This window comes from Kitasatospora sp. NPDC057904, assembly GCF_042887925.1.
GTDB lineage: Bacteria > Actinomycetota > Actinomycetes > Streptomycetales > Streptomycetaceae > Kitasatospora.
This window is the reverse complement of the sequence record NZ_JBHVOL010000022.1, coordinates 53,380-111,050: the sequence shown is the minus strand read 5'-3', so window position 1 is coordinate 111,050 and position 57,671 is coordinate 53,380. Positions and strand designations below refer to the sequence as shown.

The 57,671-nt window shown below is 73.9% G+C and carries 44 protein-coding genes and 1 tRNA gene (1 of these 45 running past the window's edge); 23 read left to right on the top strand and 22 right to left on the bottom strand.

Annotation, left to right across the window (positions count from 1 at the left end; genetic code table 11):
* On the bottom strand, nt 1–2,322 hold the 5' portion of the coding sequence (locus ACFVSN_RS36810; RefSeq protein WP_387957784.1) for a hypothetical protein. Its footprint begins 2,403 nt before the window's first position; only the first 2,322 of its 4,725 coding nucleotides appear in the window; its start codon is at nt 2,320–2,322; its stop codon lies beyond the left edge, outside the window.
* A 61-nt stretch (nt 2,323–2,383) separates the two neighbouring features.
* On the opposite strand from ACFVSN_RS36810, the gene ACFVSN_RS36805 reads away from it, so the two are divergent.
* Nucleotides 2,384–2,767 carry a hypothetical protein gene (locus tag ACFVSN_RS36805; RefSeq protein WP_387957782.1) on the top strand — a complete coding sequence of 128 codons (384 nt, stop codon included), beginning with the start codon at nt 2,384–2,386 and terminating at the stop codon, nt 2,765–2,767.
* Nucleotides 2,768–2,866: 99 nt separating this feature from the next.
* On the opposite strand, the gene ACFVSN_RS36800 is transcribed toward ACFVSN_RS36805, so the two are convergent.
* From ACFVSN_RS36800 to ACFVSN_RS36780, 5 genes are all read right to left on the bottom strand, one after another.
* The gene (locus tag ACFVSN_RS36800) at nt 2,867–3,022 is read right to left on the bottom strand and encodes a hypothetical protein (RefSeq protein WP_387957780.1); all 156 of its coding nucleotides are present in this window, start codon (nt 3,020–3,022) and stop codon (nt 2,867–2,869) included.
* A gap of 81 nt (nt 3,023–3,103) precedes the next feature.
* A complete protein-coding gene (locus ACFVSN_RS36795) occupies nt 3,104–3,430 on the bottom strand; it encodes a hypothetical protein (protein WP_387957778.1) in 327 nt (108 codons plus the stop codon).
* 38 nt (nt 3,431–3,468) lie between these two features.
* A complete protein-coding gene (locus ACFVSN_RS36790; protein WP_387957776.1) occupies nt 3,469–4,902 on the bottom strand; it encodes a hypothetical protein in 1,434 nt (477 codons plus the stop codon).
* 108 nt (nt 4,903–5,010) lie between these two features.
* Nucleotides 5,011–7,230 carry a hypothetical protein gene (locus tag ACFVSN_RS36785; protein ID WP_387957774.1) on the bottom strand — a complete coding sequence of 740 codons (2,220 nt, stop codon included), beginning with the start codon at nt 7,228–7,230 and terminating at the stop codon, nt 5,011–5,013.
* Nucleotides 7,230–7,306: transfer RNA gene (locus tag ACFVSN_RS36780), tRNA-Arg, on the bottom strand. Before ACFVSN_RS36780 ends, ACFVSN_RS36785 begins: the two co-directional genes overlap by 1 nt.
* 255 nt (nt 7,307–7,561) lie before the next feature.
* Between ACFVSN_RS36780 and ACFVSN_RS36775 the strand changes: the two genes are divergently transcribed.
* Complete coding sequence (locus ACFVSN_RS36775; RefSeq protein WP_387957772.1) at nt 7,562–8,398, top strand: hypothetical protein; 837 nt, start codon at nt 7,562–7,564, stop codon at nt 8,396–8,398.
* Between the two features lie 167 nt (nt 8,399–8,565).
* Nucleotides 8,566–8,880, top strand: coding sequence for a hypothetical protein (locus ACFVSN_RS36770; protein ID WP_380496819.1), 315 nt, complete (start codon nt 8,566–8,568; stop codon nt 8,878–8,880).
* Between the two features lie 67 nt (nt 8,881–8,947).
* Here ACFVSN_RS36770 and ACFVSN_RS36765 read toward each other — a convergent pair whose 3' ends face one another.
* A complete protein-coding gene (locus ACFVSN_RS36765) occupies nt 8,948–9,247 on the bottom strand; it encodes a hypothetical protein (protein WP_387957770.1) in 300 nt (99 codons plus the stop codon).
* 393 nt (nt 9,248–9,640) lie between these two features.
* Here ACFVSN_RS36765 and ACFVSN_RS36760 point away from each other — a divergent pair, with 393 nt between their 5' ends.
* From ACFVSN_RS36760 to ACFVSN_RS36745, 4 genes are all read left to right on the top strand, one after another.
* Nucleotides 9,641–10,369: a hypothetical protein gene (locus ACFVSN_RS36760; protein ID WP_387957768.1), complete on the top strand. Its 729-nt coding sequence runs from the start codon at nt 9,641–9,643 to the stop codon at nt 10,367–10,369.
* Nucleotides 10,370–10,482: 113 nt separating this feature from the next.
* A complete protein-coding gene (locus ACFVSN_RS36755) occupies nt 10,483–13,278 on the top strand; it encodes a penicillin acylase family protein (protein WP_387957765.1) in 2,796 nt (931 codons plus the stop codon).
* 83 nt (nt 13,279–13,361) lie between these two features.
* Entirely contained in the window at nt 13,362–14,384 is a 1,023-nt protein-coding gene (locus ACFVSN_RS36750; protein ID WP_387957764.1) for an SPFH domain-containing protein, read from the top strand.
* Between the two features lie 208 nt (nt 14,385–14,592).
* Nucleotides 14,593–15,519: a hypothetical protein gene (locus tag ACFVSN_RS36745; RefSeq protein WP_387957762.1), complete on the top strand. Its 927-nt coding sequence runs from the start codon at nt 14,593–14,595 to the stop codon at nt 15,517–15,519.
* 65 nt (nt 15,520–15,584) lie between these two features.
* Here the strand turns inward: ACFVSN_RS36745 and ACFVSN_RS36740 are convergent, their stop codons facing one another.
* Nucleotides 15,585–17,756: a trypsin-like serine protease gene (locus tag ACFVSN_RS36740; RefSeq protein WP_387957760.1), complete on the bottom strand. Its 2,172-nt coding sequence runs from the start codon at nt 17,754–17,756 to the stop codon at nt 15,585–15,587.
* A 364-nt stretch (nt 17,757–18,120) separates the two neighbouring features.
* On the opposite strand from ACFVSN_RS36740, the gene ACFVSN_RS36735 reads away from it, so the two are divergent.
* Entirely contained in the window at nt 18,121–18,444 is a 324-nt protein-coding gene (locus tag ACFVSN_RS36735; RefSeq protein ID WP_387957758.1) for a DUF1330 domain-containing protein, read from the top strand.
* On the opposite strand, the gene ACFVSN_RS36730 is transcribed toward ACFVSN_RS36735, so the two are convergent.
* From ACFVSN_RS36730 to ACFVSN_RS36715, 4 genes are all read right to left on the bottom strand, one after another.
* On the bottom strand, nt 18,414–21,212 hold the full coding sequence (locus ACFVSN_RS36730; RefSeq protein ID WP_387957756.1) for a M4 family metallopeptidase: 2,799 nt from the start codon (nt 21,210–21,212) through the stop codon (nt 18,414–18,416). The two genes, ACFVSN_RS36735 and ACFVSN_RS36730, sit on opposite strands and share 31 nt — an antisense overlap.
* Before the next feature lie 159 nt (nt 21,213–21,371).
* Nucleotides 21,372–21,833 (bottom strand): NUDIX domain-containing protein, encoded by a 462-nt coding sequence (locus ACFVSN_RS36725; RefSeq protein ID WP_387957754.1) that lies wholly within the window; start codon nt 21,831–21,833, stop codon nt 21,372–21,374.
* Nucleotides 21,834–21,916: 83 nt separating this feature from the next.
* Nucleotides 21,917–22,168, bottom strand: coding sequence for a hypothetical protein (locus tag ACFVSN_RS36720; RefSeq protein ID WP_387597254.1), 252 nt, complete (start codon nt 22,166–22,168; stop codon nt 21,917–21,919).
* Nucleotides 22,168–22,359 carry a hypothetical protein gene (locus ACFVSN_RS36715; protein WP_387597257.1) on the bottom strand — a complete coding sequence of 64 codons (192 nt, stop codon included), beginning with the start codon at nt 22,357–22,359 and terminating at the stop codon, nt 22,168–22,170. Before ACFVSN_RS36715 ends, ACFVSN_RS36720 begins: the two co-directional genes overlap by 1 nt.
* Nucleotides 22,360–22,476: 117 nt before the next feature.
* Between ACFVSN_RS36715 and ACFVSN_RS36710 the strand changes: the two genes are divergently transcribed.
* The 3 genes from ACFVSN_RS36710 (at nt 22,477) to ACFVSN_RS36700 (ending at nt 23,796) form a co-directional block, all read left to right on the top strand.
* A complete protein-coding gene (locus tag ACFVSN_RS36710) occupies nt 22,477–23,313 on the top strand; it encodes a helix-turn-helix domain-containing protein (protein WP_387957752.1) in 837 nt (278 codons plus the stop codon).
* Nucleotides 23,303–23,509, top strand: a complete 207-nt coding sequence (locus ACFVSN_RS36705; RefSeq protein WP_387957750.1) for a DUF397 domain-containing protein — start codon at nt 23,303–23,305, stop codon at nt 23,507–23,509. Before ACFVSN_RS36710 ends, ACFVSN_RS36705 begins: the two co-directional genes overlap by 11 nt.
* A gap of 74 nt (nt 23,510–23,583) precedes the next feature.
* Nucleotides 23,584–23,796, top strand: coding sequence for a DUF397 domain-containing protein (locus tag ACFVSN_RS36700; RefSeq protein ID WP_387957748.1), 213 nt, complete (start codon nt 23,584–23,586; stop codon nt 23,794–23,796).
* Nucleotides 23,797–23,924: 128 nt separating this feature from the next.
* On the opposite strand, the gene ACFVSN_RS36695 is transcribed toward ACFVSN_RS36700, so the two are convergent.
* The 4 genes from ACFVSN_RS36695 to ACFVSN_RS36680 form a co-directional block, all read right to left on the bottom strand.
* Nucleotides 23,925–25,058, bottom strand: a complete 1,134-nt coding sequence (locus tag ACFVSN_RS36695; protein WP_387957746.1) for a methyltransferase domain-containing protein — start codon at nt 25,056–25,058, stop codon at nt 23,925–23,927.
* 289 nt (nt 25,059–25,347) lie between these two features.
* Complete coding sequence (locus ACFVSN_RS36690; protein ID WP_387957744.1) at nt 25,348–26,196, bottom strand: helix-turn-helix domain-containing protein; 849 nt, start codon at nt 26,194–26,196, stop codon at nt 25,348–25,350.
* A gap of 23 nt (nt 26,197–26,219) precedes the next feature.
* On the bottom strand, nt 26,220–26,747 hold the full coding sequence (locus ACFVSN_RS36685; protein WP_380496835.1) for a DUF6879 family protein: 528 nt from the start codon (nt 26,745–26,747) through the stop codon (nt 26,220–26,222).
* Entirely contained in the window at nt 26,719–26,982 is a 264-nt protein-coding gene (locus ACFVSN_RS36680; RefSeq protein ID WP_380496836.1) for a hypothetical protein, read from the bottom strand. The genes ACFVSN_RS36685 and ACFVSN_RS36680 overlap by 29 nt, the downstream gene beginning before the upstream one ends.
* 108 nt (nt 26,983–27,090) lie before the next feature.
* Here ACFVSN_RS36680 and ACFVSN_RS36675 point away from each other — a divergent pair, with 108 nt between their 5' ends.
* Entirely contained in the window at nt 27,091–28,221 is a 1,131-nt protein-coding gene (locus tag ACFVSN_RS36675) for a protein-L-isoaspartate O-methyltransferase (protein WP_387957741.1), read from the top strand.
* Nucleotides 28,222–28,340: 119 nt separating this feature from the next.
* Here ACFVSN_RS36675 and ACFVSN_RS36670 read toward each other — a convergent pair whose 3' ends face one another.
* Nucleotides 28,341–28,934 (bottom strand): TetR/AcrR family transcriptional regulator, encoded by a 594-nt coding sequence (locus ACFVSN_RS36670; protein ID WP_380496839.1) that lies wholly within the window; start codon nt 28,932–28,934, stop codon nt 28,341–28,343.
* 64 nt (nt 28,935–28,998) lie between these two features.
* On the opposite strand from ACFVSN_RS36670, the gene ACFVSN_RS36665 reads away from it, so the two are divergent.
* From ACFVSN_RS36665 to ACFVSN_RS36645, 5 genes are all read left to right on the top strand, one after another.
* Entirely contained in the window at nt 28,999–29,481 is a 483-nt protein-coding gene (locus tag ACFVSN_RS36665) for an SRPBCC family protein (protein WP_380443298.1), read from the top strand.
* A gap of 431 nt (nt 29,482–29,912) precedes the next feature.
* On the top strand, nt 29,913–30,143 hold the full coding sequence (locus ACFVSN_RS36660; RefSeq protein WP_387957739.1) for a hypothetical protein: 231 nt from the start codon (nt 29,913–29,915) through the stop codon (nt 30,141–30,143).
* 103 nt (nt 30,144–30,246) lie between these two features.
* On the top strand, nt 30,247–31,023 hold the full coding sequence (locus ACFVSN_RS36655) for a serine/threonine protein kinase (RefSeq protein ID WP_387957737.1): 777 nt from the start codon (nt 30,247–30,249) through the stop codon (nt 31,021–31,023).
* A 2-nt stretch (nt 31,024–31,025) separates the two neighbouring features.
* Complete coding sequence (locus ACFVSN_RS36650; RefSeq protein WP_387957735.1) at nt 31,026–32,429, top strand: serine/threonine-protein kinase; 1,404 nt, start codon at nt 31,026–31,028, stop codon at nt 32,427–32,429.
* Between the two features lie 107 nt (nt 32,430–32,536).
* Nucleotides 32,537–33,622 carry a hypothetical protein gene (locus ACFVSN_RS36645; protein WP_387957733.1) on the top strand — a complete coding sequence of 362 codons (1,086 nt, stop codon included), beginning with the start codon at nt 32,537–32,539 and terminating at the stop codon, nt 33,620–33,622.
* A 75-nt stretch (nt 33,623–33,697) separates the two neighbouring features.
* On the opposite strand, the gene fxsT is transcribed toward ACFVSN_RS36645, so the two are convergent.
* The 5 genes from fxsT to ACFVSN_RS36620 all read right to left on the bottom strand — a co-directional run bounded on the left by fxsT (nt 33,698) and on the right by ACFVSN_RS36620 (nt 41,161).
* Entirely contained in the window at nt 33,698–37,273 is a 3,576-nt protein-coding gene (gene fxsT, locus ACFVSN_RS36640; RefSeq protein WP_387957731.1) for an FxSxx-COOH system tetratricopeptide repeat protein, read from the bottom strand.
* Between the two features lie 103 nt (nt 37,274–37,376).
* Nucleotides 37,377–38,045, bottom strand: a complete 669-nt coding sequence (locus ACFVSN_RS36635) for a response regulator transcription factor (protein ID WP_359970122.1) — start codon at nt 38,043–38,045, stop codon at nt 37,377–37,379.
* Entirely contained in the window at nt 38,042–39,313 is a 1,272-nt protein-coding gene (locus ACFVSN_RS36630) for a sensor histidine kinase (RefSeq protein ID WP_380443285.1), read from the bottom strand. The genes ACFVSN_RS36635 and ACFVSN_RS36630 overlap by 4 nt, the downstream gene beginning before the upstream one ends.
* A gap of 34 nt (nt 39,314–39,347) precedes the next feature.
* A complete protein-coding gene (locus ACFVSN_RS36625) occupies nt 39,348–40,208 on the bottom strand; it encodes an ABC transporter permease subunit (protein ID WP_380443283.1) in 861 nt (286 codons plus the stop codon).
* Complete coding sequence (locus ACFVSN_RS36620) at nt 40,205–41,161, bottom strand: ABC transporter ATP-binding protein (RefSeq protein ID WP_387957729.1); 957 nt, start codon at nt 41,159–41,161, stop codon at nt 40,205–40,207. The genes ACFVSN_RS36625 and ACFVSN_RS36620 overlap by 4 nt, the downstream gene beginning before the upstream one ends.
* Before the next feature lie 797 nt (nt 41,162–41,958).
* Here ACFVSN_RS36620 and ACFVSN_RS36615 point away from each other — a divergent pair.
* The 6 genes from ACFVSN_RS36615 (at nt 41,959) to ACFVSN_RS36590 (ending at nt 57,540) form a co-directional block, all read left to right on the top strand.
* Nucleotides 41,959–46,548, top strand: coding sequence for a polymorphic toxin-type HINT domain-containing protein (locus ACFVSN_RS36615; RefSeq protein ID WP_387957727.1), 4,590 nt, complete (start codon nt 41,959–41,961; stop codon nt 46,546–46,548).
* Nucleotides 46,548–47,120 (top strand): Imm1 family immunity protein, encoded by a 573-nt coding sequence (locus tag ACFVSN_RS36610; protein ID WP_387957725.1) that lies wholly within the window; start codon nt 46,548–46,550, stop codon nt 47,118–47,120. Before ACFVSN_RS36615 ends, ACFVSN_RS36610 begins: the two co-directional genes overlap by 1 nt.
* A 480-nt stretch (nt 47,121–47,600) precedes the next feature.
* Complete coding sequence (locus ACFVSN_RS36605) at nt 47,601–49,547, top strand: trypsin-like serine protease (RefSeq protein WP_387957723.1); 1,947 nt, start codon at nt 47,601–47,603, stop codon at nt 49,545–49,547.
* Between the two features lie 532 nt (nt 49,548–50,079).
* Nucleotides 50,080–54,465 carry a polymorphic toxin-type HINT domain-containing protein gene (locus tag ACFVSN_RS36600; RefSeq protein ID WP_387957721.1) on the top strand — a complete coding sequence of 1,462 codons (4,386 nt, stop codon included), beginning with the start codon at nt 50,080–50,082 and terminating at the stop codon, nt 54,463–54,465.
* 10 nt (nt 54,466–54,475) lie between these two features.
* Entirely contained in the window at nt 54,476–54,676 is a 201-nt protein-coding gene (locus tag ACFVSN_RS36595) for a hypothetical protein (RefSeq protein ID WP_387957719.1), read from the top strand.
* 308 nt (nt 54,677–54,984) lie between these two features.
* Nucleotides 54,985–57,540 (top strand): collagenase, encoded by a 2,556-nt coding sequence (locus ACFVSN_RS36590; RefSeq protein ID WP_387957717.1) that lies wholly within the window; start codon nt 54,985–54,987, stop codon nt 57,538–57,540.
* The last annotated feature ends 131 nt before the right edge of the window (nt 57,541–57,671 follow it).

The following is a 57,671-nucleotide window of genomic DNA, read 5'->3' as shown; positions in this document are numbered from 1 at the left end:
GGTGCGGGTCTGGGATTCGGCGAGGACGACGTCCTCGGCGGCGCCTTCCGGGGGTGCCCACAGGCCCCAGGGGGTCTGGCCGGGGCGGTCGATGTCGAAGCGGGCGGTGCGGCCGTCGACGCTTTCGAGGAGGAAGTGGTCGGGGGCGTGGTCGCGGTGGCGGGTGCGGTACAGGACGCGGGTGCCGACGAGTCCGTCGCGGCTGCCGAGCGGGGAGGTGGTGAGGGTGTCGGGCAGCGGGGCGAGCTGGAGGTCCTCGTGGGAGACGGTCATGCCGGTTTCGGCGGGCCGGGCGGGGTCGGCGGGGCGGCCGGGGAAGGCGGGCAGGGGCGTCTCGTCGCGGGGTTCGCCGGTGGCGGGGTCGACGGGGCGCCAGGGGCGGTCGCCGAAGACGGCGTTGGTCCAGATCCGCGTGCCGTCGCCGAGCTGGAGTTCGTCGCCGTCGATGCCGTGGGTGTCGCCGGGGCGCAGCACGTGTCCGCCGCTGTGGCGTCCGGTGCCGTCGGCGGTCTCGAACTGGAAGCCGTAGGCGCCGTCCAGGCTGCCGCCGTAGGGGACGAGGCCGCGGACTTCGCCGGGGGTGAAGGGGGTGTCGGGGTGGTCGGCCCAGACGGCGGTGTCGCAGTGGTAGGGGCTGGGCTTGAGGGTCCAGCTGATGAGGAAGGAGCCGCCGACGTAGTGGGCGGCGAAGAGGGTGGCGCCGTCGGGGACGGTGAAGCGGCAGGTGGCGCGGATGCCGTCGGGGTCGACGGCGACGGCGCGTTCGCGGTTGAAGACGGTCAGGACGGGCCAGGTGCAGGTGATGCCCTCGATGCCGGTCGAGCCGTCGGCCCCGTCCGTTTGCGCCTCGAATTCGGCGCGGACCGACTCCAGGGCGGGCCAGGCCAGTTCCTCCGGCAGTCCGGCGGCCAGGGAGCGTCGCAGGGCGCCGGCGGTACCGGCCTCGGCTAGGGCGTCGGTGAGGCCGGCGAGGGCGGTGACGGTGGGGCGGTCGAGGACGGTCTCCAGTTCGGTGACGGCTTCCTCGGCTCCGGCCATGCCGCCGCCGGCGACGGTGTCGAGGAGGCGGGCGACGCGGGCGGCGACCTCCTGGGCGATGCCCTCGTTGCCCGGCAGCAGGGTGATCGCGGTGCCGGCGCGGCGGCGGGCGGACCCGTGGTGCGGGAGCAGGCCGGCGTGGACGGTGCCTTCCAGGCGGGGGCCGAAGACGGGGTCGGCGGCGAGGGCGGCGAGGTCGCGGCGGGAGTCCTCGCCCCAGAAGCGCAGGCGCGTCTCGGGGCCGGGGTCGGTGACGGGCACCCGGGCGGCGAGGCAGGCGTCGAGGAGGTCGGCGTCCAGGCCCTGCCAGTGGTAGCGGGTGGTGTGGAGCGTCACGGCGCTGCCGCCGGCCCGCAGGCGGGGCCCGAACCGACCCACCGTGTCGAGGAGTTCGGACGGGAGCCGCTGGCGGGCGACGCCGCCGCCGGACTGGCGCGCGTACTGGTACATGTGGGCGAAGTGCCCGAGCCAGCGGTGCAGGCCGCCTTCCGGGACGACCCGGCCCTCGGCCATCGCCCGCACCGCGCCGCAGGCGATCAGCAGCCGCAGCCAGGCGCCGCCGTCGGTGGTGCCGGACGGGAAGAGCTCCACGAGGGCGGCGAGGTGCGCGCCGGTGGGCGGATGGGCGTTCAGGAGCGGCGCGGCGTCGTTGAACAGGGCGGCCGGGAGGGCCTTGTCCCGTGCGGTGGCGAGGATCGCGCCGGCCATCCGGGCGGCCTCGCCGTCGCCGTGTCCGGCGGCCTTGGCGGAGGCGCGGGCGCGGCGGACCAGGTCGGCGGGCAGCTCGGCGGGCGAGGCCGCCCAGGCGGTGAGCAGCTCGTCGAGGGCGGTGTGGGCGGCGGCCGGGTCCAGCGTTTCGGCGAGGAAGCGCTGGTGGGCGGCGAGTTCCTTGGCGGGCAGGGCGCCGCACCCGGCGAACAGCAGGGCGTTGGCCCGCCGGTAGCCGGGGTCGACGGGCAGGCCGTGGGCGGACTCGGCCGCGCGGGCGGCGACGTAGGCGCGGGCGGCGGCGCGGATGCCGTTGCGCAGCAGGCGGTGGCCGACGGTGTCCCAGAACCACGGCAGGTGTGCGGGCGGCAGCCGCCGGGCCCGGCGTGCCATCAGGTCGACGAATCCGCCGGGCTTCTCCCAGTACCGGTTGAACTGGCCGTTCATCTCCTCGACCGCCTCGCGCGTGGCAGCGGCCGCGCCGGGGTCGTGGGCGGCGGCCCAGTCGGCGTACGTGGTCGAGGCGTACGCGTCGGCGGTGGTGGCGGGCAGGAGGGATTCCAGCGGGGCGATCATGCTCCGGATCGTCGCACGGGCCTGTGACAGCGCCTGCGAGGGGGCAGGCACAATGGGGCCGGTGACCGTCTTCGCCTGTGTGACCTGCGACAACCCGCTGACCGGCGCGCTCCGCGAGGCCCGGCCCGCCGCCGATGGCGGGCAGCGGGCGGCCCGGCACCGGATCGGCAGGCCGCGGATGGCGCGGGGCACGTTCTCGGCCGGGCGGGACGGGGCGGTGTTCGTCCTGCATCCCGACGACGTGCCGGGTGCCCGCCGGCACCCCGACAGCGGGCGGCGCAACGGGTGTTGCGGGCCCGACGGCCTGGACGGGCCGAACCTCGTCTGCGCGGGCTGCGGCGCGGAGGTCGCGACCAAGGAGGCGGACTGCTGGACGCCGAACCTGGTGGCGCTGATCGCCTCAGCCGTCCGCGTCCTGCCCGAAGTCACGGGCGGCGAGCGGTAGTTCGGGCAGCAGCCAGTCACGGTCCGGCGCCCAGGCGGGCCCGAAGGACACGCCCTGGACTCGTGGCGCCGGGGCGGAAGGGTTCGGGCCGGCGGACTGTCACCGGGCGGGCCGGGCCTGGCAGGCGGGCTGGTGCCAGGTCGTGCGCACGGGGGTGCCGTCGGGCAGGAGGTGCTCGGTGTGCCAGGTCCGGCAGCAGGCCGGGCGCTGGTAGGGGCGGCGGCGGGGGCGCGGGGACGCGGTGTGGATGGTCATGCCCGGCGTTCTGCCACCGCCGGGCGCCGCCCAACCCCTCGGCACCCGAAAGGGCGACTGGTGGTTTGCCCGGGGTCCGGGTCAGCCGGCGGCGGTGGGGGCCTGCGTGTCCGCCGCGTCGGCGGCGAGTCTGCGTTCGTCGGCCCGCAGGTTCTCGGCCTGTTCGCGCAGGCGCCGCCCGGCCCAGCCGTAGGACGCGCGGGCGTCGGGGGTGGTCATCCGGGGGCCGATGGTCTCGGCCAGTTCCCGCGCGGTGTCGAGCAGGTCGGCGAGTGCGCCGAGCAGGGCCGCCTCGTCCGGCCGGGGGACGTCGGCGCGGCGCGTGCGGGCGCGGGGCAGGGCGTTCTCCCTGATCTGTGTCCTGGCCTCGCCCACGGCCCTGGTCATCGCCGCTATGTCGGGGTCCATCCCGGCCTCCTGCCGTGCGTGCGCGCGTTGATGTCCCGCTATGCCTCCCCCGGCGGCCCGGGCGTCAACCAGGGGCGCGGACGGAAGCGCGCGGCCGGGGGCACGGTGCGGGCGCGGGTCGCGGCGGCGGCCAGGAGGGCGGGGAGGGGGCCGGGGAAGGGGCGCATCAGGGTGTCGACCTCGCGCCACAGGCCCGGTGCCGGCGGGTGGGCGGCGAGGTGTTCGGCGAGGTGGGCGAGGGCTGCGGTGTGCAGGGCGGCGCGGCCGCCGCCGGGTTCCCGGGCGCCGGCGTGGAAGGCGGAGGCCTGGCCGGCGTGGCAGGCGACGGCGTAGGCCGGGCGGGCGTGGTCGACGGCCTGCCGGGCGGTGATCCGGCCCAGTTCGATCGCGGACCACACGTGGTGGATGTCCAGGCCGTCCTTGCCGATCGGGGTGGCGGCCAGGACGGCGAGCGGGTCCGCCGCATCGAGGGGGCCGAGGACGGGCGGGCGGCGGTGGTACGCGGACGGCGGCGGTCCGTCCGCGCGGGGTGCGGGAACGGCGGGCCCGGGAGCTGCGGGCCCGGGGGCGGGCAGGTGTCGCGGGGCGGGGCGGCCGGTGAGCAGGACGCGGGCGACGTCGGGCGGGCAGTCGGAGTGGTGGGCGAGCAGCCGCGCCGCCAGGCGCGGCAGGCGGCGGGACAGGCCGGCCGACGCGACCAGCGCCCAGTCCACCCGGTAGGGCTCGGCGAGGATCGCCCGGCCGCGGGGGGCGTCGGGTGCGGCTCGGATCCCGCGCAGGCGGCGCAGCAGGGCGCCGGTGCCGGTGAGGCGGTCCTCGGCGCTGGTGAGGAAGGGCTCGGGGTCGGGTTGGGCGCAGGCTTCGGCGATCCGGCGGGTCGCCTCGTCGAGGTCGGCGCCGGGCGGCAGGGCGGCCAGGACCTGCCGGACCCGGCCGGGGCCGCCGGCCAGGCGCACGGTGCGCCAGGCGTCGGCCCAGACGGTGGGCGGGATCGGGTCGCCCCAGCGGTAGGTGCGGCGGTCGGTCAGGGCGGCGGCGGCGAGGTCGGGGTCGCGGGAGGTCAGGGCGGCGCGGTGGTGCTCCGGGCGGTAGCCGCTGCCGGCGGCGACGACGGCGGGGCGGCGCAGCCGCAGCCGGCATTCGACCGGGTAGGTCAGGGACGGGTTGTCGGCCAGGCGCGCGTCGATGCCGGCGTCGTCGAGGTCGGCCAGGCGTTGCTGGGCCTGCGGGTTGCGGACGGTGCGGGCCAGGGCGCGGCGCACGGCCGGGGTGGCGTCGGTGACGGCGCTGTCGGTCACGGTGGGCGGGTGGTCGTGGCCGAGGAAGAAGAAGTCGGGGTCGGCGTCGACGAGTTCGGCGAGGGCGGCGGCCCGGTGGGCGCGGGGCAGCAGCGCCACCAGGCAGCCGACGTCGAAGCGCCGGGCCAGTGCCTCGACATTCCGGGTGTATTCGTCCGCCGCGTCGACTGCCATGGCAGCGGACCGTAACAGGCGCCTGGCGGGCGCCGCGTGGTTTTCGCCGGGCCCGCCCGCGTGGGCGGCCGGGGTGGTAGGGCGTCGGGCCGCGTGGCTGGTCGGGCGTCAGGCCCCGGACCGCTCGCCGGAGGTCCAGCCCAGGAGCGGGGTGTGTACGGGTGCCGCGCCGAGGGCGAGGTGGGTGAGGTCGGCGACGGCGTCGGTGAGGGCTGCGGGGTGGGGGCGGGCGGTGAGGGCGTCCAGGGCGGCCGCGCGGGTGCGGGGCGGGCACAGGGAGAGGTGGAAGAGCATCTGGCGCCACGCGAAGGCGGCGCTGCGGCGGGCGGTGCGGGTGGTGAGGCCGTGGGAGGCGAGGCCGCAGGCGGTGGTGAAGGCGCGTTCGGCGAGGACGTCCCAGCCCTCGGGCGGGGTGAGGGCGCCGGGCCCGGCGAGGGTGGCGAGGTTGTGGGTGGTGAGGATCTGGGCCTGTTCGATGACGGCGCCGTTGCCCGTCACCGACCAGGGCGCGCCGGTGCGCCCGGCCCGACGGGTGCACAGGGCGGAGAACTGCCAGGTGTCGTCCATCGCGTAGACGGAGGCGTAGTCGATGCCGAAGTACCGCTCGTAGAGGGATCCTTCGAGGAGTTCGGCGGCGATGCGGGCGGCCTGGAGGTACTTGGGGCTAAAGCCGCCCATGAAGATGTCGGCGGCCAGTTCCTCCACGAAGGGCAGGTCGATGCCGGCCTCGCGGGCGAGCGCGGACAGTTCGCCGAGCAGCGGGTTGGGCAGGAGCGTGCCGGGGAACGTCGCGACGGCCAGGGCGCCGAGGCGGTGCAGCGTGGCGAGGTGGGCGTCGCGGGTGATGGCGTCGGTGGTGCGGTGCGGGCGCACGGCGAGGTTCCAGGGGAGTTCGTCGGCGCGGACCTGGCGGGCGTAGTGGAGCAGGAGCAGGGAGCGGCGGCCCGCGAACGCCTTGTGGCCGGCGGCGGTGAGGGCGCGCAGGGCCGGGTCGGGGTGGGCGGAGGCCTCGGTGACGGCGGCGAGCTGGGGCGCGAGTTCGGCGAGGACTTCGGCGGAGGGCACCAGGCCGCGGGCGATGAGGGTTTCGACGGGGGCGCTGGTGGCGGCGAGGACGGGCTTGTGGAGGGCGGGCGGGACCGTGGTGCCGGCCGGAAGAGCGGTGCTCTCGGCCTCGGTGACCGGGGCGAGGAGGGCCTGGGGGTCGGCCAGGCCGTCGTGCCGGGGGTGGTCGGCGAGGCGGGCGATGAGCAGCCGGGCGACGGCATGGTGGGAGGGCTGGGCGGCCTGGCGGGCCTGGGCGCGGCGCAGGGTGGTGTGCTCCGCGGAGCCGGGAAGGCCGCGGCGGCGCACCATCGCGTCGACGGCGTGGCGCAGCCGGCCCCGGGCGCGGGGGTCCAACTGCCGGCCGGTGACGGTCAGTTCGAGTGCGGTGCGCAGGACGGCGAGGTTCTCGCGGGGGTTGCGGTGCTTGCCGCACAGGGGGTGGGCGGCGGCGAGGGTGCGGTAGCGCAGGAGGAGTTCGGCGCCGCGGCGGTGCCACGGCCCGTCGGGGGTCTGGCCGTCGGGGGTCTGGCCGTCCGGCACCGGGCTGCCGTCGGCGGCCAGCCAGTGGGTGAGCAGGTCGTCGGCGAAGGGCGCCCAGACGGTGAGGGCCTCGCGCTGGGCCTCCACCGCGCGGTTGGGGGTGCGGCGGGCGAGGGCGGCCGAGGCCTCGCCGGCGGTGCGGCGGTGGACGGCGTCCGGCGCGGCCGACGGGGCGTCACCGGGCTGCGGGGTGAAGCGCAGGCGGGCGGCGAAGGGCCGCAGGACGTCGACGAGGTCGAGCGCGGCCCGCTGCTCGCCCGCGCGGACCAGCCAGGCCACGGTGAGCAGCGCGGCCTCCTCGGGCACGGTGATGCGGTAGCGGCCGGTGTCGAGCAGGTGCCAGAGGTGGGCGAGTCCGGGCTCGGTGAGGGAGTGTGCGAAGAGTTCGGCGCGGCCTTCGGGGATGCCGGCGCGGCGGCAGGCGTCGGCCTCGTGGGGCTGGAGGGGGCCTTCGGCGCGGGCGCGGCCGGTGGCGAAGCCGCCGTGCAGGACCTCGGGGGTGACCCAGGCGGGCAGGTCGGCGGCGGGGGTGCGCGAGCCGATGGCGAGGGTGCCCGCCCGCAGGCCGGCCAGCACCTCGCGCCAGCCGGCCGCGCGCTGTTCGGCGCGGGCGCGGGTGGCCGGGTCGGGGTGGGCGGCGGCGGTGACGAAGGCGCGGGCCAGCTGCCCGTGGGCATAGTCGGTGGAGACGGCGCCCGTGGCGAGGGCCCCTGACGGCTGCTGATCAGCGTTGGTGTCCATGGCCGACGTGGCGGGCCCTGCCCCCGCGCCCTCCAGGACCGAAGCCTGGTGCTCTGTCTCGCTGAGCTACACGTCGTCGCTGCGGCCAGACCTTACGAGGGCGGGCGGCGGCGGTGCAAGCGGATATTCCGGCTGGTCAGAACTCCCCCGTCGCACGCTTCGACCCAACGCGGAGTGACGAACAGTAACCCTAAATGACAGCTTTAGGTCTCGTCCCAACTTTCCCCCTCCGACGCTCCCGGAGTGACGGAGCGTAGCCGCCGAGCGCCGCCGCGCGGGCGGATCTAGCCTGACGGTATGGCTTGCCCCGCACGCCCAGGGAGGTGCGCGCATGCGTCGCACGATCGGTTCGCGAGCGGGGGTCGTCATGGCGGCGGCGGGGTTGGCGGCCGCCGTCTGCGGGGCCGCGCCGGCGGCGGCGGCCGGGAGTGACGGGCCACGGACGGTGACGGTGCAGGCGTGTCCGGACGAGTCGACCGGGCCCGGGCTGCCGCCGCTCAAGGCGCTCGCGGCGCAGGTGACGCTCCCGGACGGGGTGAACCTGCCGCCGGGCGCGGCGGTGTTCGGCGCCCGCTACCCCGGTGACGCGCAGTACGTGGTCGCGCCCGGCGGCTGGACGTGCGACGTCGTGTTCTTCGCCGCGGACGGCGGCGAGCAGGTGTACGTCCACCCGGGCCCGCACGCGGCCGATCCGCTCGGCGCCTCGTACTCCGGGCTCGTGCAGGCCGTGTTCGACAGCGGCGGCGTGCAGACCGACGTCGACCTGGCCTGTCCGTTCGTCCCGCAGGCCGCGCGGGGCGGGCAGTGCCTGGCGCCGCCGCGCCAGGCCGCCGACGTCGTGCACGCCGTGCGCACCGGGGACCCGAACCTGTACGCGGCGGCGGTGTCCGTCCCGGCCGGCACGCGGGAGCCGAACCTCGCCGCGAGCGGGCAGGCGCCGGCCGGGACGCCGCCGGGGCAGGTGTTCGCCCTGGTCACCCTCGCGGGCACCGGCGGGACGGCGCAGTCGGTCGGCTGCGCGGTGCCCGGGCCGGGAGCGGCGAGCACCTGCCAGGCGACCCTCGGCTACTTCCTCGCCGGCAGCGTGATGGGGCAGAAGCTGAGCGCTGGCCAACTCTCCGCGGCGCTCACGGACTTGAACGGTTTCGTGGCCTCACAGGTGCACTGACGAGGCCGGCCTTCCCCTAACCGCCGCGCGAGACTGGAACGGGTATATGCCAGGAGTGTCGGCGGCATTGACGGGCTATCAGCCAGGATGCATCGTGTTCCCCAGTCCGTTCATTTCAGCTCTTTCAGCGGAGGCGTCCGGGAATGGGGATGGGGATCGGGATGGGTGTGCGCAGCAGGGTCGCCGGGGTGGTGTCGGCCGGGCTGATGCTCGTCGGCGTGGCGGGGGTGCAGTTCGTCGGCGCGGGGACGGCGGACGCCATGCCGCCGTGCTACCGGCAGTGGACCGGGAACAGCGGGTCGACGATGTGTCCCGGGTACGACGTGTCCCACGTGGTCATCGGCTGCGTGCACGCGGGCGTGCCGTACAGCGTCGAGGGGCCGTGGGTGAACCGGGGCGACTTCTCGTTCGCGCGCTGCAACAGCGGCGACGGGCTGCAGAAGGCCACCAACCCGCCGAGCGTGTGGTGGGAGGAGGGCTGAGCCGCCGACGGGGGACGGGGTGCGCGCAGGCCGGGCAGCGTTGCGCGCACCCGCGGCGGCCGAGGGATCAGTCGCCGCGCTCGCGGAGGGTGGAGGCGGTGAAGGAGATCGCGAGCACGACGGCGAGCGCGAGCAGGACCGCGCCGATGACGATCGCCGTCCAGCCGCCGCTGGTGAGGTTGTCCAGCTGCTCGCGGTAGGTGGAGGTCTGGGGTCCGGGCATGCCCTCGGAGAACGAGCCGGTGGTGTGGGGCTCGCAGACGTCGCCGGGCGACATGGGTTTGCCGTAGCAGGTGGGCACCGCGGCGTGCAGCTTGTGGACGCCGAGCAGCAGCAGGCCGACGCCCGCGACGAACAGAACGAGCACGATCAGCACTGCCCCGGCCTTCCGACTCCCCCGCCCGTGCCGGTGTCCGGCACCTTTCGCCCGAATGTACCCAGGGGCGGTGGTGAACGAACCCGGCCAAAGAGCGACAGGTCGGTTACGGAAGGGTCAAGTCGGCTGGTGCTCAGGGTTGTTGGGTCGACACTGTGCGGCATGAATGCGACGCGTGGTGGCGTGGGGGTCCTGGTGGCGGCGGCGTGTGCGGTGCTGCTCGGCGGCTGTACGGGGGCGGGCGGCGGGACGGCCGGGCCGACGGCCCCCGGACCGACGGCGACAGCAACGGCGACGGCAACGGCAACGGCGACAGCGACAGCGACAGCGACAGCGAGCAGCGGACCAAGCGGCGCCGGCGGCCTGACGCCGACGGCCACGTACATGCTGCAGGGCTCCCCCTCCCCCGCCGAAGTGCAGCAGGTCGCGGACCAGTTGCGGCGCCGGGCGCAGGCGATGGGGCTGGCGCCGAAGGTGGAGGTCAGGGGTTCGGCGGTGTCGCTGTCGGCCGCCGGGGCGACGCGAGAGCAGCTCGCGGCGCTCGCGCAGCAGGGGCACCTCGGGTTCCGTCCGGTCCTGGCGTACGCGCCGTCCCTGCCGAACGGCGCGTCGGCGCAGGGGGCGGTGTCGGCCGACCCCACCACGACGCTCCAGCTGCCGGACTGTTCGGACGCCGCGCAGCGGACGGACCGTCAGTCGGCCTCCGGCAAGCCGGCCGTGGCGTGCGGGTACGCCGCGGAGAACGGGATCTGGTACGGGTTCGCACTGGGGCCGGTGGCGGTGAACGGCACGGACGTGTCGGCGGCGAAGGCGGCCGAGGACACGCAGAACGGGGGCGGGTGGCAGGTCCACCTGACGTTCGACGCCCGCGGGGCGCAGGAGTTCGCGGACGTGACGGGTCGGCTGGCGGCGCAGCAGTCGCCGGCGAACCAGTTCGCGATCGTGCTGGACGGCGCGGTGGTGTCGCACCCGTACGTCGCCTCGGCGGTGACGGGCGGCGAGGCGGTGATCTCGGGGAGCTTCACGGAGGCGGAGGCCCGGCGCCTGGCGGCGCTGATCGGGGACCGTCTGGCGGTGCCCCTGGTGCTGACGGAGACGGTGTCCCCGCACTGACACCACGTCAGGCCGCTTGGGAAAACGGTGAAGTGGCATGCACGCCCCTAGAAAACCGGCCGGTAACACCCTTACCGTCGAGGCCCCCGCAGCTTCCCACCCAGGAGCTCGACGTGCCCCGACGCCCCCACGTCCCCCTACCCCTCCCCCGGCTGCTCGCCGCCGTACTGGCGGTGGCGCTGCTCCTCGTGCCCGCGCTCGCCACCACCCCCACCGCCGCCGCGCCCGCCACCGCGGCGGCGGGCGACTACTGCGCGGGCCGCTGCAACGACATCCTGCCGCCCGGCGAGAACGGCAACGCCACGCTCGCCGAGATCCTGCTGAACCGGGTCTTCGGCACCCGCCCGGCCCACACCGACGACCAGCTCGGCCCGTACGCCTCGCTCGCCTCCGGCTACCCGGGCCTGACGGAGGCCGGGCTGCGGAGCTTCTTCAACGACGCGTCGTTCGGCGTGCCGGCGGACCAGGTCGCGAGCACGGCCAGTCCGCGTTCCGACGTGACGATCGTGCGCGACAAGGCGACCGGCGTGCCGCACGTGACCGGCACCACCCGGTACGGCACCGAGTTCGGCGCGGGCTACGCGGCCGCGCAGGACCGGCTGTGGGTGATGGACCTGTTCCGGCACGTCGGGCGCGGCGAGCTGTCCGGTTTCGCGGGCGGCGCGGCGGCCAACCGGCAGCTGGAGCAGACGTTCTGGCGCGCGGCGCCGTACACCGAGGCCGAGCTGCAGCAGCAGATCGACGTGCTGTCCTCGCGCGGCGGGCGGGCGGCGCAGGCGCTGGCGGACGCCTCCGCGTACCTCGACGGGATCAACAAGTACATCCAGCAGGCGTACGACTCCCGGACGTTCCCGGGCGAGTACGACCTGACGGGGCACGTGGACCCGATCACCAACGCCGGGTCGATCGCGCCGTTCACCCTGACCGACCTCGTGGCCCTCGCCTCCGTCATCGGCGCGCTGTTCGGCTCCGGCGGCGGTGGTGAACTCGCCTCCGCGCAGGTCAAGTCGGCCGCCGAGGCGCGCTACGGCAAGGACGCCGGCGACGCGGTGTGGCGCTCGCTGCGCGAGGCGGAGGACCCGGAGGCCGTCCAGACCCTGCACGACGGGCAGACGTTCCCGTACGCGACGGTGCCCGACGACCCGCGGGGCGTCGCGATGCCCGACCCGGGATCGGTGGTGAGCGAGCCGGAGGTCTACGACGCCACCGGGTCCGCACAGTCGGCGGCCACCGGTGCCAAGGGCGTGCTGCCGGGCAACCTGCTCAGCGCGAAGCACGGCATGTCGAACGCGCTGCTGGTCTCCGGCGCGCACACCGACGACGGGCACCCGGTGGCGGTGTTCGGCCCGCAGACCGGCTACTTCGCGCCGCAGCTGCTCATGCTGGAGGAGCTGCAGGGCCCGGGCATCAGCGCGCGCGGCGCGGCGTTCGCGGGCCTGAGCTTCTACGTGGAGCTCGGGCGCGGGCAGGACTACGCGTGGAGCGCCACCTCGGCCGGGCAGGACATCACCGACACCTACGCCGTGCCGCTGTGCACGAGCGACGGCTCGCCGGTGACGACCGCGTCCAACTCCTACCTGTGGCACGGCACTTGTACGCCGTTCGAGCGCCTTGAGCGCAAGGACGCGTGGAGCCCGACCACCGCCGACTCCACCCCGGCCGGCTCCTACACGCTGGTGTCCTACCGCACGAACTACGGCCTGGTGAGCGCCCGCGGCACGGTCGGCGGGGCGCCGGTGGCGTTCACCTCGCTGCGCTCCACCTACCGGCACGAGGCCGATTCCATCATCGGCTTCCAGGAGTTCAACGACCCGGCGGCGGTGCACGACGCGGCGAGCTTCCAGCAGGCGGCGCAGGACATCAACTACACGTTCAACTGGTTCTACGCCGACTCGCGCGACATCGCCTACTACAACTCCGGGTCCAACCCGGTGCGCGCCCCCGGCGTCGACCCTGGCCTGCCCGTGCTCGCCCAACCCGCCTACGAGTGGGCCGACTTCGACCCGGCGGGCAACACCGCCCGCTACACCCCGCCGGCCGAGCACCCGCAGTCCGTGAACCAGGACTACTACGTCTCGTGGAACAACAAGCAGGCCACCGGCTACACGGCGGCCGGCTTCGGCAACGGCTCGGTGCACCGCGCCAACCTGCTGGACGCCCGCGTCAAGTCCCTGGTGCAGCAGGGGAAGGTGAGCCGGGTCGCCCTCACCCGGGCCATGGAGGGCGCGGCCCTGACCGACCTGCGCGCCGAGGACGTCCTGCCCGACCTGATCCGCGTGCTGCGCAGCGCCCCCGTCACCGACCCCGCCGCCCTGGCGGCGCTGCAGAACCTGGAGGCGTGGCTGGCCGACGGCGGTACGCGGCACGAGAGTTCGCCCGGCAGCGGGGCGTACGCGGACGCGGACGCGATCCGCGTGATGGACGCGTGGTGGCCGCTGCTGGCCGACGGCGTGATGCGCCCGGGCCTGGGCGACCAGCTGTTCACCGCGCTCACCGGGGCGCTGCAGATCGACGAGTCGCCCTCGGGCCGCAGCGGCGGCAGTGGCCCGGTCAGCGCCAACGAGGCGATCCCGCACAAGGGTTCGTCGTTCCAGTACGGCTGGTGGAGCTACCTGGACAAGGACCTGCGCGCCGTCCTCGGCGACGGCGTCGCGGGCCCGCTGGCCCGCCCGTTCTGCGGCGGCGGCGACCTCGCGGCCTGCCGGACCGTCCTGCTGAACACCCTCAAGCAGGCGGCCGCCCAGAGCCCGGCCCAGGTCTACCCGGGCGACGGCGACTGCGCGGCCGGCGACCAGTGGTGTGCCGACACCGTCATCCAGCGCCCGCTCGGCGGCGTCACCGACGCCAAGACCACCTGGCAGAACCGCCCGACCTACCAGCAGGTGGTGCAGTTCCCCAGCCACCGCTAGGCGCACCGGGACCCCGCTTCTCGTCGGATTGACGAGAAGCGGGGTCGCCCCATATCGTCAATGCGACGAAAAGGGGTTCCACGATGGCCGACATCACCAGGCGCTTCGGCATGCGCCACCTGCGCGCCGTTCCCACCGCGCACATCCGCCACCTGCGCCGCGGCAGGGTCGCCCACGACGGCACGGGCCTGGCGTTCTGGTTCCGGCCGCTGACCGCCGCGATCTCCGAGGTCCCGGTGGACGACCGCGAGCTCGCCATGCTTTTCCACGCCCGCACCGCCGACTTCCAGGACGTCACCGTCCAGGCCACCCTCACCTACCGGATCGCCGAACCCGCCACCGCCGCCACCCGCGTCGACTTCGGCATCGACCCCGACACCGGCGCCTGGCGGGCCGCGCCCCTGGACCAGCTGGCCACCCTGCTCACCGAGACCGCCCAGCAGCACGCCCTCGGCCTGCTCGCCCGCACCCCGCTCGCCGCCGCCCTCGCCGACGGCGTCGACGCGGTGCGCGAACGCATGGCGCACGGACTGGCCGGCGAACCGCGCCTGACCGAGACCGGACTGGCCGTCATCGCCGTGCGCGTCGTGGCACTGCGGCCCGAACCCGAGGTCGAACGGGCGCTGCGCACCCCGGCCCGCGAACTCGTCCAGCAGGAGGCCGACCGGGCCACCTTCGAGCGCCGCGCGGTGGCCGTCGAGCACGAGCGCGGCATCGCCGAGAACGAACTCGCCAACCGCATCGAACTCGCCCGCCGCGAGGAGCAGCTGCTCGCCCGGCAGGGCGCCAACCGGCGTCTGGAGGCCGAGGAGGAGGCGGCCGCCGACCGGGTGCGCACCGACGCCGAGGCGCTGCGCCGCACCCGCCTGGCCACCGCCGAGGCCGAGGCCGCGCGCGGGCTGGGCGAGGCCCGGGCGGCCGCGGAGGCCGCGTGGCTGGGCGCCCACCAGCAGGCGGACCCGGCGGTGCTGCGGGCGCTGGCGCTGATGCGGCTGGCCGAGCACCTGCCGCGCATCGACAGCGTGACGCTCACCCCGGACGTGCTGACCGGACTGCTGGCCCGCCTGGGCGCGGGGGCCCCGGGAGCCGCGGGGGCGCAGCGATGACGCCCGTTCCGGGCGCGCCGGCCACCCCGGACGCGCCGCCCGCCCGGCCGGGCGCACCCGGCGGCGGTGGCCCAGGCGGGGCCGGCCCGGCGGGGGCGGACGCGGCGGGGGCGGACGCGGCGGGGGCTGCCACGGCCAGGGCGAACACGGCGCGGACGGCCGCGACGGGGTCGGACACGGCCGAGGCAGCCACGACGGGGGTGGACCGGTGACGCTCGCCCCGCGCGTGGTGCTGGTGCACCGGCGCACCGAGTACGAGGAGTTGGTGGCCCGGCACGGCACGCCCGGGCAGGCGGCGTTCTTCCTGGCCTCCCGGGGCCGCTCGGCCGAGGAGGTCGAGGAGCGCCACCTGCGCCAGGGCGCTGCGCTGGCCGAGGCGGCGGCGGCCGTGCCGCTGGAGTGGCGGCGCACCCGGGTGGAGCGGGCGGACCTGCCGCGGTTCCTGTTCGAGCCGGGGGACGTGGTGGTCGTGGTCGGCCAGGACGGGCTGGTGGCGAACGCCGCGAAGTACCTGGCCGGGCAGCCGGTGATCGGCGTGGACGCCGATCCGGGGCGCAATCCGGGGGTGCTGGTGCGCCACCGCGCCCGGGTGCTGGGGCCGCTGCTGCGGGCGGTGCCGGGCGGGGGCGGGGCGGTGGAGGAGCGGACGATGGTCGAGGCGGTCGCGGACGACGGCCAGCGGTTGCTCGCGCTCAACGAGGTGTACGTCGGCCAGCCGGGCCACCAGACGGCCCGCTACCGCCTGGCGGTCGGGGGCACCGGGGACACCGAGGGCGCCGGGAGCGCCGGGGACGCCGCCGAGGCGCAGGCGTCGTCGGGCGTCCTGGTGGGCACCGGGACGGGCGCCACCGGCTGGTGCCGCTCGGCGTGGCTGGAGCGCGGCGCGCCGCTCGCCCTGCCCGCGCCCGGCGCCCCGGCGCTGGCCTGGTTCGTCCGCGAGGCCTGGCCGTCCCCGGCCACCGGCACCAGCCGGGTCCACGGACTGCTGGACGGCGGGCGGCAGTTGGCGCTGACGGTGGAGTCCGAGCACCTGGTGGCCTTCGGCGACGGCATCGAGTCCGACGCCCTCGACCTCACCTGGGGGCAGACCGTGCGCGTCGGCATCGCCGCCACCAGGCTGCGCCTGCTGGGCTGAGCCGGAAGAAAAAGGGCCCCGCTCCCCCGGCCGGAGCGGGAGGAACGGGGCCCGGTACTACTGCACTACTTCACGAAGGTGTTGCTGCTCCAGATGGCGCCGCCGATGCCCTCGCCGCCGTCGGCCTTGTAGACGACGAGGTTGCCGTCGTCCTGGAGCTTCAGGTAGGAGCCGCCGGACCAGAAGGTGCCGGAGTTCCACAGGGCGGTGGTGCCGTCGAGCTTGTAGACCACGGCGTTGCCGTCCTGCTGGATCTTCAGGAAGTTGCCCCAGCCGCTGGTGTTGCTCTGCCACAGGGCGGCGCCGTCGCTGTTGCGGTGCAGGACGAGGTTGCCGTCCCACTGCATCTCCAGCCAGGTGGTCTTGGCGTTCAGGCGGTAGCCCGGGTTGAGCTGGGTGATCGGGCGCAGGGTGGCGTTGCTCCAGACGGTGGTGGCGAGGGTCTCGTCACCGCTCTTGAACATGACGAGCTTGCCGTCGTCCTGGAGCTTGAGGTGGCTGCCGCCGAACGCGTAGGTGCCGCTGGCCCACAGGCCGCCGGTGCCGGCCGCCGGGTTGCCGTCGGCCTTGTAGACCACGAAGTTGCCGTCGGTCTGCATGAACGCCCAGGCGCCCGGGTTGTTCGCGGTGCCGCTGGCCCACAGGGCCGCGCCGTCGCTGCGGCGGTAGAGGACGACGTTGCCGTCCTTCTGGACCTCCAGGACGGAGGCGGGGCCCTCGCGCCACTGGCCGGCCGAGATGCGGGTGTTGCCGGTGATGGTGGCGTCGCCGCGGAAGGTGCTGGTGGACCACAGGGCACCGCCGGCGCCCTCGCCGCCGTTGCCCTTGTAGAGGACGAAGTTGCCGTCGTTCTGCAGCTTCAGGTAGGCGCCGGGGTTGTTGAAGGTGTAGGTGCTCCACAGGGCGCCGGTGCCGGCCGCCGGGTTGCCGTCGGCCTTGTAGACGACGAAGTTGCCGTCGGGCTGCATGTAGGCCCAGGCACCGTTGTTGCCGCCGGTGGCGGTGTCCCACAGGACGCCGCCGTCGGCCTGGCGGTGGGTCAGGACGAGGTCGCCGTCGGCGCGCATCGTCAGCTTGAGGCCGGGGCCGGTGATCGACTGGCCGGCGGTCAGCTTGGTGCCGGGCTTGATCAGCGTGCCGGAGGACGCGGCGGTGGCCGTCACCCAGGAGGCGAGGTCGTCGACGCGGGCCTCGGAGGCGCCGGTGCGGGTCTCGGTCTCGCCGAGGCAGCCGCCCTGCCAGGCGAGGCTGGTGACGGCGGCGAGCTCGAAGCCGCCGTTCTTGGCGCGCAGCGCCGGTGCGCCGGAGTCGCCCTTGCAGACGGTGTCGGCGGCGGTCTTGGCGGTGAGGTCGACTGCGCCGGCGCTGACGGCGGCGGCCGTGAGCGCGGCGGTGTGCGGCGCGGCGGGAACCCAGGTGGTCGCGGTGCGGCCGTAGCCGGCGACGGTGAGGTCCTCGCCGGTGGCGGGCGCGGTGGCGGAGACGGCGACCGGGGTGATGTCGTAGACCGGCGCGCCGAGGCGGGCCATCACCAGGTCGCGGTCGGTGCGCGGGGCGATCTCGACGACCGGGATGGTGCGGCCGCCGATCGTCACGGTGCTCTGGGCCGCAGGCGCGCCGGCGGCGGGCTTGTCGCCGAAGCACGCGGCCGCGGTGAGCACCCACTGCGGGTCGACCAGGGTCGTGGTGCAGGCGCGCGAGCCGGGGCGGCCGGGCTGGCCGATCGTCAGGGCGCCGACCGCGGGGTAGGCGCCGGCGGGGGCCGTCGCGGCGGGGCCGTCGGTGGCGTTGAGCTCCAGCAGCGTGGTCGAGCCGCTGGTGCCGCCCTCGCCGACCGGGGTCCAGGCGTTCTTGTTGACGTCGACGCTGGTGACCGTGCCCGCGGTGTTCAGCGTGGCCTTGATCGCGTGGTCGTCGCCCTTGATGTTGTAGATCTGCGGGATCTCCAGCGACAGGTACCCCGTCCGCCCGGTGATCCTGAAGCAGACCTGGCTCGGGTTCGCGGAGCGGCTGTACAGCTCCACCAGGCCCGGACCCGAGGCGCAGTCGGCGAGCACGATGTGCCCGTCGCCCGCCTTGAGGGTGATGTTGTGGTCCGCCAGGACCTTCGCGGCGCCCGGGTAGGAGAAGTCCTCCACCACCGCCGGTGCGACGGCATCCGCAGCCGATGCCGTCACCGCCGGAACCGACCCGGCCACCACCGGTATCGCCACCGCCAGGCCCACGGGCCAGGCCATTCTTCGCATTCTGCGCTGCACGAACTCTCCCGAGGAAGGACACGCCGGGGGAGACGCCAACGCCCCCCAGAGCCGGCCGTGAAGATGATCAACCGGACGGTATCGACTCCATCCCTGCACGTCAAAGCGCAAATCGACACCAAAGCGCCACATCGGCAACCTCGGGTGAACCGGGGCCGAACCCGACGTGCCGCGCGGGCTCCGCGGGGCGTCCCGGCGGGGCCTCGCGTGTCCCGGCGACGGGGGCCATGGCCGGTCACCCTACCTATGCGTGACGGATTCGGGCGCGGCACGCCACGGCCTACCGTCGTCGACGTCAGCACGGAACAGCAGACGACAACAGCGGTAGGCCGAGGAGGATTTGATGAGCGCGTTCGCGATCGCCCAGGTCAGGTCGGTGGAGTTCGGGCCCGACATCGTGGAGTACCTGGAGCGCATCGACGCCACCCTGGAGCCGTTCGGGGGCCGGTTCGTGGTGCACGGCGGGAACGTCGAGGTGGTCGAGGGGAGTTGGGGGACCGACGTCATCGTCATCGAGTTCCCCGACCGGGAGCGGGTGCGCGCGTGGTACGACTCCCCCGCCTACCGGGAGATCCTCCCGCTGCGCACCCGCCACATGGACGCCGACGCCATCTTCGCCGACGGGGTCCCGCAGGGCTACCGGGGCGCGGACTCGCTGGTGCACTGAGCGCCGGCGGGGCGCTCGCGGGTGACGAGGTCGGTGCGCCCGGCGGTGGCGTCGAGCCACACGACGCGGGTGCCGCGGTCGGCGGCGGGCGCGTCCTGGGAGCCGCGGTCGCAGGAGACGCGCTCGGGGGTGCCGCCGGTGAGCGGGAGCTGCCACAGCTTGGCCGTCTGCGCGTTGGTCCAGTTGTCGGTGACCCGTCCGGTGCGCGAGACGTAGGTGACCGCACGGTCGGAGACGGTCAGGGTGGCCGGCTCGGGGGCCGTGGAGGCGGCCGGCAGGAGGTCGGTGACGCCGGAGCCGTCCAGGGCGCCGGAGCGGATCGTGGCGCGCCCGGCGGCGGGGCTCTGGACCCACAGCACGCGTCCGCCGGCCAGGTGGACGGAGTCGGCCAGGTTCTTCGGGTCGGCGGGCACGTACTGGGCGGTGACCTTGCCCTCGGCCAGGGAGTAGGCGGTCGGCGCGGTGACGTAGTCCTGGCCGGACGTCCACCCCTCCGTCCAGGCGAGGACGCCGTCGCTCAGGTCGAGGCCGGCGGCGTGGTGGCCGGCGGGCAGCGGGATCACGGTCTCCGGGGAGCCGTCGGCGTGGACGACGTGGATCCGGGTGGTGTCGGTGGCGAAGTCCCGGAGCGTGAAGGCGATGTCGCCGCCGGCCGTCCGGATGTTGCCGGGCTGCTGGTTGGTGGAGCGGTAGGCGCTGCGCACCGGTCCTGCGCCGGACAGCGGCGCGGCCAGCACCTCGAAACCGAAGACGCCCTGGGCGTCCTTGCCGACCGCCAGCCACGCCGCGCTCGTGCCGTCGGTGGCGGCCCAGCTGTGGTAGCGGCCGTCGTCCGGGCTCAGGCGCACGGGGGTGCCGCCGCCGGTGACGGTGCCGGTGTACAGGGCGGTGGTCCTGCGGGTGGCGTCGGTGTTGCCCAGCATCACCCAGTGGCCGTCGGCGGCCACCGGGGCGGCCATGGTGGAGGTGATGTCGCGCAGCAGGGTGCGGCTGTCCAGGCCGAGCCGGTGCTGCCAGCCGGCCTTGATGCCGTGGGCGTCGAACGCGGCGGCGACGGTGCGCAGCTGGGCGCGGGTCAGGCCGTCGGCGCGGCCGGCGGCCAGGACGGCGTTGCGGCCGGCGACGAAGTCGTCGAGCGGGGTCATGTACTCGGTGAGCGCGCGGTAGACGACGCGGTCGGCGGTGAGCGGGTCGAGGGTGCGGCGGATGTCCCACAGGGCGCCGCTGAAGATGGTGGAGTTGAGGTGCACGCCGCCGTTGTCGGAGGCCAGGGAGGCGCCGACGTAGTCGTCGACGGTGGTGTGGCGGTCGTCGAGGTGGCGGGTGGCGCAGGCCTGCGGGGTGCCGGTGCGGCACAGGTCCTCGCCGAGCAGCGCGGCCCTGGGGTCGTTCATCGCGATGCCGCGGGTGGTGACCTCGATGGCGTTGCCGAAGTAGTCGGCGAGGCCCTCGTCCATGGCGCCGGACTGGCCGAGGTAGGCGAAGTTGGCGCTGTTGGCGATGACGCCGTGGGTCATCTCGTGGGCGGAGACGTCGAGGGCGGCGGAGAACGGGTAGTACGTGTCGTTGCCGCTGCCGTAGATCATCTTGCTGCCGTCCCAGTAGGCGTTGGGGTAGGGACGGCCGCCGGCGGTGACGTCGACGACGGAGACGATCGGGCCGTTCTTGCCGTCCAGGCCGAGGCGGCCCAGGCGGTCGCGGTAGAAGTCGTAGACGATCCCGGCGTTGAGGTGCGCGTCGGTGGCGCCGTCGGTGCCGGTGGCGGCCGGGAAGTCGGGGGTCGGGGAGCTCGCGGGGCGGGCGTCGGCGGGGATGGTGCCGAAGTCGCCGACGTCGCGGCCGGCCGCGTCGTAGGTGGTGATCGCGGCGGGGCGGGTGAGGTCGGTGAACTGGTAGGTGCCGTCGGGGAGTTTGCCGATGTTGACGTTCGCGCTCTTGCCGTGGACGTCGGGGGCGGTGCCGGTGGCGGGGGTGACGGTGGCCGGGGCCGGGTCGGGGGCGGCCGCGTTGGGCGCGACGGCCTCGGGCCGGGCGGCGGCGGTGGCCGTGGACGGGGTGCGGGCGTCGTGGGCGAGGGCGACGACGCCGGCGGTGGCGTCGACGTAGACGTCGCGCGTGAGCGGGGCGCCGTCGGCGCCGGCGCCGCGCACGGTGTAGTGGCGGGTCAGGCGGCCGGCGCCGTCGGGCAGGATCACCAGGCCGGCGTCGTCGGCGGTGGCCTTGGCGCGGGCGGCGTCGGGCAGGGCGCCGAGCGCGGCGGTGCGCAGCAGGTCGTCCGGGACGGTGGGTGTGGTGGGGGCGGTGAGGCCGGTGAAGTACTTGCCGCCCGCCGACTCGACGTGCTGGGCGGCGCCGTCGCCGGCGAGGTGGACGAGGTACTGGGCGCCGAGGACCGGGACGCCGCCCTCGTTCTGCTGGAAGCGGACGGTGCGGCGGCCGTCGGGGGCGCTCTCGGTGCCGGCCTCGGCGAGCTGGGCGGGGTCGACCTGGTAGCGGTCGCGGTGGGCGGCCAGGTGGGCGCGGGCGGCGTCGGCCGGGTTGCCGGGGGCGGGGTCGGCGAGGCCGGTGACCAGCTGCGGGGCGGCGGTGTCCTGGCCGGCGACGACGCCGGGGACGGGGTCGCCGGGGGCCTGGGCGGGCGCGGTGTCGGCGGCGGCGGTCGGGGCGGCGGTGGCGGTCGGGGCGGCGTAGGCGGCCAGGGCGGCCAGGCTCAGGGCGGCGGCTATGCCGGCGCCGAGCGTCCGGGGCGTGCGGGCGTGACGGTGCACTGCGCTCCTCTCACGGAACGGGAACACGGGAATCGGCGGTGGCGGGCCCGTCGGTGACGGCCCGCCACGTCCACGTCACGAACATAAGCCATTGCTCTTTATATGTCGAACAACTACCTATCGCCGGCTGTCCGACCCCGCCTCCCGCGCGCGCGGGGATCAGGCGGCGCGCTGGCCGTGGAGGAGGAGGGGGACGGCGTGATTGGTGAGCGCTTCCGCGAGGCGGGCGGCCTGGGCGGGGGCCATCACCTGGCCGAGCTGCTGGACGGGGGCGAAGCGGGCGCCGAGCAGTCCGCTGCGGTGCTGGGGCGGGACGGTGAGCTCCTGGGCGGTGGTGCCGCCGTCGAAGACGAGGTTGAGGCGCTCCAGGTAGCGGTCGGCGGGGGTGCAGTCGACCGCGAGGACGTGGGTGAGCCGCACGCCGATGCCGGTCTGCTCGGCGAGGTGGCGGCCGGCGGCCTCGTGCGGGGGCTCGTTGGGGCGGGCGGCGCCGCCGGGGAGGATGAGCCCGTCCATGTAGTCGGGGTCGACGAGCAGGACATCGCCGCAGGGGTTGCGGACGAGGGCGAGGCAGCCGAGCCGGCACACGGGCGGCTTGGCGAGGAGGCGGGGGTCGCGCATTGGGGGGGTGCTACTTCCTATTCCAGAAACACCAGTTGATCAGGGCAGCGAAGCCGAACAGCCAGGCCAGGCGGACGGCGAGTTCAGTCGTCATCGGCGGCGAGGCGCTCGAAGTGCAGCCCCTTGCGAAGCAGTTCGACAATCCGGAGGACTTCATCGACACGGGCCGCCCCGAGAGAGATCAGGTAACAGCCAGTGCGGGACCCGAAGTACCAATCCACCTCCAGAGAGGGCAACTTGGCCCCACCGAGAGCAAGGACCGCCGCCAAGTCATCGGCAACGAGGGCGGCTTCACGGCGCTGCTCGGCCGTCGCCCGCTTGAGCATCGAGGTCATCACACACCGGTCCTGCGGTGCACCTCGAACATCCGCCACGCCGAGAACGCGGCACAGAACGAGCGGAAGGAGGCCAGCTCACCGGTCGAGCCACAGCGCAGCCACTCCCCCGTGACCTCGTTCCGCACCCGGTAACACCGGGCATCGGAGTCCCACCGCACCCCGTAGCCGTGGAGTCTGGACAGCACCATGAGAGCACCCTTCGCAATCAAGCATTTACGCTCTGTCGAGAAAAGGGTTGCGGATCGCCCCTTGCGTGGGGAAGCATCTGTAGTCGCCAGTTCAAGTTGGTTCAGTTGGGAAACACCGTGAACCGCAAGAGGCTTGACCCCACATCGTCCCCGTACGCATCGCTCGGGATCCAGCTGCGTCGCTTCCGTGAGGCACGCAAGCTGCTCCAGACCCAGCTCGGGACCGCGATCTCCTACTCCGGCGCGTACATCTCCAGCATCGAGCGCGGCGTCCGCGCGCCCAGCCGCAAGTTCGTGGAGGTCGCCGACGCGTACCTGGACACCGGCGGCACCCTCGCTCTGATGCTCGACCAGCTCGAACACAGCATCCTGATAGAGGGCTTCCCCGAGTACGCCGACAAGGAAGCCGAAGCCGTCGCGATTCGGCTCTTCGAAGTCGGAGTGATCCCGGGCCTCCTGCAGACACCCGAGTACGCCGCCGCCTATGAACAAGCTCCGGTCAAGCGAGGCACAGCCACGCAGCAGCATGCCAACGAGCGAATTCGGTTTCTGTTCATCCGCCAGGAACGGATCAACCGGCCCTCTCCTCCCCACGTCCACGCCGTGCTGGACGAGTGGAGCCTGCGCCGGCCGATCGGTGGTCGAGCCGTGATGGCAGGACAATTGGCGCACCTTGAGCGTCTGGCCGGCCAGGCCAACACGACTATCCAGGTGGCACCCATCAGTCTTGGCGAGGATCGCCCGTTCGCCCACCCGGTGACTCTGCTGACGATGCCCAACCGTTCCCTGCTCGGCTACTCCGAGACCCACCAACGCGGCTTCCTCGAGCGCAATCCCGAGATCCTCTCAGGGTGGGCCAAGGACTACGATCGGCTCCAGGTTGAGGCGCTGCCCTTGGCCGCGTCACTTGAGCTGATCCGCGCAGTACGGAAGGAATTCGAAAGTGCACCTTGACCTAAACGGCGCTCGCTGGCGCAAGAGTACTCGCAGTGGACAGGGCGGCCAGTGTGTGGAGGTTGCTGACGGCTTCACCGGCGTCATGCCCGTCCGCGACTCCAAGGACCCCAACGGCCCCGCGCTCGTCTTCCCCACCGCCGCCTGGCAGTCCTTCATCACCGCCATCCGCGCCGGCGAGTTCGACGCCCGCTAACAACCACCGCTCCCGGCCCCGCCGCCCCACCCATGGGGCGGCGGGGCCCACTGCGTTGCTCGGAAGGGGATCAAATGCTTGACAGCATCAACTTGAGCACGGCCCGCTGGGTGAAGTCGACCTACAGCGGCGGCGGCGGTGAGTGCATCGAGGTGGCCCCCGGCTTCACCGGCGTCATGCCCGTCCGCGACTCCAAGGACCCGAGCGGCCCCGCCCTCATCTTCCCCACCGCCGCCTGGCAGTCCTTCATCACCGCCATCCGCACCGGCGAGTTCGACACCCAGTAACAACCACCGCTCCCCGCCCCGCCGCCCAACGCCTGGGGCGGCAGGGCCCTGCGCCAAAAGTCGGCCCCGCCGACTTCTCACTCTCGGCCCTGCCGCCCCAGCCCTGGGGCGGCAGGGCCGAGTTAGGGTCAGATCGTCTGAGCGGGGTCGTCGAGCCAGGCGTGCCAGCCGTCCGGGGTGACGGTGAGTCCGAGACGCTCGACTCCGGGCTCGCCCGTGTCGTGCCACCAGATGAGGGCCCGCTCGAAGTCCTCCCACAGGCGGCGCCCGCCGTACTGGCGGACCAGGTGAACGCTCTCACCGTCGCGGAACGTCGCTGCGGCCCAGGCCGGGCTCGTAAGGGAGTAGAGCCACAGGGTGCGGGCACCGTCCTGGTGCGGCTGGATCGCGTGCGTCACGTCGCGCAGGCGCAGCCCGGCGGCCAGCGGAAACGGGTCGAACTTTCTGTGCGACGGGAGGGCGGCAGCGGTGATGTGTTCGGCGACGGTGCCGCCGTCTGCGGGGTTGTCCGGCCATCGCAGGCGCTGGGAGCGCATCTTCATGAACTCCACGGGCTGGAGGAACGGGCCGCTCGCGGTGCCGTCGCCGTGGACAGTGAGGCGGACCAAGGCGTCGGCGTTGGAGTAGTGGGTGCCGAAGGGCGCCAGGATCAGCCCGCCGGGGCGGGTCTGCTCGATCCACGCCTGGGGGATCTCGCGCAGCCCGAAGGTGGCGGTGATCCGGTCGTACGGGACGTCGGCCTGGTGGCCGAGCGCGCCGTCCCCGCAGACGACCTGCGGCTGGTAGCCGGCGGCGTGCAGGGCGGCACGGGCCTGGGCGGACACGAGCGGGTCGATCTCGACGGTGGTCACGTTCGCGTCGCCGAGCCGGTGGGCGAGCAATGCGCTGTTCCATCCGGTGCCGGTGCCCTGCTCCATCACCCGCATCCCCGGCTCGGCCTGGAGGTCGTCCAGCATCGAGGCGACGAGCGACGGCATCGAGGCGGAGCTGGTCGGCACCGTGCCGGGTTTCCGGCCGGCGTGAGCGCCGTCGTCCCATTGGGTGACGATCGGAATGTCCGCGGCGGCGGCCGCCAACCAGCCTCGTTCGTCCTCGGTGCGGTCGAGGGGCCGGCTCTTCCCGGTGGCCATGTCGTGGGCCCAGATCAGGTCCGGCAGGAACAGCGAGCGCGGGACGGCGTCGAAGGCCGTCGCCCACGCGTCGGCGATGGGGAAGGACCGCCCTGGCGCGGGGCGGCCCTCCTGCTCGGGTGCGAGCGTCACTTCTTGTGTCCTCCGTCGCCGGGCGGTGTGCTGCCGTCGGGGGACGGCGGGTCGGTCGGCGGCGTCCAGGGCGTCCCAGGGTGCCCGTCGCCGCCGTCCCCGCCACCGCCGCCGCCGTGCCCTCCGCCATCAAGTGCGACCGTCTCCATCACCGGCTCCTCTCCAAGGGGTGGCCGCCGCTCTGCGGGCCCTCAGGGCGAGTGCCCCGGTTCCTTCCGCAGAGCGGCACCCACGACATTAGGGAGTAACGTCGCGATCACTCAACGCACTTGCGGATTCTTGCGCACCTTCATCCGAGGACGCCGATGGCATCGGCGATCAGGCGCCGGGCGGCGTCCCCGTGCGCGGCCATCTGCGACAGCTCGGTGAACGCCTTCGCGTAGTCGGCGAGTTCGCGGGGCTGAGTGACGCTGATCTCCGCCGTGAGCGTCTCCACCGAGCAGCTTGAGGCGTCGAAGAGGTAGAAGGCCTCAAGCGGCCACACTGCACGCTCGGCTCCGAACGGAATGATGCCCAGGCTCAGCGAGGGCAATGGCATCAAGGTGATCAGGTGGCGCAGTTGGCCGGCCATCGCGGCAGGATCGCCGATCCGGTGGCGCAGGACGGCTTCCTCCAGGACGACCACGAAGCGGTGGCCGCCCTCGTACAGGAAGCGGCTGCGAGCGACTCTGGCGGCGACCGCCTCGGTGACGTCGTCGGCGTAGCCCTTGAACCGGGTGATGCCGTTCAACAGCGCGGTGGCGTAGGCCGGGGTCTGGAGGAAGCCCGGGATGACGTTGGAGGCGTAGACGCGCAGCAGTGCGGTCCTGGCGTACCGGTCGAGGCTCTGCTGCTGGGTGCGGGCAAGGCCGCTGCGGTGCAGTCGTCGCCATTCCATGTACATCGAGTCGACGGCACGGGCGGTGGCGATCAGGTCCGGGACCTGGTCGTCGGCGCCGCACGCGGCGCACCAGGCGCGGATGTCGTCCTCGGAGGGGGCTTTTCTGGCGTTGAGGATGCGGGAGGTCTTGGACTCGTGCCAGCCGCAGCGGGCGGCGAGTCGCTGCCCGTTGAGGCCGGCGTCCAGCATCAGGTCGCGCAGCCGCGCGGCGACGGCCCGCCGGGCGGCTTCGGCACTGGAGGACGGGGAGGAGTACATCCGCGGGCGGTCCGGAGCGAGGGTCAGACGGTGTACTTCTCGTGTGGGACGCCGCGCTCCCAGACCGCCTCGAAGGCGGTGGAGCAGAGCCTCACCACGGCCGGTTCCTCGGTGTAGGTCAGGCGCGGCTCGGCCCATGCACCGTCGCCGGTGAAGTGGTTGAACAATACCCGCGCCTGGTCGAACAGCCAGAAGTCGCTGCCCGGCAGCGCGATCTCGCAGGCCTGCCTGCGGGACAGCCACCGGACCTCCTCGCCCAGATCCACGTTGGCCACGGTCAGGGCGTGCTCGTAGCGGATGTAGTCGGTGACCGGCTCCGAGACGATGCGTGCCCGGCGCAGCGCCACGTCCCGGTCGGTGGCCTCGGTCACCATGGCGCGCCAGCGCGACCAGTGCGGGGAGGTGGTGTCGGTGTTCGCGTACCCGCTGCGCAGGTACTCGGCGAAGCCGCCGCTGTCCTGGCCGGCGTAGGTGTCGCGCATCTCCAGGTGCACGGCGGAGCGCTGGGCGCCCTGCAGCAGTTCAGCGAAGCTCGGCACGTTCGGCGTCATCGCAGGCCTTCCTCAGCATCGGGATCATCCGGGTGGGGATGCGGACCACGGCCTCCGTCGCCGGGATTCCGCTACCGTGTCCGGCGGTCCACTCGGTGGTGCCGATCGCGGCGAGCATCGCGTCGTCCGGCTTCCAGCCCTGGACGACGATCTCCCCCGCGTCGCGGTCCACCCACACGGTCGGCGATCCCTCGTGCTCCGTGTTCGGGTCGATCCCGACGAACTGAAGGTCCACGGTGCCTCCCATACCAAGCCGGTTGCCACATCTTGCGCCCACCGTTCCGCAGACCTGATGAGACGTCAAGAAGCAAGCCCGTTCCACCGAAGAAGTGAGCGCCAACTGATGGACAAGTACGCGCAGTTGCTGGCCGAGCTGACCGAGGCCGGCGCGCTGGGCGAGGAGTGGCGGGGCGCGTTCGAGCGCGTCCCGCGCTCTGCCTTCGTTCCGGACGCCGCGTGGACCCCGGACGAGGACGCACCGACCGGCTACCGGCGGATCATCAAGGCCGACGCCCCGGACGCCTGGTGGTCGCTGGTGAATGCCGACGGCGTGGTCGTCACACAGGTCGACGACGGACACGAGAACGGGCTGGGCATCGCCACGTCGTCGGCGTCCATGCCGTCCCTGGTCGCGACCATGCTCCGCCACCTGGACGCGCGGGACGGGCACAACGTGCTCGACGTCGGCACCGGAACCGGCTGGACAAGCGCCTTGCTGTGCAGCTTGCTTGGCGACGACCGGGTGACCACGGTCGAAGTCGACCCGGCCATCGCAGCCGAGGCGGCGCTGAGACTCGGCGCCGCCGGATTCGCGCCCCGGCGGGTCGTCGGCGACGGGCTGGCGGGATGGTCCTACGCTGCCCCCTACGACCGCGTCCACTCGACGGCGGCCGTCCGCCGGGTGCCCTCCACCTGGATCGAACAGACCCGGCCCGATGGCGTGATCGTCACCCCGTGGGGCACCCCGTACGCCAATGCCGGACTGCTGCGCCTGGTGGTCGGCCGGCCGGGCGGGGCCTCGCACGGCCGGTTCGTCGGCAACGTCTCCTTCATGTGGATGCGGGCACAGCGCCCGCACCCCGTGATCGAGCCAGCGGACGTGCCGGGCCGCAAAGGGCCTTCCACGATGGACCCGGAGCTGGCCCTGGAGGACGTGAACGCCGCATTCGCCATCGGCCTTCGGGTGCCGGGCATCCGGTACGAACACGTCTGGGACGGCGCCGACCCCGGCGGCACCTACCGCATGCAGCTCTCGGACGGTGCGCGATCGTGGGCATCCGTCCGCTACGCCGCATGGGACGCCGAGGACGCCGCCCACCAGTCCGGCCCCCGCCGGCTGTGGGACGAAATCACGAGAGCCCGCCTGTGGTGGCTGGAGGAGGGCAAGCCCGACCTGTGCCGGTTCGGCGTGACCATCGCCGTGGACGGTGCGCAGTCCGTCTGGCTGGACGACCCCGGCAACCCCGTGGCCTGACCTCCGCCCGGCCCGGCCGCCCCATGCATGGGGCGGCCGGGCCCCGCACCAGAAGTCGGGCCCGCCGACTTTTCGCTCACCGCCCTGCCGTCCAGGCTGGGCGGCCATGGGGGCGGTCCTCAGGCGGCCGGGCCCAGGAGGGCGGCGGTGCACTGTTCGGCGAGGTCTTCGGCGTGGGCGGGGAGGGGGTCGCCGGAGCGGAGGTGGCGGCGGACCAGGGACAGGGGCAGGTCGACCACGGCGAGGGCCACCCGCTCGGCGGCCTGCGGGCCCTCGGCGCCCAGGGCGGTGGCGAGCTCGGCCAGCGAGGCGCGCACGCGGCGGTTGCCGTCGTCCGCCCGCCGGCGGTGCTCATCCGACCAGTCGGCGCGCCCGAAGTCCTCGGCGCCGTAGAGGAGGAGAGCGGCCTCCTCGGGGTGGGCGCGGCTCCAGGCGACGACGTGGCGCGCCGCCGCGCAGCCCGCCCGCCGTGCGTCGCCGCCGCTCGCTTCGAGGACCTTGAAGTAGCCGTCCTGGAAGCCCTCCACCGTCCGCAGCCACGCCTCGGCGAGCAGCGCGGAGCGCCCGGCGAACCGGTGGTACACCGAGCCGCTCGGGGCGCCCACCTCCGTGGCGACCGCGGACATCGTCACCGCGGCCGGTCCCCCGGCGGCGGCCAGCCGCACGGCGGCGTCGAGCAGCTGGTTCGCATCGAAGCGGGGTGGTCTCGCCATGAACTGGAGAGTACCCTCCACAATATTAGAGATTGCCCTCTAAAAAGAACCCGAGGAGACCGCGATGGGTGTCTACAACGTGCACGAGCGCCTGCTGGCCGCGCAGCGAAGCGAGGTGGGAGCGCTGATCGACACCCTGGCGAGCAGCGACGACAGGCTGTGGCCGCAGGGCAGTTGGCCGTCGATGGAGTTCGACCGCCCCCTGGCGGCCGGGGCGGTCGGCGGGCACGGCCCGGTCCGTTACACCGTCGCCGCCCACGTCCCCTCGCAATGGGTGCGCTTCACCTTCAGCGGGCCGCGCGGCTTCCACGGATTCCACGAATTCACCGCCCTGGCCGTCGACGAAGAGCACACGCTGCTGCGCCACACCCTCGCCATGGCCGCCCGCGGCCCGGCGCGCCTCACCTGGCCGCTCGTCTTCCGCCCGCTCCACGACGCCTGCCTGGAGGACAGCCTGGACCGCGCCGAACTGGCCTGTTCGGGCACGGTGGCCCGCCCGGCCCGCTGGAGCCGCTACGTACGGCTGCTGCACGCCCTCCTGCACTGACCCACCGGGCGCGGCGGTCAGACCGGCCGCGCCTGGGCCCAGGCGCAGAGGTGGCGGGCGCCGTCGCCCAGGTGAAAGTGAAGAAGAGCCGCCCGACGCTCCCGTTCACCGCGCCGCCGTGCGTCCAGGTCGCCCCGGGGTCCGGCGTGTTCGGGGGAAGCGGACGGCGGCGGCCGGCAGCAGGACGGCCGCCGTGGCCGCGCTCAGCAGGAGGACTCCGGCAGCAGAGAACCGGCGGGTGAACCTTCGGGGGGTGGCTGACGTCGTTGGCATGGGTGGCACTGTAGGAACGGAACGTCAAGGTCCGCCCTGAAACGGGTTTCACCGGCTCATCGGTGAGATCAGATTCCGGTAGCGAGTGCTTCGTTCACCTATCGGGGGATCTGGGAAGATCACCGGCGGTATACGAACACGAAGAAGAGGTGCGGAGCATGGTCGGTGTGGTGCTGGTTCTCGTCCTGCTGCTCGTCGGCGGCGGGTGCGCGTGCGTCGTGTGGGCGCAGCGCGGCGGGCCGGGGTGGGTGCGGGCGGTGGCGGCGGTGACGCTGGGGGCGGGCGAGGTGGTGCGCTCGGCGGCCAAGCGGCGGCGGCGCGGTTCGCGTAACGACGGGGCCGACCTCACCAGCCTCGGTGACGGCGGTGGTGGGAGCAGCGGTTCGTGAGGATCGGCACACGCTTCGCAATCGCCCCGGCACATTGTGTACCGTCGCCCTGAGGTGCGATGAAGGGGGGCGCGACCGTGAGCGAGCGCAGCGAGGCGGGCGCATGAGTGGCGTCGTCGTGTATCTGCCGCCTGCGGGCGACGGCAGTGCCGGGGCGGTGACGCTGCGGCTGGGGCCCGGTCAGGTGGCGCGGTTCGGGCGGGGTTCGGCGGCGGTGCCGGTGGAGCTGGCGCTGGCGGACGCGGCGGTGTCGCGGCTGGCCGGGGAGATCCGGGTGACGGAGGACCACTGGCAGCTGAGCAACCTCAGTGCGAGCCAGAGTTACCTGGTGGAGAACCCGGAGGGTGCCGGGGAGTACCTGCGGGTGCCGCCGCGGCGGGCGGGGGCGCCGATCCCGTTCGAGTTCTCGCGCGTGGTGCTGCCGACGCACGGCGGCGGGACGCTGGCCTTCCAGGTGTTCGCCCCCGATCACGTCTACCTGGATCCGGACGGGCTGGGCGGCGACGCCCTGCGGGGCACGCGGACGGTCACGGCGTACTCGCTGGACGAGACGGCGACGTACTTCCTGGTGCTGGTGGCGCTGTGCGAGCCGCGGCTGCGTGACGAGTCGCCGCTGGAGGTGCCGACGACGCCGCGGATCGTGGAGCGGCTGGCCGGTCATCGGGCGTGCGCGCGGCTGACGGCGCGGGCGGTCAGTTCGCACATCGATTACCTGGCCGAGGAGAAGATGCGCATCGCCGCCCCGGCGGAGGAGCGGGGCGGGCGGCGCAACGGCAAGCGGGAGGCGATCGTGGCGATCGCGCTGCGGTTCGGGCTGGTGCGCGAGGAGCACCTGGCGCTGCTGCCGCCGCGCGGCCCGGTCGGCCCCGCCGGTGCCTGAGCGTGCACCCGCTGCCGCCGGGCCGGCGCGTGGGGCGCTGGGAGGTCACCGGGCCGATCGCGGCCGGGGGCTGGGCCAGTGTGTACGCGGGCCGCTCCGCCGAGAGTGGTGACGGAAGCGGTGCCGAGGGCGGTGACGGGGACGGGGACGGGGGCGGCACCGGGGTCGGCGTCGAGGTCGCGCTGAAGATCCTGCCGACCGCGGGGCTGACGCCGCGCCAGGCCGCCAAGGTCGCCGAAACCGCGCGCCGCGAGGTGGAGTTCGCCCGCCGCACCCGCCATCCGCGGCTGGTGCGCCTGCTGGACACCGTGCAGCTCGGCGCGGAGGGTGACGCGTTCCTGGACGGCGCGATCGTCCTGGTGATGGAGCGCGCGGAGCGCAGCCTGCGGGACCTGCTGGATTCGGCGGAGGTGTCCGAGGCCGAGGGCGGCGCGCTGATCGCCGGGATCTGCGAGGGGCTGGCCCACCTGCACGCCGCCGGGTGGGTGCACGGCGACCTGAAGCCCGACAACGTGCTGCTGGCCGCCGACGGTTCGGTGCTGCTCGCGGACTTCGGGCTGGCGACCGAGCTGACCGGGACCGGTGGCACGCACGGCCACGCGCCGCCGATGGGCACGTTCGACTACCTGCCGCCCGAGCGCTGGCGGGCGCCGCTGGGCGAGCAGGGCGTCACCGTGCGTCCCAGCGGGGACATCTGGGCGCTGGGGATCGTCGTGCACGAGGTGTTCGCGCGCGGCGCCTCGCCGTTTCCCGGCGCGACCCCGGCGGCGCGGGCGGCGGCCGCCCAGGAGTACGCGGAGCGGCGGGCGCCGCTGCGGATGGCGGACGGGGTGCCGCCGTTCTGGCGGGCGCTGGCCGCCGACTGCCTGGCGCCCACCCATGCCGAGCGCGCCGCCCACAGTGCCGAGAGCCTGCTCGCGCGCATCCGCGCCCACCGGGGTGGGGGCGGGCCCGGGCGGCGGCGTCACGGGCCCGCGGCGCTCGCAGCGGCGGCCGTGCTGGCGTCCGGGGCGGCGGTGGCGGGCACGGTGGCGGTGGGCTGGACGGACGCCGGTGGCAGCGCCCCGGCGGCGGGGCACGTGCGGGTGTACAACGCGGACCCGGGCTGCCAGACCCGGCCGGGCCGGGATCCGCAGTGCAGCCTGGGCCTGGCGATCGACCCGCGCGAGCCGTACCTGGCGGGGAACGTGGTGGCGACCCGGGTGTGGCACGGGGACGTGCTGGACGCGGAGTGCGAGGAGGCGCACGGGGTGCCGATCGTCGACGAGATGGGCACCCAGTCGCCCCGGTGGTTCCGGGTGCGCCTGCCCGGGGGCCCGTCGGAGCCGGCGGTGTGGCTGCCGGCGGTGCGGACCCTGGACCGCCCGGAGCTGCCGGCCTGCCCGGCACCATCCTCGACTGGCTGACGGGGCCGGTCAATCCGGAGCGTTCCGGGTACCGGCCCCGCGCGCCCGCGGCTAGCTTGCGGACGGTCCGTCAGGACCCTTCCACCGCAGACCCCCAGGAGCCAGCCTTGCGCACTACGCCGATCCTGCGCCGTGCCGCGCGCGCCGTGGTCCCCGCCCTGGCGGCGGCCGCGCTCGCGCTGGGCGCGATACCCGCCGCCACGAACGCCGCGAACGCCGCGTCCGCCGCGCCCGCCGCACCCGTCCGCTCCCCCGCCACGGGAGCCGCCGCGCTCGACTACGACACCGACGGCCCGATCGGGCGCGGCGAGGTCATGGACCGCGCGTGGTCGTGGATCGCCGAGCAGGTGCCGTACAGCCAGCAGGGCTGCCACGGCAACCAGTTCGGCTGCTACCGCCCCGACTGCTCCGGCTTCGTGTCGATGGCCTGGCACCTGGGCACCTCGCTCACCACATGGACGCTGTGGAACGTGACCGCCGACATCCCGGCCGGTGACCTCCAGCCCGGCGACGCGCTGCTCAAGGACGCCGGCGGCACCGACCACGTCGCCCTGTTCGTGCGCTGGGCCGATGCCGCCCACACCCAGCCGGTGGTGCGCGAGGAGTACGACTTCGGCCACGTCGCCGAGGAGCGCACGTGGGGCGACGGGCTGCGCGGCTTCACCTCGCGCCGCTACAACCGCCTGGACGACCTGATGCCCTACGGCTCGATCCGGGTCAAGTACGACGCCATGGGCGGCCTGAACAGCGTGCTGGGCGCGCCGATCCGCGGCGAGCGCGACTCGGCGGCCGGCGGGCGCTTCCAGCAGTTCAAGAACGGCATCATCCTGTGGCACCCGGACGAGGCCCACCCCGTCTACGGCGAGATCCTCACCCGTTTCTGGGCCACCGACGCCGAACGGGCCTGGGGCTTCCCGACGATGGACGAGGCGGACGGGGCCGCGGCCCCCGACGGCACCCGCGGGCGCTACCAGTTCTTCGAGCGGGCCGTGATCCTGTGGTCCGCCCCGACCGGTGCGCACGTCGTCCACGGCGCCATCTACGACGCCTTCCACGCCGCCGGCCACGAGAAGGCCGTCGGCTACCCCGTCACCGACGAGGCCGACGAGCCGGGCGGGCGCGTCCAGAAGTTCCAGAACGCGACCGTCCACTGGAACGCCGCCACCAACACGACGTCCGTCACGCGTCCCTGACACTCCGTACGGCGCCCGCGGCCACCGGCCCGTCCGCAGCCCCCGGCCCTCCCGCGGCCGGGGGCCCGGGCCGTCTCAGAGCCGCACCAGTTCGACGTGGGCGGCCAGGCGGGTGGCGGCTTCGGTGGCCGTGGTGACCGGGTGGGCGGGGCCCAGGGCGTCGGCGGCCTGGCGGGCGCAGCGGGCGCGCAGGCGCGCGGCCTCGGCGTAGTGGCCGAGGGCGGCCAGGTCGAGGGCGAGGTTGGCGCGGGCGGTGAGCACGTCGTAGTGGGTGTCGCCGACCACGGCGGTGAGCAGGTCCATGGCGCGGCGGCCGAGTTCGGCGGCCGCTTCGCTCTCCCCGGTCTCCGCGAGGCCGGTGGCGTGGTTGATCAGGACGGCGCCCAGGTAGGGGTGGTCGGCGCCGATGGCGCGGGTGAGGCCGGTGACGGCGGTGTGGGACAGGGAGCGGGCCTCCGCGGCGCTGCTGGTGGCACGGAGGTGGACGGCGAGGCCGGCGGTCAGGGCGAGGGTGACGGGGTGGGCCTCCCCGAAGTGGTCCTGGCCGGCCCGGTGGGCGCGGGCGGCGATGCGGGCGGCGCGCTGGTGGTCGCCGCGGGCGTGGAGGGCCGCGGCCAGGGTGGTGGCCGCGACGAGGGAGTGCAGGTGGTGGGGGCCTTGGACGTCGCCGAGGTCCTGGTAGGTCTGGCCGGCCTGTTCGCAGGCGGCGGGCAGGTCGCCGAGGCGGAAGGTGGTGGCGGCGAGTTCGGCCCTGGCGTACAGGGACTGGGCGTTGCGGCTGCTGACGGTGCGCTGGTAGGCGAGGACGGTGTCCTCCAGCACGGTCAGCGATTCGCGTAACCTTCCCATCTCGCGCAGCGTGCCGCCGTAGGCCGCGGCCGAGAGCAGGGTGTCGAGGTCGGCGGGCCCGAGCAGGCGCCGCTGGCGGCGGTAGCTGCGGCGGTAGAGGTCCAGGGCGCGGGGCCAGTCGCCGGTGAGGTCCTCGGAGACGGCCAGGTTGTGGAGGGTCATGCCGATGCGCGGGTGGTCGGGGCCGAGCGCCTGGAGGACGTGGTCGAGGGTGTCGCGGTCGAGTTCGCGGGCCTCCTGGTAGCGGCCGAGCAGGCGCAGGTCGGCCGCGAGGTTGCCGGCGGCGATGAGGGTCTGCAGGTGGCGGGGGCCCAGTTCGCCGCGGAAGCGTTCCAGGGCGGTGCGGTCGATGGTGTAGCTGGCCCGGAATTCGCCCTGTTCGCGGAGCACGTTGGCGAGCTGGACGCGCAGCATGCCGGTCTGGAGGCCGTCGGTGCCCGGGCGCCCGCCGTCCGGGGCGGCCCTGCTCCAGCGTTCCAGGGTGCGTTCGGCGAGTTCCCTGGCCTCCGGGTAGAGGCCGCGCTTCCACAGGAAGCGTACGGAGTTGACGATGAGCCGGCGCACGTCGGCCTCGGTGGAGTCGGCGGCGCCGCTGGGCCACAGGTGCGGGAGGATCTCGGCGAAGGCCTCCCAGGTGCCGACCCGGTCGGGGTCGGAGGGGGCCGCGGCGGCGAGGGCGAGCTGGACGACGCGGCGCATCTCCTCGCCGCGCTGGGCGGGCAGCTGGTCGCGGACGACGGCCTGGACGAGGCGGTGGACGGTCAGGGACTGGCGGCCGGCGTCGGCGCGGGCCAGGCCGGTGCGGTGGATGGTGCGCACGAGCTCGCCCATCTCCAGGCGGGTGCCCAGGGCGTCGCCGTCGAGGCCGAGGTGGTGGGCCAGCAGCGGGGAGAGCAGCAGTGCGGTGGGGATCGGCTCGGGGCCGAAGTGGGCGCAGATTTCGAGGAGTTCGGCGGCGCGGGCGTTGGTGCGGTGGAGTTCCTCCAGGGACAGGTGCCAGGTCGCGGCCACCGAGCGCGGGTAGTCGGTGGCGGGCAGGCGGGTGCGGTCGAGGATCTCGGTCATGGTGGCGGCGAGCAGGTCGAGGTAGTCGGTGACGGGCATGCCGCTCTCGCGCAGCCAGGCGGCGGCCTGGGCGATGGCCAGCGGCAGGTCGCCGAGGCGGTCGCAGACCTGGTCGGCCGCGTCGTGGCCGAGGCCGGGGTTGAGGCGGTGGAGGTGCTGGAGGCTCTCGGTGCGGCGGAAGACGCCGAGTTCGACGACCCCGGCCCGGCCGCTCCAGGCGGGGTTGCGGGAGGTGATGAGGATGTGGCCGCCGAGGGGGCCGTCGACGAGCCAGCGGGCGAGCTGGTCGGGGCCGGTCGCGTTGTCGAGGATGAGCAGCCAGCGCCGGTAGGGGGTGCCGTGGCGCAGGGCGGCGAGGACGCGGGCGGCGGTGTCCTGGCTGTCCTCGCCGTGTTCGAGGCCGAGTCCGGGGGCGAGGGCGGCCAGCCGGGTGGCGATGAGTTCGGGCTGTTCGGCGCCGATCCACCACACGACGTCGTAGCCGGCGCGGAAGCGGTGGGCGTATTCGGCGGCGGTCTGGGTCTTGCCGACGCCGCCGAGGCCGGTCAGGACGCGGACGGCGCCGGCGGGGGCGGTGGTGAATCCGTCGCGCAGGGCCTCGAGTTCGCGGTCGCGGCCGGTGAAGGAGGTGTTGCGGGCGGGGATGTCCAGGACGGCGGGCAGGTCGCCGGGGTGGCCGCCGCGGGCGGACGGGCGGGCGCCGGCGCTCTTCCGGGCGGGGTGGCCGACGGCGGTGGCCAGCCGGGTCAGGGAGTCGGCGGCCGAGGAGCCGGCGAGGTCGACGCTGGGCCGCTCGGCGAAGAGCCGGGGCAGGGCGGTGTCGGGGTCGCCGACCCGGACCGGGACGAGGGCGGGCACGCCCGGGGCCGCCTCGCGGCCGGCGAGCGCGCGGAAGAGGCGCTCGGCGCGGGGGTGGCCGGGGTAGGCGGCGGAGAGCAGGACGACGACGCGGCCCTGGCCGGTCAGGGCCCAGCCGGCCTCGACGGGCAGGCCTTCCTCGGCGGCGGCGACGCTGTGCAGGGTGGTGCGGTAGCCGAGGGCGGTCAGCTCTGTGGCGGCCCACTCGGCCCACATCCGTTCGGCGGGGGCGTAGCTGACGAACAGGTGGGCGGGCGGGTGGTGGCCGGCGGTGGCCGCGGGCTGGTCGGGGCGGGGGCCGGGCGGGAAGGCTCCGGGGTAGTGCCGCAGGTCGAGGTCGGCGAGTGCGGGCAGGCGGGCGCGTTGGGCGGGCAGGCGGACCCGTTCGGCCAGGACCTCGACGACGCGTCGGTAGTCCGCTCCGCCCGGGTCCTGTTCGATGAGGCGGCGCAGTCCGAGTTCGGCGTAGCGCTCCCCCATGGCGGGTTCGACGTACTGGACCTCGTCGGCGGGGGCGGCGGGCCCGGCGGGCAGGGGCTCCCACAGGACGGGCAGCAGGGCGCCGCTGTCCCAGCCGGTCTCGCGTTCGTAGGCGATGGTGCGGGAGCGGAAGGCGGTCCACTCCTTGCCGCAGTAGACGCTGGCGAAGTAGGCGGGCGAGTAGAGCGCGACCATGGTGCGGCAGCGGGCGACGGTGCGCGACAGCCGCAGCTCCCAGTCGGTCCCGAGGAACAGCTGCTCGACGTCCCGGAAGCCCGGCAGTGCGGCCGCGTCCGGGTCGCGCCGGGCCAGTTCGGCGCGCAGGTCCTGGTAGAAGCCCGCGACGGCCGAACCGTTGTCGTCCGCCCGCGCGTAGCTGAGGAAGAAGTACGCCTCCATGTGTCCCCCGGCACTCTGGTGTCCGTACTCGGACGGGTCCGTCCAGTGTGGACCGGCGCACGCGGGTTGCGTAGGGGCCGGGGCGCGTGCGTGCCGTGCGTGCTCAGGCGGGCTGGACGAGCCGGTTCTCGTAGGCGTACACGACGGCCTGGACCCGGTCGCGCAGGCCGAGCTTGAGCAGGATGCGGCTGACGTGGGTCTTGACGGTGGCCTCGGCGAGTTTGAGCTCGGCGGCGATCTCGGCGTTGGACAGGCCCCGGGCGACCGTGATCAGGACGCTGCGCTCGCGGGCGGTCAGCGCGGCGACGGCCTCCTCGCCGCGGGTGGCGCCGCGGCCGTCGGCGGGCAGGTGGGAGGCGAAGGTGTCGAGCAGGCGGCGGGTGACGCGCGGGGAGACGACCGCGTCGCCCGCCGCCACGCAGCGGATCGCGGCGAGCAGCTCGTCCGGTTCGGCGTTCTTCAGCAGGAAGCCGGAGGCCCCGGCGCGCAGCCCGGCGAAGGCGTACTCGTCGAGGTCGAAGGTGGTGAGGATGAGCACCTTGGTGTCGGGGCGCTGCTCGACGATGCGGCGGGTGGCCTCGATGCCGTCGGTGCCGGGCATGCGGACGTCCATGAGGACGACGTCGACGGGCCGCTCGACGGCCAGGCGGACGGCCTCCTCGCCGTCGCCGGCCTCGCCGGCGACCTCCAGGTCGGGCTGGGAGTCGAGGGTCATGGAGAAGGCCAGGCGCAGCAGCGGCTGGTCGTCGACCAGCAGGACCTTGATCGTCATGCGGGGCTGGGCTCCTCGTCGGTGTCGCCGGGGTGGTCGTCGGTCAGGTGGAGGGTGGCGGCCACCCGCCAGCCGCCGCCGGGGGCGGGTCCGGCGGTGAGGTTGCCGCCGTAGGCGGCGACGCGTTCGCGCATGCCGGCCAGGCCCTGGCCCAGGCCGGGGGCGGTGGCGGTGGGGCGGCCGTCGTCGCGGATCTCCAGGGTGACGGCGGCGGGGGTGGCGTGGACGGTGACGCGGGCGCGGGCGCCGGGGGCGGCGTGTTTGAGGGTGTTGGTGAGGGATTCCTGGACGAGGCGGTAGGCGGTGAGCTGGGCGCCGGGTGAGACGGCGGTGCTGTCGCCGGTGACGTGGAGGTCGGTGGGCAGGCCGGCGGCGCGCACGTGTTCGGCGAGGACGGTGAGCTGGCCGATGCCGGGCTGGGGGTGGCGCAGCGCGTCGGGTTCGTCGGCGCGCAGGACGCCGAGGAAGCGGCGCATGTCGGTGAGGGCCTGGCGGCCGGTCTCGGCGGAGCGGCGCATGGCGTCGGTGGCCTTGTCGGGGGCGGTGGCGTTGGCGTAGGCGGCGGCGTCGGCGAGGGCGACCATGACGGAGAGGTTGTGGGTGACGATGTCGTGCATCTCGCGGGCGATGCGGGAGCGTTCCTCGGCGACGGCGAGGGCGGCCTGCTGGTCGCGCTGGTGTTCCAGGTCGCGGGCGCGCTCTTGGAGGGCGGTGAGCTGGGCGCGGCGGGCGCGGACGTTGAGTCCGAGGGCGACGGCGGCCAGGACGGTGCCGGAGAACAGGACGAACACGCGCAGCCACAGCGGCAGGTGGGCGGCGTTGCCGTGTTCGGTCAGCGGGGGCCAGCGCAGCAGGGCCATGACGACGCCGAGTTCGGCGACGCCGTAGGCGATGAGGGTCAGGCGGCGCCGGCAGTGGGCGGCGACGGTGTAGAGGGCGAGCAGGACGGCCGCGTCGGCGGGCATGGGGTGGCCGGTGGCCCACTGGGCGAGGGCGGCCAGGGAGATCGCGGCGAAGACCGGGAAGGGGGCGCGCCGGCGCAGGGCGAGCGGCAGGACGAGGGCGAGCTGCAGGGCCCAGAGCCAGGGGGTGGCGTGCAGCTCGCGGCGCTGGGGCAGGGCGGTGAGCACGAGCAGGCCGAGGGCGGCGGCGGCGTCGACGAGGGCGGGGTAGCGCTCGGTGAGGACGGCCGCGCGCAGCCGGGCGAGCCCGCGCGGGACGCCGAGGCGTCCTGCGCGGGCTGCGGGGGTCCGTTCGGCGGTGGTCACGAAACCATGCTCACACGGGCGGGGCGGGTGGCTGTCATGCGTCGCGTCGCTTGAGGACGACGGCGGCGCCGATCAGGGCGGCGAGGACGTAGAGGCACATCACGCCGAAGCCGGTCCAGGGGGCGAGGTCGTGCGGGCCCTGCTGGAGGGTGGCGAGGGCCTGGCCGGCGTTGCCGGGCAGGTAGGGGGAGATGGTGTCGCGCCAGGAGCTGGGCAGGGCCTCGGTGAGCAGCGGGAGCAGCATGAGGACGCCGAAGACGCTGGCGATGCCGCCGGCGGTGTTGCGGATGAGGGTGCCCAGGCCGACGGCGAGCAGGCCGACGGCGGTGAGGTAGAGGCCCATGCCGAACACGACGCGGGTGACGCCGGGGGCGCCGAGCGTGGTGTCGAGGTGCTTGCTCGCGAGGATCGACTGGCCGACGAAGAAGGCGATCAGGCAGGCGACGGTGGAGACGGCCCAGGCGACGGCGCCGAAGACGGCGGCCTTGGCCCAGAGCACCGGCAGGCGCTTGGGGACGGCGGACAGCGAGGCGCGGATCATGCCGGTGGAGTACTCGCCGGTGATGATCAGCACGCCGAGGACGCCGATGGCCAGCTGGGCGAAGTGGTAGCCCAGGAGGCTGTGCTCGGCGGCGCCGAAGTGCATGCGTTCGTCGGCGGGCAGGTGGTCCCAGCGGCTGACCGTGCCCCAGCACAGCAGGGCGCCGAAGCCGATGGTGAGGGCGACGGTGATGCCGAGCGTCCAGTAGGTGGAGCGCAGCGAGCGGAACTTGATCCACTCGGCGTGGACGGCCCGGGCGAGGGTGACGCCGGGGCGGGCGGGCCGGGAGGAGGGGGCGAACGCCGGGGTCGCGGTGGCGGCGGCGGGGGCGGCGGGGGTGGCGGTGGTGGTCATGCGGCCATCTCCTTGACCGGCTGGGCGGGGGTGACGACGGCCTGGTACTCCACCGCGTCCTTGGTGAGCTCCATGAAGGCTTCCTCCAGGGAGGCCTGCTTGGGGGTGAGTTCGAACAGCACGAGGGAGTGGGCGGCGGCCAGGCGGCCGATGCGCTCGCAGTCGGTGCCGGTGACTTCCAGGCGGTCGCTCTCCTCGTTCTCGTCGGCCGCCTTCTCGACCTGGACGCCGTCCTGGTCGGCGAGCAGTTCGCGCAGCCGGTCCGCGTCGGGGGTGCGCACGAGGACGGCGCTGCCGGCGGCGCGGGCGGTGAACTCGGCCACCGAGGTGTCGGCGATCAGCCGGCCGCGGCCGATGACGATGAGGTGCTCGGCGGTCAGGGCCATCTCGCTCATCAGGTGGGAGGAGACGAGGACGGTGCGGCCCTCGGCGGCGAGCGACTTGAGGAGGTTGCGGATCCAGCGGATGCCCTCGGGGTCGAGGCCGTTGACCGGCTCGTCGAGGATCACCGTGGCGGGGTCGCCGAGCAGCGCGGAGGCGATGCCCAGGCGCTGGCCCATTCCGAGGGAGAACCCGCCGGCGCGCTTGCGGGCGACCTCGCGCAGGCCCACCAGGTCGACGACCTCCTCCACCCGGCGCCGGGGGATGCCGTGGGTGGCGGCGAGGGCGGCCAGGTGGTTGAAGGCGCTGCGTCCGGTGTGGACGGCCCGGGCCTCCAGCATGGCGCCGACCTCGTGCAGCGGTGCGCCGTGCTCGGCGTAGCGGCGGCCGTTGACGGTGGCGTGCCCGGCGCTGGGGGTGTCGAGGCCGAGCAGCATCCGCATGGTGGTGGACTTGCCGGCGCCGTTGGGGCCGAGGAAGCCGGTGACGATGCCGGGTCGGACGGTGAAACTCAGGTCTTCGACGGCTGTGCGTGTGCCGTAGCGCTTGGTCAGGCCGACGGCTTCGATCATGGCGGGTCCTAGCGGAGGGGGGACGGTCCGGGGTTGTCGTCTTCCACGCTAGGCACCGGGTGGGGGGGTGTTCGAGGGTCACCGGGAGGATCTTGCGGGGGGCGCGCTGGGCCGCGCGATGCACCCGGTGTACATCTCACGACGGATGCCGGGGTGTGGGGGTGCGCCGTCACGTTGGGGAGGAAACGTCACCGAACCGTGATGGTCGGGCGGCGGGTGCGGCGCTCTCTCATACATCCTTAATGTCCGCATTCGGGCACCCCGGGGCCGGGCGGGCCGGCCGTGTTTTTCCGTGCGGGGCTTGACCGCAGGTCAGAAGCCTTGCGGTGGCGGTCTCGTGCGTTGACGTGCGGGATTGGCGGCCGATAGCGTCCCGCTTGTTTTTCTTTGCCAGCTCGGGGGTGCTGGTGTCTCCCGGGCGCGTCTCTCTTCATTTCCGGAGTGCCCGTGCGTAGTGTTCGAAGACTTGCCCGGCCCCTGGGCGCGGCCCCGGCGGCATCCGCGCCGGACGGCCCCCGGGCTCCTGCTGGGCCCCTGCCCGGCGGCGGCGCGGGCAACGGCGTCCCCGCCGGCTGATCCCCTCCCGCGCACCGGCCCCGGCGGGCGCCGGCCCCGGTGCGCGATGACCACGACCCCCTGCCGTCCCGGCCGCTCCGCGCGGCGGCGGGTGTGCGGTGCGTGCTCCCCTGCCGCGCCGCCCGTCACGGAGCGATGTCCAGGATCACCGGTGTGGATTGCGGATTCCGGTGGCCCGCACGGCACCCCGGTGCCCGATTCATGATGGATTGCGAATTTCGATGAGATTGTCACTGACCTCACGGGCCCGGTCGCGCCTCGCGGCCGGGCTCGTGGCGGGCAGCCTGCTGACCGGGCTGCTCTCGACCCCGGCCCTCGCGGCCGACGCGCCGCCGACGGCGACCGCGGCGGATCCGGACCGGGTGAAGGCGGTCGCCGCCTGGCAGGCCGGCGGGCCGGCCGTGCGCCACGCCGCGGAGACCGCGCTGACCGGTTCGGCCGACGACCTGAAGGCGTTCCTGGCGAGCGGTCAGGCCACGGCCGCCGACCAGGACCTGCGGGCCAGGATCGAGGACCTGGTCGCGGACTCCGGCCCCGGGGTGCGTGACGCCGGGACGGCCGCGCTCAAGGGCTCGGCCGATGACCTGAAGAAGTTCCTCGACAAGGGCGCCCAGAAGGCCTACGAGGACGACCAGCGGGTGAAGGTCTCCCAGCTGATCGCCACCGGCGGGCCCGGGGTGAAGGCCGCGGCGTCCAAGGCCATGGACGGCTCCCTGGCCGACGTCAACCAGTTCCTGACCACCGGCCAGTTCAAGGCGAGGGACGACGACGACCGCGTCCACCTCTCGCAGCTGATGGCCTCGGGCGGGCCGGAGGTGAAGAAGGCCGCCGGCGCCGCGCTGGACGGCTCGATGGACGACGTCCAGCAGTTCCTGCAGTACGGCTACCAGACGGCGGCCGCGCACGACCAGGAGACGCTGTCCGTCGGGCAGTTGGCCGACCTGACGAAGACCGCCGCCGACCAGGCCGGCCAGCAGGCGATGACCGCCAAGGACGCGGCCGGCAAGGCCGTCGACGCCACCAGGCTCGCCAAGGAGTCGGCCGAGCGGGCCGCCGCCGAGACCAAGGCGGCACAGGGCTCGGCCGGGCAGGCGTCGAACGCCGCCGGACGCGCCGCCGACGCGGCCACCCGGGCCGCCGCCGCGGCCAAGACCGCCTCCGCGGCCGCGAGGGCCGCCAACGAGGCCTCCCGCCAGGCCGCCAACGCCGCCGCCAACGCGGCCGCTGCGGCCACCAAGGCCGGCAACGCCGCCTCCCAGGCACTGTCCGCCGCGGCCAACGCCGCGGGCGACAAGACCCAGGCCGACGCCGCCAGCCAGGCTGCGGAGACCGCCCGCAAGGCCGCAGTGGAAGCCCGCACCGCGGGCGAGGCCAGCCAGTGGGCCGGCTTCGCGGCGACCCAGGCGGGTATCGCGGCGCAGGCCGCGGCCTCCTCCGGTGCCGACGCCGCGGCCGCCGCCCAGGCCGCCGCCGACTCCGCCACCTACGCGGGCGTCTCCGACGCGGACGCCGCCCAGGCCCGCCTGGCCGCCGCCCGCGCCCGCAGCGCCGCCGCCGAGGCCACCCGCGCCGCCAACGCCACCGTCGCGATCGCCAACCAGGCCGCCGCGGCAGCGGCGGACGCCCAGCGCGCCGCCAACGACGCCGCGGCCCACGCCGAAGCCGCGGCGACCGCAGCGACGGAGGCCGCCCGGCACGCCGGCGAGTCGGCGAACTGGGCCACCATCGCGGGCACCGCCGCCGCCGCGGCCACCAGCTCCGCCGACTCGGCCGCACAGTCCGCCGCCCAGGCCCACAAGATCACCGACATCGCCCGCGCCTCCGACCAGGAGCGCCTGGACGCCCAGCAGGCCGCCGAGATGGCCGCCGCCGACGAGGCCTCGCGCGACGCGGACCTGAAGGCCAGGACCGCGGCCTGGGAGTCCGGCAAGGCAACGCAGTTCGCCGCCGACACCGACCAGCTCATCAAGGACGCCACCGCCGCCGGCACCGACGCCGGGACCGCCGTGCTCAAGGGCCGTCAGGCCGCCTTCCGGCTGCTGGACTCCGCGGGCCCGTGGACCAAGGAAGCCGCCCAGAGCGCGCTGGAGGGAGACGACAGCGCCGTCCGGACGTTCCTGGGCAGCACGCTGCCCGTCGCCCGCGACCGCGACGACCGCACCAGCGTCATGGCGATCGCCGTGTCCCCCGGCAAGCTGGAGAAGCGCCTGGCCGCCGAGACCGCGTCCGTCGGCACCCCCGACCAGGTGAAGGCCTTCCTCGCCACCGGCCAGTACCCGGGCAAGGACGACGACGACCGCGTCACCCTCTCCCAGATCATGGCCAACGGCGGCCCGGGCGTGAAGGCCGCCGCCGGCAAGGCCCTGGACGGCACCATCGACGACGTCCGCGCCTTCCTGGCCACCGGTCAGTTCAAGGCCCGCGACGACGACAACCGCGTCCAGGTCACCCAGCTGCTCACGACCGGCGGCCCCGAGGTCAAGGCCGCCGCCCAGGCCGTCCTGTCCGGCCCCGCCGACCGGCTCGTGCCGTTCCTGCAGAGCGGCCTGGCCAAGGCCCAGCAGCGCGACGCGATGACCGCCGCCCACGTGGCGACCATCCAGTCCTACCTCGCCACCATCGACGGCTCGGTCGCCCGGGCACGGCAGTACGCGGCCCAGGCCGCCCAGTCCTACGCCACCGCCCGCAACGCCGCCAACGAGGCCGCCGGCTACGCCAACCAGGCCGGCCAGTCCGCCCAGCAGGCCCAGGGCTTCGCCGCCCAGGCCGCCCAGTCCGCACAGCAGGCCCAGGCCTCCGCCGCACAGGCGGCCCAGTCCGCCCAGCAGGCCCAGGCCGCCGCGGCCTCCGCCAACGCGGCCGCCCGCAGCGCCGGCTTCTCGGCGTCGGCGGCCACCAGCTACGCCGCCCAGGCCCAGCAGTTCGCGGCCGCCGCCAAGACCGCCTCCGACCAGGCCCAGGCCTCGGCCGCCGCCGCCAAGCAGAGCGCCGACCAGGCCGCCAAGGCCGCCGCCGACGCCCAGGCCGCCGTCTGGACCAAGCAGTGCGCCGACACCGTCGACGGCGTGCTGCAGGACCAGACCGCCACGGTCGACGCCCAGGGCCGGGTCTCCTACGTCGAGGCCGTCCCCCAGGACGACATGAAGACGGACCCGGTCAAGGACGACATGTCCCACTGCACCGCCGGTGACTACACCGAGGGCCGCAGCGGCATCATCATCAAGAACATCGACCCCAAGGTCTGGCACGACAACGGCAAGGGCGACACGGTCTGTGACGTCACGGTCAACGTCAAGATCACCGGCACCGTCAACTACGTGATGAAGACCTGCCCGGAACCGGGCCTGTCGATCGTCGCCTGCGCCGGCAAGTACAGCGTCTGGAACACCGTCGTCGTCAGCAGCACCCAGGTCAGCGACCAGCGCGACGAGACCGTCCAGCTGAGCTACACCGACTACAAGCTGCACTACTCGCCGCAGGCGCAGCTGGGCAACCTGCTCTACCACGCGCTGACCGACGACTTCGTCAAGTGCTACCACGACCCCGGCCTCAACGCGTCCTGCGCGTGGGCCGCGTCCAACTTCATCCCCTACGGCACCCTCGCCAAGGGCGCCAAGGCCATCGTCGCGTTCCGCTTCGCCCTGGAGACCGGCGTCGGGATCGAGGACGCCAAGCTCGCCGTCCAGGCGACGCTCAACGGCTACAGCCAGGCCGCCATCAGCAAGCTGACCTCCACGGCCGACATCGTCGCCAAGTTCCGCCAGACCCTGGCGGACGGCGTCGGTGCCGACGCGGCGCTCCAGGCTCTGAAGAACAACTCGGACATCGAGCGGGGCCTGGTCGACCAGCTGGGCGACGAGCTCACGATCGCCAACGGCGCCCGCGCGGGGTGCCCGACCAACAGTTTCCCGGCCGGCACCAAGGTGCTCATGGGCGACGGCACCACCCGGGCCATCGAGACCCTGCACGCCGGTGACGTGGTGCTCGCGGCGGACCCCGCCACGGGAACCAGCGGGCCCCGCCCGGTGAGCGCCACCGTCTACACCCCCGACGACCGCGACTTCACCGAGCTCACGGTCCGCGCCCCCGACGGCGGCCAGGGCGCGGTCACCGCGACCGACCACCACCCGTTCTGGGTGGAGTCGGCCGGCACCTGGACCGACGCCGGCGACATCCGCCCCGGCGACACGCTGCGCACGGACACCGGCGCCGTCGTCCAGGTCGCCTCGGTCCGCCACTGGACCGGCCTGGAGCCCGCCTACAACCTCACGGTCGAAGGCCTCCACACCTACTTCGTCCTCGCGGGCGACCGCCCGCTGCTGGTGCACAACAGCAGCCTGTGCCCGTCGCGGATCTGGCAGATCCTGCAGAAGCTCGGCCGGCGGCCGGGCGACGAGGGCCCGACCGCCGGGCAGGTGCTCCTGCGCGACGGCGACAACCTGGTGGAGTGGAAGGGCCCGGTGGTCAGCGGCAGCAACGGCGACCCCGCGACCGCGGCCATGGTCCAGGACATCAGCAACTGGCTCCGGCGGCCGGGTTCCACCGTTCCCCCGGTCCCGGACAGCACGCTGATCTACCCGACCGCCGACCACGTCGAGACGAAACTCGCGTGGGTCATGGCACGGGACGACATCAAGTACGCGGAAGTCGTCATCAACAACGAGAAGGGGCTGTGCGGTCCCGCGTTCTCCTGCGGATACTCCGTTCCCGACATCCTCTACACTGACCAGATCCTGAAGGTCCGCTGGTGGAACAAGGCGGCAGGAAAGCTGGACGAGATAACGCTCTCAGGGACGAGGCCGCGCCCGTAATGATTCTTCACATGTCGTTCGACGGGGAAGACGCATATCCTTCCGGCCCCGAGGAAACCGACCGTCTGATCTCGGAGGCTTTCCACTCCGTCAGCGTGAAGGAAGTCCGTGACGGGAAGTACGTCACGGGCGGCCAGGCCTCGTTCTGCTACACCGAGCCGCCGAAGAGGTTTCCCAGCACCTACCTCTTCGTCGCGGTCAACGAGCTGAGCGGCTTCGGCGCCCTCACCTGGTGCACGGACGGACAGGCCCCCCGGAAGGGCGGGATCTACGACCACGCGTGGATCTCCGACAACCCGGACCCGTCCGGGACGGACTCCCGGCTCGTCTCGGAGACGTACCACCCGAGGTTCCACGACCGGGCGAGCGCGATTCCGCTGCCCCTGGTCCGCGCGGCCGTCGAGGAATACTGCCGGTCCGGCACCGGTGAACGCCCGGAATGCGTCGACTGGGTGAGCGGGGAGATCAGCGGCCGGCGGCACGACCGCCCGCCGTTCGAGGACGAAGTGGTCCAGGGCCACACGGAGCCGAACTGGGACACCTTCTTCGACGGAGCCCCGCGGTCCGAATGACATCGCCGGGGCGGGGACACTCCCCCGCCCCGGCCGACAGGACTGTTCACCAGCCCCGGAACACGGCGGCCGGCACCGCACGGTGCCGGCCGCCGTGCTGTGTGGGCATGCCCGCGGGGGGGCGTGCGCCGCTCACGCACCGGATCCGCACCCGGTCCGCACCGGGTTCCTCATCGGGTCCGCATCGGGTCCGCGCCCGGGGGGGCCGACTTACGGAGGAAACGTCACCGAACCGTGATAATCCTGCGACGGGCCGCCGCCCCCGTGTTCATCCGGAAATGTCCGCATTCGAACGCCCCGGCCCGCGGACGGCCCGATCGCGTTTTTCCGTGCGGGGCTTGACCCCGGGTCAGGGGTGCGCCGGGGGTGCCCGTATGCTTTGACGTGCACAATTCCGCGACGATAGCTTCCGATTGATTCTTTCTTTGCCGGCTCGGGGGCGCTGGTTTCCCCTGGGCGCATCTCTCTTCTGGAGTGCCTGTGCGTACCGTTCGCAGACTGGCCTGGCCCCTCGGCGCGGCCCTTGCGATCCCCGTCGTCGCCGCCCCGATGCCCGCCGTGGCCGCCGATGCCGCCCCGCCGAGCGCGGTGGAGGGCTTCTCCTACCCCGACGCGGCGAAGGTCCTCGCCGACCGGAACATCACCCTGAAGACCGGCGACGGCCACATCGTCCTCGCCGACTGCGCCTCGGGCCCGGGCCTGGTCCAGCTGTTCAGCCGCACGGCCAGCCCCAGCGAGGTCTGCTTCAAGATCACCGGCCCCACCGGGTACCTCGCCCTGGAGATCCCGCAGGTCTACAACATCAAGGGCGACGACCACGCGATCAAGGCCACGCTGAACACGGCGGGCACGGTCAGCAGCATCGACGTCAACAAGAACGCCTGGACCCCGGTCGGCGAGGGCGGCACCAGCGGCTCCACCACGCTGCTGGAACTGACCGCCACCGACGGACCGGCCGCCCCGGCCAACACCGACTTCCCGGCCGTCGGCACGGTCACGGCCGGGCAGCCCGGCCGTGCCGACGCCCGTTCCTGCACCGCCACCCTGGTGGACCGTTACTGGGTGCTGACCGCCGCGTCCTGCTTCGGCGACCACCCGGCCGCCGGCGCGCCCGCGACCGCGAGCACCGCCACCATCGCCGGCCGCACCATCGCCATCGCCGAGCTGGCCCCGCGCGCCGAGCGCGACCTGGTGATGGCCCGCCTGACCTCCCCGCTGGACGGCGTCGCCCCCATCGCCGTCACCGGCACCGCCCCGGCGGCCGGGGACGGCCTGCGCATCCCCGGCTACGGCCGCACCACCACCGACTGGGCGCCGCTCAAGCTCCACACCAGCGCCCACACCACCGGCGCGGTGAACCCCACCAGCATCGACACCGCCCCGGCCGCCGGCCAGGCCCCCGTCTGCCAGGGCGACACGGGCGCGCCGCTGCTGCGCGACCGCAACGGCACCCCCGAGATCGCCTCCGTCGCCTCCCTCTCCTGGCAGGGCGGGTGCCTCGGCACCCCCGCCACCGAGACCCGCACCGGCGCCACCTCCTCCCGCGTCGACGACCTCAACGCCTGGATCCAGCAGGTGAAGGCCTCCCGTCCGGGCAGCCGGCTGTTCGCCATCGGCAGCGACAACCGGATATGGGCCAACGAGGGCTCCTACTCCACGAACGTGTGGGGCACCTTCGAGGCCGTCCCCCAGAACAGCGGCATCCGCCAGGTCAGCGCCGTGACCATGGGTACCACCGTGCGCCTGTTCGCCATCGGCAGCGACCAGCGCATCTGGAGCGCGAGCAAGGACGGCGCGAACGGCACCTGGAGCGCGTTCCAGATGGTGCCGGGCAACAGCGCCATCCAGCAGGTCACCGCCGTCGCCATGGGCGACAAGGTCCGCCTGTTCGCGATCGGCGGCGACGGCCAGATCTGGACCTCCACCGGCGACTACACGGCCGGCACCTGGAGCACCTTCCAGGCCATCCCCAGCAGCGCCATCAAGAACATCACCGCCGTCGCCATGGGCGACAAGGTCCGCCTGTTCGCCGTCGGCGGCGACGGCCAGATCTGGACCACCACGGGCGACTACACGGCCGGCACCTGGAGCACCTTCCAGGCCATCCCCAGCAGCGCCATCAAGAACATCACCGCCGCCACCATCGGCAACACCGTGCACCTGTTCGCCGTCGGCGGCGACGACCGCATCTGGACCACCACCGGCGACTACACGGCCGGCACCTGGACCACGTTCAACGCCGTGCCCAACGCCGCCGGCGTCAAGCAGGTCGCCGCCACCACCATCGGCGACACCGCCCGCCTGTTCGCCATCGGCGCCGACGACCGCATCTGGACCGCCGACCAGAAGGCCGACAACAGCTGGACCACCTTCTACGCCGTCGCCAGCAGCGGCATCCAGGGCATCGCCGCCACCCCGGCCGGCTGACACCCGCGCACCCATCGGGCGCCCGGCGGGGGCCGGGCGCCCGATGCGATCCACCCGGGAACTCCGTTCAGCCGAACCGGAATTCCCGGCTGCCGAGGCCGCCGGATCCACGGATCCGCCCACCTGCGCGTCCCTTTCTCCCGCTCTTGGCCAGGCATGCCTGGTTGCTCTTTCCAGGTTGCTCTTTCCAGCACGGGACGTGACCGCTCGTCAGCGGCCCACCGGAAGACTCCCCGCACGCTTCGACGCGCGCGATTCCACCACCCTGCTCACCGGCTGCCGGCAGCAGGAGCCCACGGACGTCGCTTCCGACGCCGTGCCGCGGGGCGGCACGCACCCCGGCTCCCGGGCGCGGCCACCCCGTCGGCCCCCTGGCCCGCCGGACGGACGCAGGGCCACCCCGCGCACGTGCCACGGCGCTTGCCGCCTCTCCGCGCGCACCCCGAAGAACTTTTTCCCGCACCGCCGGCGCCCCCGTCGGCGGTTCTTCACGGCACTCCGGTGCCCAGATCAGGATGGATTGCGAACTTCCATGCGGATGTCACTGACATCACGGGCCCGATCACGGCTGGCAGCCGGGTTCGTGGCCGGCAGCCTGCTGACCGGGCTGCTCTCGACCCCGGCCCTCGCGGCCGACGCGCCGCCGACGGCGACCGCGGCGAACCCCGACCGGGTCAAGGCGGTCGCCGCCTGGCAGGCCGGCGGACCGGCCGTGCGGCACGCCGCCGAGACCGCGCTGACCGGCAGCGGCGACGACCTGACGGCGTTCCTGGCGAGCGGCCAGGCCGCAGCGACCGACCAGGACCTGCGCACCAAGATCGAGAACCTGGTCGCGAACTCCGGCCCCGGCGTGCGCGATGCCGGACAGGCCGCGCTCAAGGGCTCGGCCGACGACCTGAAGAAGTTCCTCGCCACCGGCGCCCAGAAGGCCTACGAGGACGACCAGCGGGTCCGGCTGTCGCAGATCATGGCCGCCGGCGGCCCCGGTGTGAAGGCCGCGGCCGCCAAGGCGCTCGACGGCACCATGACGGACGTCAACCAGTTCCTCAACGAAGGCCAGTTCAAGGCCAAGGACGACGACGACCGCGTCCACCTCTCCCAGCTGATGGCCTCCGGCGGGCCGGAGGTGAAGAAGGCCGCCGGCGCAGCGCTGGACGGCTCGATGGACGACGTCCAGCTGTTCCTGCAGTACGGCTACCAGACCGCCGCCGCCCACGACCAGGAGACCCTGACGGTCGCCCAGCTGGCCGACCTGACGAAGAACGCCACCGCCCAGGCCGGGCAGCAGGCGATGGCCGCCAAGGACGCGGCGGGCAAGGCACTGGACGCCACCCGTCTGGCCAAGGAGGCCTCCGAGCGCGCCGCCAACGAGACCAAGGCCGCCCAGGGTTCGGCCGGGCAGGCGTCGAACGCGGCCAACCGCGCCGCCGACGCCGCCACCCGCGCCGCCGCCGCGGCCAAGACCGCCTCCGCGGCCGCGAGGGCCGCCAACGAGGCGTCCCGCCAGGCCGCCAACGCCGCCGCCGACGCCGCGTCCGCCGCGACGAAGGCGGGCAACGCCGCCTCCAGGGCGCTCTCCGCCGCGGCCGGCGCCGCCGGTGACGCCGGGCAGGCCGACGCGGCCCGCAACGCTGCCGTCACCGCCCGCGACGCCGCCGTCCAGGCCCGCACCGCGGGCGAGGCCAGCCAGTGGGCCGGCTTCGCGGCCGCCCAGGCAGGCGCCGCCGCGCAGGCCGCCGCCTCCTCCGGCACGAACGCCGCCGCGGCCGCCCAGGCCGCCGCCGAGGCCGCCGACTACTCCGGCGTGTCCGCCGAGGACGCCGCCCGCGCCCGCAACGCGGCCGCCCACGCCCGGAGCGCCGCCGCCGAGGCCACCCGCGCCGCCAACGCCACCGTCGCGATCGCCAACCAGGCGGCCGCCGCGGCCGGCGACGCGCAGCGCGCCGCCAACGACGCGGCCGCCCACGCGGAAGCCGCGGCCACCGCGGCCGAGCAGGCAGCCCAGCACGCCGGTGACGCGAACACCGCGGCCAACGTCGCGCAGGCCGCCGCCACCGCGGCCGACGCCGACGCCAACTCCGCGGCGAACTCCGCGGCCCAGGCCCACAAGGTCGCCGACATCGCCCGCGCCTCCGACGCCGAGCGCCTCGCCGGCCAGCAGGCCGCCGAGATGGCAGCGGCCGACGAGGCCTCGCGCGACGCGGACCTGAAGGCGAAGACCGCGGCGTGGGAGGCCGGCAAGGCCACCCAGTTCGCGGCCGACACCGACCAGCTGGTCAAGGACGCGACCGCGTCCGGCGTCGATGCGAAGACCGCCGTGCTGAAGGGCCGTCAGGCCGCCTTCCGGCTGCTGGACGCCGGCGGTCCGTGGACCAAGGCCGCCGCCCAGACCGCGCTGGAGGGCGACGACAGCGCCGTCCAGACGTTCCTGGGCAGCGGTCTGCCGACCGCGCGCGACTACGACGACCGCACCAGCGTGATGGCGATCTCCCAGGCGCCGGGCAAGCTGGAACGCCGCCTCGCCGCGGAGACCGCCTCGGTCGGCACCGCCGACCAGGTGCGCGCGTTCCTGGCCACCGGCCAGTACCCGGGCAAGGACGACGACGACCGCGTCGCCCTCTCGCAGATCATGGCCACGGGTGGCCCGGGCGTGAAGGCCGCGGCCGGCAAGGCCCTGGACGGCACGATCGACGACGTCCGCGCCTTCCTGACCACCGGCCAGTTCAAGGCCCGCGACGACGACAACCGCGTCCAGGTGACGCAGGCCCTGGCCAGTGGCGGCCCCGAGGTCAAGGCGGCCGCGCAGGCCGTCCTGTCCGGCCCCGCCGACCGGCTCGTGCCGTTCCTGCAGAGCGGTCTGGCCAAGGCCCAGCAGCGCGACGCGATGACCGCCTCACACGTGGCCACCGTCGCGGCCTACCTGGCCACCATCGACGGATCGGTCGCCCAGGCGCGCCAGTACGCGGCGCAGGCCGCCCAGTCGTACGCCACCGCGCGCGGCGCGGCCAACGAGGCCGCCGGCTACGCCAACCAGGCCGGCCAGTCCGCCCAGCAGGCCCAGAACTTCGCGGCCCAGGCCGCGCAGTCCGCCCAGGCCGCGCAGGCGTCCGCCGCCCAGGCGGCCCAGTCCGCCAAGCAGGCCCAGGCCTCCGCCGCCAACGCCAACGCGGCCGCCCGCAGCGCCGACTTCTCGGCCGCGGCGGCCACCAGCTACGCCAACCAGGCGCAGCAGTACGCCTCCGCCGCGAAGACCGCCTCCGACCAGGCCCAGGCCTCCGCCGCCGCGGCTGCCAAGAGCCGCGACGAGGCGCAGCAGGCCGCCAACGCCGCCCGGGACGCCTACTTCACGAAGCAGTGCACCGACACCATCGAGGGCGCGCTGGAGGACCAGACCGCCACGGTCGACGCCCAGGGCCGGGTCTCCTACGTCGTGGCCGACCCGCAGAGCGACATGAAGGCCGACCCGGTCAAGGACAACATGGGTCACTGCACCGCCGGTGACTTCGTCATGGGCCGCGGCGACGTCCTGCTGAAGAACGTCGACCCCAAGGTCTGGCACCAGAACGACAAGGGCCAGGACGTCTGTGACCTCACGGTGACCGTCCACGTCACCGGCACGGTCAACTACGTGATGAAGACCTGCCCGGAGCCGGGCCTGTCGATCGCGGCCTGCACCGGCAAGTACAGCGTCTGGAACACCGTCGTCGTCAGCAGCACCAAGGTCGACGACCAGCGTGACCAGAACGTCCAGATCACCTACTTCGACTACAAGGCGCACTACTCGCCGGAGGCGGTCCGCGGCCAGATCCTGTGGCACGCGCTGACCGACGACTTCGTCAAGTGCTACCACGACTTCGGCTTCAACAGCTCGTGCGCGTGGGCGGCGTCCAACCTCATCCCGTACGGCACCCTCGCCAAGGGCGCCAAGGCCGTGGTGGCGTTCCGCTTCGCGCTGGAGACGGGCGTCGGCATCGAGGACGCCAAGATCGCCGTCCAGGCGACGCTCAACGGCTACAGCCAGGCGGCCATCAACAAGCTGACGTCGACGGCGGACGCGGTCGCGAAGTTCCGCCTCACCCTGAAGGACGGCGTCGGAACCGAAGAGGCGCTCAAGGCCCTGAGGCAGGACCAGAACGTCGACCGCACGTTGGTCGACGAGCTCGCGGACGAGGCCTCGCTCGGGGCCGACCTGCGCAAGGGCTGCCTCGTGACGCGCAACAGCTTCCCGGCCGGCACCCTCGTACTGATGGCCGACGGCACCCGCCGTCCCATCGAGCAGATCCGCGTCGGGGACACGGTCACGGCCACCGACCCGGCCACCGGCGCCACGACCGCGCAGCGCGTCGAGAACACCATCTACACCCCCGACGACCGTGACTTCACCGAACTCACGATCACCGCGCCCGACGGCACCACCTCGCCCGTCACCTCCACCGACCACCACCCGTACTGGTCGGAGAGCGCCCACGACTGGCGCGACGCCGCCGGCCTGACCGTCGGTGACACCCTGCGCACCTCCGACGGCCAGACCGCCCGGATCACCGCCACCCGGCACTGGACCACGCTCCAGCCCGCCTACAACCTCACCGTCGGCAGTGTTCACACGTATTACGTATTCGCCGGCAATGCGCCGGTCCTGGTACACAACAGCACGTGTGAACCGCAGTTCCGCACGGACACCTCGCACATTTTCCGCACCGGTCATCCCGGACACCTCACGACCGACACCCCGGAGAACCGTGCGCTGATCATGCGCGCGATCCACCCGGACAACCTCCGTACGACGATCACGCTTCCCAACGATGGCGGCACGCTCGACAAGTACTTCCTGACGCTGCCGGACGGCACCCAGGCGTGGGCGGAGGTGCGGAACGGAACTACCATCACGAACGGAGGATTGAATCCGACCCCCCGATAGTAAGGTCTTCATGAGCAGCTATTCGATGAACGAGCACGAGGCGTTCGAGGCGATGTCGAAGTTCATTTGGCAATTCGCCAACCGCGCAGGAGACGATCTGCTGACGCTGCTGGGGGACATCTCGCTGGAAGCGGACGGGAAGCCCACCGATCCGGCGGCATGGACGGACTGGATGGAATGCGTCCGGGCGACCATGGAGAAGAATTCGTAAGCTGGCCGCGGAGCCGGGTGGATCCCGGTTGAACCGACCACTCCGGGACGTTCCCGGTGGATGACGGAGGCCCCGTCGGAGTGAACTCCGGCGGGGCCTCCGGCCGTCCGGCGCCACCCCGGGGGCGGTCGAACCGGGCCGGGAGCCCCGCGCAACAGTGCCATGTCACACCCTTGCGGTGGCATATAACCTGTGACATTGTTCTGACCCTGAATCCGGTGACAGGTTGTCGTCAAGGTCCCCCTCCCTCACGCCTCGTGGCTGACGCTCCGTTACTCATCTCCCCCACTCAGGACAAGGACACCGCAGTGCGTCTGCGCCAATCCCTTCCCCTTCTGGTGGCCGGTGCCCTCGCCGGCTCCGCGTTCATGCTGCCGACCCCCGCCCTCGCCTCGCCCGCGGCGGCTCCCGTGAAGGCCGCCGCGCCGGCCGCGCCCGCGCCGTTCGGGGCCGAGATAGCCTCCCCGGCGTCCGAGGCGATAGGACGCACGGCCGCCCCGCTGGCGGCCGACCGGCTCGGGCAGGCCCTGCAGCCGGCCGGGACGGCCGTGCAGAGCGGCCCGTCCGCGGGTGCCAAGCAGCCCGCTCCCGCCCCCGTGAAGCACGCGTTCGCCGCCGCCAAGTCCGGTGCGGACGCGGCTGGTTGCACGCCGGCCGACTTCGGCTCCCGCAGTGGCGCCGACCTGGTCTCCTTCGTCCAGGGCTCGACCACGGACTGCGTCAACACGCTGTTCAACGTCACCGGGACCGACGCCGGGAACGTCTTCAAGCAGTCCCAGATGCTCACCGTCGCCGCCGCCTTCCAGGCCCAGGCCGCGCACTACACCGGCGACAACTCCACCGGCATCCTGCAGCTCGTGCTGTTCCTGCGGGCCGGCTTCTACGTCCAGTCCAACAACGCCTCCGCCGTCGGCCCCTACGACGCCTCGCTCACCGCCGCCGTCAAGGCCGGCCTCGACGCGTTCTTCGCCGGCGCGCGCTGGCACGACGTCACCGACGCCAACGGCCTCGTGCTCTACGACGTGCTGGTCCTCACCGACAGCGCCAACATCCAGGCCCGCTACCTGAACGTCTACAAGCAGGTCCTGAACGGCTACGACAACGGCTACAACGCCTTCCCGAAGATGGTGAAGGCCGTCAACGCCGTCCTGTTCGCACCGCTGTGGCGGGCCAACTGGAACCCCGACTACGTCAGCGCGGTCGCCGCCGACCCGAGCGTGATCACGGCCCTCGCGAACTTCGCGCAGAACCACAAGGACCTGCTCGGCACCGCCAACCAGTTCCTCGACGTCAACGCCGGCAACGACCTCGCCCGCACCGCCGGCGACGGCGGCTCCGTCGCCGCGTTCACCCGGCCCCTGGTCAAGCAGGTCCTCGACACCACCCCGGTCACCGGCAGCACCGGCCCGCTGTACGTGTACACCGCGTACAACGCCAACCAGTACGACGGCGCGCAGTGCTCGTCCTACGGCACCTGCGACCTGCCCGGCAAGCTCACCGCCGCCGTCCTGCCCAATACGCTGGTGTGCGACAACCGCACCATCCGCGGCGAGGCCCTGTCCGCCGCGGACCTGGCCACCGTCTGCGCCAGCCTGCGCGGCGAGGACGGCTTCTTCCACACCATGGTCAAGGACAACGGCCCCGTCCCGAACCAGTACGGCAAGACCATCACCCTCGCCGTCTTCAAGAACCAGGCCGACTACCTCACCTACTCCTGGGCCATCTACAACAACTCCACCAACAACGGCGGCCAGACCGTCATGGACGTCACCGACCCCAACAACCAGCCGGTGTCGGTCATGTACCAGAAGTCGTGGAACGACGGCTTCCCCGCCAACGTGTGGAACCTCAACCACGAGTACACGCACTACCTCGACAACATCTACGACATGAAGGGCAACTTCGGCACCGAGATCTCCGTCCCGGACATCTGGTGGATCGAGGGCGTCGCCGAGTACGAGTCCTACAGCTACCGCGGCACCACCGACACCCAGGCGATGACCGAGGCCGCCGCGCACCGCTACAAGCTGAGCACCGTCTTCCAGAACACGTACGACAACTCGGACTCGGTGCGCACCTACCCGTGGGGCTACCTGGCGGTGCGCTACATGCTGGAGAAGCACCCCTCCGACGTGTACAGCATGCTCGGCCACTTCCGCACCGGTGACTACCAGGGCGGCTACGCGGTCTACAACGGCCTCGGCACCTCCTACGACGCCGACTTCGACGCCTGGCTGAACGCCTGCGCCGCCGGCGCCTGCTACGCCGACGGCCCCACCGCCCTGTTCGGCCAGTCCGTCAACGGCGCCACCGTCACCCTGAACGACAAGTCCGTGGAGACCAACTCCCAGGCGAAGCTGGCCTCCTGGCACTGGACCTTCGGCGACGGCACCTCCTCCGACCAGCAGAACCCGGTGCACACCTACGCCAACCCCGGCACCTACACGGTCGCCCTGACCGTCACCGACAGCGCCGGCAAGAGCGCCAGCACCCCGTCCTCCGTCACCGTCGCCACCGGCGCCGGCACCACCCTGCCGACCTGCACCGACCCGCGCACCGACGCGCTCGGCCAGAACTGCTCGCGGCCCGGCCAGGCCCGCACCGCCGGCAGCCTCGACTACTTCTACGTCTACCTGCCGGCCGGCACCAGCACGCTGAAGGTCTCCACCTCCGGCGGCACCGGCAACGCCTCGCTCTACTACAACGCCGACACCTGGGCCTCCCCGAGCGCCTTCACCGCCTCCTCCACCGGCCCCGGCACCGCCCAGAGCCTCACCGTCACCAACCCGACGGCCGGCTACCGCTACATCAGCCTCTACGCCAACACCGACTTCAGCGGCGTGACGGTCAGCACCCAGTACTGACCCGCGCACCGCAACGGCGAAGGGCGGCGGGGGGCCCCCGGGGGGGGGGGGGGCCGGGGGGGGGGGGGGGGGGCGGGGGGGGGGGGGGGGGCCGGGCCCCCGGCCCCCCCCCGGCCCCGCGGCGCCGCCGC

Coding starts and splice junctions, on each gene's coding strand:
- ACFVSN_RS36720 (WP_387597254.1), bottom strand. CDS start 22,168: ATGACCTCGATGCTCAAGCGGGCGACGGCCGAGCAGCGCCGTGAAGCC.
- ACFVSN_RS36800 (WP_387957780.1), bottom strand. CDS start 3,022: ATGACCATCCACACCGCGTCCCCGCGCCCCCGCCGCCGCCCCTACCAG.
- ACFVSN_RS36600 (WP_387957721.1), top strand. CDS start 50,080: ATGCGGATGTCACTGACATCACGGGCCCGATCACGGCTGGCAGCCGGG.
- ACFVSN_RS36700 (WP_387957748.1), top strand. CDS start 23,584: ATGCTTGACAGCATCAACTTGAGCACGGCCCGCTGGGTGAAGTCGACC.
- ACFVSN_RS36785 (WP_387957774.1), bottom strand. CDS start 7,230: ATGGACACCAACGCTGATCAGCAGCCGTCAGGGGCCCTCGCCACGGGC.
- ACFVSN_RS36740 (WP_387957760.1), bottom strand. CDS start 17,756: ATGGCCTGGCCCGTGGGCCTGGCGGTGGCGATACCGGTGGTGGCCGGG.
- ACFVSN_RS36655 (WP_387957737.1), top strand. CDS start 30,247: ATGAGTGGCGTCGTCGTGTATCTGCCGCCTGCGGGCGACGGCAGTGCC.
- ACFVSN_RS36775 (WP_387957772.1), top strand. CDS start 7,562: ATGCGTCGCACGATCGGTTCGCGAGCGGGGGTCGTCATGGCGGCGGCG.
- ACFVSN_RS36685 (WP_380496835.1), bottom strand. CDS start 26,747: ATGACGCCGAACGTGCCGAGCTTCGCTGAACTGCTGCAGGGCGCCCAG.
- fxsT (WP_387957731.1), bottom strand. CDS start 37,273: ATGGAGGCGTACTTCTTCCTCAGCTACGCGCGGGCGGACGACAACGGT.
- ACFVSN_RS36795 (WP_387957778.1), bottom strand. CDS start 3,430: ATGGACCCCGACATAGCGGCGATGACCAGGGCCGTGGGCGAGGCCAGG.
- ACFVSN_RS36760 (WP_387957768.1), top strand. CDS start 9,641: ATGCTGCAGGGCTCCCCCTCCCCCGCCGAAGTGCAGCAGGTCGCGGAC.
- ACFVSN_RS36615 (WP_387957727.1), top strand. CDS start 41,959: ATGAGATTGTCACTGACCTCACGGGCCCGGTCGCGCCTCGCGGCCGGG.
- ACFVSN_RS36625 (WP_380443283.1), bottom strand. CDS start 40,208: ATGACCACCACCGCCACCCCCGCCGCCCCCGCCGCCGCCACCGCGACC.
- ACFVSN_RS36675 (WP_387957741.1), top strand. CDS start 27,091: ATGGACAAGTACGCGCAGTTGCTGGCCGAGCTGACCGAGGCCGGCGCG.
- ACFVSN_RS36660 (WP_387957739.1), top strand. CDS start 29,913: ATGGTCGGTGTGGTGCTGGTTCTCGTCCTGCTGCTCGTCGGCGGCGGG.
- ACFVSN_RS36735 (WP_387957758.1), top strand. CDS start 18,121: ATGAGCGCGTTCGCGATCGCCCAGGTCAGGTCGGTGGAGTTCGGGCCC.
- ACFVSN_RS36620 (WP_387957729.1), bottom strand. CDS start 41,161: ATGATCGAAGCCGTCGGCCTGACCAAGCGCTACGGCACACGCACAGCC.
- ACFVSN_RS36790 (WP_387957776.1), bottom strand. CDS start 4,902: ATGGCAGTCGACGCGGCGGACGAATACACCCGGAATGTCGAGGCACTG.
- ACFVSN_RS36595 (WP_387957719.1), top strand. CDS start 54,476: ATGAGCAGCTATTCGATGAACGAGCACGAGGCGTTCGAGGCGATGTCG.
- ACFVSN_RS36690 (WP_387957744.1), bottom strand. CDS start 26,196: ATGTACTCCTCCCCGTCCTCCAGTGCCGAAGCCGCCCGGCGGGCCGTC.
- ACFVSN_RS36635 (WP_359970122.1), bottom strand. CDS start 38,045: ATGACGATCAAGGTCCTGCTGGTCGACGACCAGCCGCTGCTGCGCCTG.
- ACFVSN_RS36665 (WP_380443298.1), top strand. CDS start 28,999: ATGGGTGTCTACAACGTGCACGAGCGCCTGCTGGCCGCGCAGCGAAGC.
- ACFVSN_RS36750 (WP_387957764.1), top strand. CDS start 13,362: ATGGCCGACATCACCAGGCGCTTCGGCATGCGCCACCTGCGCGCCGTT.
- ACFVSN_RS36725 (WP_387957754.1), bottom strand. CDS start 21,833: ATGCGCGACCCCCGCCTCCTCGCCAAGCCGCCCGTGTGCCGGCTCGGC.
- ACFVSN_RS36670 (WP_380496839.1), bottom strand. CDS start 28,934: ATGGCGAGACCACCCCGCTTCGATGCGAACCAGCTGCTCGACGCCGCC.
- ACFVSN_RS36715 (WP_387597257.1), bottom strand. CDS start 22,359: ATGGTGCTGTCCAGACTCCACGGCTACGGGGTGCGGTGGGACTCCGAT.
- ACFVSN_RS36610 (WP_387957725.1), top strand. CDS start 46,548: ATGATTCTTCACATGTCGTTCGACGGGGAAGACGCATATCCTTCCGGC.